The following is a 57,671-nucleotide window of genomic DNA, read 5'->3' as shown; positions in this document are numbered from 1 at the left end:
CACTGAAGTCTATCAGCTGGTTCTTTCCGAAGTGGAAGCGCCGTTGCTGGAACAGGTGATGAAGTACACCCGAAACAACCAGACCAAGGCTTCAACCATGCTTGGGCTGAACCGCGGGACCCTGCGCAAGAAGCTGAAGCAGTACGGTCTGCTATAATCCAGACACCCTGACTCAGATGAGGGCCTCCCGGACACCATTCGCGAGGCCCTTATTCGTTCATCTCCAGCGAAAAAAGTGACCCATGGCAAATCAGGCTAACACCCCCGTCCGTCGCGCACTGATCAGCGTGAGTGATAAAACCGGCATCGTCGATTTCGGACGTGCCCTGACCGAACGCGGCGTCGAGCTGCTCTCCACCGGTGGAACCTACCGCCTTCTCAAGGAAAACAAGGTGCCGGTAACGGAAGTCTCCGATTACACCGGCTTCCCGGAGATGATGGATGGCCGGGTGAAAACCCTGCACCCGAAGATCCATGGCGGCATTCTTGGCCGACGGGGCACCGACGATGTCGTTATGTCCGAGCATGGCATCAGCCCCATCGACATGGTCGTGGTCAATCTTTACCCCTTCGAGGAAACCGTGGCCAATCCGGATTGTGATCTGGCAACAGCCATCGAGAATATTGATATCGGGGGCCCGACCATGGTTCGCGCTGCCGCCAAAAACCACAACGACGTGGCCATTGTGGTGAACGCATCCGATTACGGCCGGATTCTGAAAGAGCTGGATGCCAACGACGGCCAGCTCGGCTACAGCACCCGTTTTGATCTGGCGGTAAAGGCGTTCGAGCACACGGCTGGTTACGACGGCGCCATCGCCAACTACCTCGGCGGCCGTACCCCGGACAACGACAATGCCGACTTCCCGCGAACCTTCAATGCCCAGTTCGTGAAGGTTCAGGATATGCGTTACGGCGAGAATCCGCACCAGCGCGCCGCATTCTACACCGAGCGGAATCCGAAGGAAGCCTGCGTGGCCACGGCCAGGCAGTTGCAGGGCAAGGAACTGAGCTACAACAACGTGGCCGACACCGACGCGGCTCTCGAATGCGTGAAGCCCTTTGCGGACCCCGCCTGCGTGATCGTCAAGCACGCCAATCCCTGTGGTGTCGCGATCGGTGCCGACATCCACCAGGCTTACGATCTGGCCTTTGCCACCGACCCAACTTCCGCCTTCGGAGGCATCATTGCCTTCAACCGTGAGCTGGACGCTGAGACCGCCAAAGCCATCATCGACCGCCAGTTCGTGGAAGTCATCATTGCACCCACCATCGCCCCCGAAGCCGTGGAACTGGTCTCTGCCAAGAAAAACGTGCGCCTGCTGGCCTGTGGCGAGTTTGATGGCGAGCGTGCCCGCTCTTTGGATTACAAGCGCGTGACCGGTGGCCTGCTGGTGCAGGACCGGGATCTGGGCATGGTGGCCATGGAAGACGTCAAAGTAGTGACCGACCGGCAGCCCTCCGAACAGGAACTCAACGACCTGCTCTTTGCCTGGGAAGTGGCGAAATACGTGAAATCCAACGCCATCGTCTATGCCAAGGCCGGACGCACCATCGGTGTCGGCGCGGGCCAGATGAGCCGCGTCTACAGTGCCAAAATTGCCGGCATCAAGGCGGCCGATGAAGGCCTGGAAGTGAAAGGGTCGGTCATGGCCTCCGATGCCTTCTTCCCGTTCCGGGATGGCATTGACGCCGCTGCAGCCGCAGGTATCACTGCCGTTATCCAGCCCGGTGGCTCCATGCGCGATCAGGAAGTGATAGATGCGGCCAACGAGCACGGCATTGCCATGGTCTTCACCGGCATGCGCCATTTCCGGCACTAATGCGTGAACATGGGGTCAGAAGAAAGCATTCTTCTGACCCCGGCTTAACATGAAGTTCGAATACAGTAGGTCGGATTAGCCAAAGGCGTAATCCGACAAAACAGGAATACGCTCATGAATATTCTCGTTATTGGCTCCGGCGGCCGCGAGCACGCCTTGGCGTGGAAGGCCGCACAATCCCCCAAGGCTGACCGTGTGTTCGTGGCACCCGGCAACGCCGGCACGGCACGGGAAACCGGTCTGGAAAATGTTGAACTCGACGTGATGGATCTGGACGGCCTGGCCAACTTCGCCGCCACCAACAATGTCGGGCTTACCATCGTCGGCCCTGAGGCGCCGCTGGTGGCTGGCATTGTGGATAAGTTCGAGCAACGTGGCTTGCGGGTCTTCGGCCCGAGCGCGGGTGCTGCCCAATTGGAGGGCTCCAAAGCCTTCACCAAGGATTTTCTGGCCCGCCACAAGATTCCGACAGCCGGCTACGGCAACTTCACCGACGTGGACGAGGCCCTGGCCTACGTTCGCCAGCAGGGCGCTCCGATTGTGGTCAAAGCCGACGGCCTGGCCGCGGGCAAAGGTGTGATCGTTGCCATGACCCTGGCAGAAGCCGAAGACGCGATTCGCGACATGCTGGCAGGCAATGCCTTTGGCGATGCCGGCAGCCGGGTGGTGATTGAGGAATTCCTGGAAGGCGAAGAAGCCAGTTTCATCGTGATGGTAGACGGTGAGCACGTGCTGGCCATGGCCACCTCCCAGGATCACAAGCGGGTTGGCGATGGCGACACCGGCCCCAATACCGGAGGCATGGGCGCTTACTCTCCGGCACCGGTGGTGACTGCAGATGTTCACCAGCGCATTATGGATGAAGTGATTTATCCGACCGTCCGCGGCATGGCGGCCGAGGGGCACCCCTACAAGGGCTTCCTCTACGCCGGCCTGATGATAGACAACAACGGTGCTCCCAAGGTCATCGAATTCAACTGCCGTTTCGGGGACCCGGAAACCCAGCCCATCATGCTTCGGATGAAGTCTGATCTGGTTGAACTGTGCGGTGCCGCCATTGATGGCAAGCTCGACCAGTGCCCTTCAGAATGGGACGATCGTGCCTCAGTCGGTATCGTTCTGGCGGCCGGCGGCTACCCTGGCAACTACAATAAGGGCGATGTCATTTCCGGCCTGCCCGAGAGCGACATCGACGGTGAGAAAGTATTCCATGCCGGAACCCGCCTCAAAGGCGATCAGGTGGTCACCAACGGCGGGCGGGTACTCTGTGCCACCGCCCTTGGCGAGACCGTCACTGAAGCCCAGAAGCGCGCCTATATACTGGCTTCCCGCATCCAGTGGGATGGCGTATTTTATCGCAAGGACATTGCCTACCGAGCCATTGCCCGCGAGCAGTCCTGAACCGGTAGATAAAAGCCCTGAACCGGTAAAGGCGAACCCTGAACTGGCACACGGAATTGCAGCCCGGTCATTGACCGGGCTTTTTTATGGAGTAATGTAAACGCCCGACAGAGGATGCCGATAACGCCGCCAGACAGGAGCCCTCTCAGATGCACCGCCCGCTACCCATGAACGTGCTGTTCGTTCTGATTTTTTCCGTGCTGATGACCGCCTGCTCGCGCCAGGCCATCTACGAGACCGCTATTGGCTTTGAACGATCATCAGCGGGTCTGGAGTTGGCCACCGTGAAGGTCGACAATCTCGATATCGCCTACCTCAGGAACCGGCAGGCGGTAAATGGCGATACCATCGTCATGATTCATGGTTTCGGCGCCAACAAGGACAACTGGACCCGTCTGGCCGAGCACCTGACCGACGATTTCAATGTCTTTGCCATTGACCTGCCTGGCCATGGCGACAGCAGCAAACCCCTGGATATTGGCTACCACCTTGAAGACCAGGCCGGTTACGTGGCCCGGATTCTGGAGGTGCTTTCCATCGATGATGCCCATATCATGGGCAACTCCATGGGCGGGGCGATTACCGCGCTCTACGCCGCCAATCACCCTGACAAGGTAAAATCAGCGGTGCTGTTCGACCCCGCCGGCATCCTGGATTACGAGAGCCAGCTGGTGGAACTGGTAAAGGAAGGAGGCAACCCACTGATTCCGAAACAGCCCGGGGACTTTGAGCGGCTGCTGGACTTCGCCCTCGAAGAAAAACCGTTTGTGCCCTGGCCCATACTGGACGTCATGGAGGAGCGGGCCATTGCTAACCGGGAAGTCAACGAGGTGATCTTTGCCGCCATTCGGGATGCCGGTTTCGAGGCGGATTTCCGGAATGCCATCACCCGGATCAAGGCGCCGGTTCTGGTGATCTGGGGCAAGGAAGACCGGGTCATCAATTACCGTAACGGTGAGGTCTTTGTAGCGGCAATACCCGATGCCTGGCTTGAAGTAATGGAGGGCATCGGCCATGCACCTATGGTTGAAGCGCCCAAGGCATCCGCAAAGCTGTTCCTGGAATTTATTGGCCACAACCGCTGAAAACCGAATTCCACCTTCAGCGACTACAAGGGCGTAGCGAAAAAGGGTAGCCTACCAACCATTATGCCCTTCACCTCTGAACCGATGACTCATGCCTGAAGCGATATGGATTTCCTTTGCCTTTGGTCTTGGCCTGCTGGTCAAGGCTGTCGGGCTGCCTCCTCTGGTTGGCTATCTGGCCGCCGGCTTCGTGCTCAGCGGACTTTCTGCCGCCACTGACATCACCATTGAGGCCACCGACGCGCTCGACCATATCGCCCATCTCGGCGTGTTGCTGCTGCTTTTTACCGTCGGCCTGAAGCTCAAGCTGCGCTCTATCGTCAGCCCCGAAGTGATTGGCGGTAGCCTTCTTCACTTCGCAATCACCTGCGCCATCTTTACTCCGGGCATTTACCTGCTCCTGGAGCTGCCCTGGAAAACGGCCCTGATGCTAGCCATCGCGCTCTCGTTTTCCTCCACGGTCCTGGCCGCCAAGGTGCTGGAATCAAAAAGGGAGCTCCGGGCCTTCCATGGCCGCGTCGCCATCGGCATTCTCATCATGCAGGATCTGATTGCCCTGGTGGTCATGAGCCTGGCGGCCGGCCAGACACCATCGCAGTGGGCCCTGATCGTCTTTGGCCTGCCCCTTATGCGGCCCCTACTGTTCCGCTTGCTGGATGCCAGCGGACATGATGAGCTTCTGGTGCTTCTTGGTCTGCTGCTGGCGCTGGTGCTTGGCGGCCTGGGGTTCGAGTCCGTTGGTCTCAGCTCCGAGCTCGGCGCACTGGTTTTCGGTGCCATGCTGGCCAATCATCCCCGCTCACAGGAGCTTTCCAAGTCGCTGTGGAGCGTGAAGGAAGTCTTTCTGGTGGGCTTCTTCCTGCAAATTGGTATTGGCGGTTTGCCGGAAAGCGATGCACTGCTGTTTGCGCTTATTGCCGGTCTGATTCTGCCATTGAAAGGCATCCTGTTTTTCTTCCTGCTGCTGGCATTCCGATTACGGGCCCGAAGTGGTTTTCTGAGTTCGCTGGCTCTGACCAACTACAGTGAATTCGGGTTGATTGTCGCCAGCATTGCCTTGCCCGAATGGCTGGTTCCGTTGGCAATTTCGGTATCACTGTCTTTCCTGTTCTCGGCGCCCCTCAACCGGATCTCACACACGCTTTACGAGCGTTTCGCCCATGGCCTGAGCCGCTTTGAGGGCAGCAAACACCATCCGGATGAACAACCACTGTCTCTGGGGGATACCCGTGTCATGATTATGGGCATGGGGCGAACGGGCACTGCTGCCTATGACTGGCTGAGCGAGGAGCAGCCGAAACTGATGGGCCTGGATTCTGACCCGGCGAAAGTTATCCAGCACCAGAAGGAAGGACGTAACGTGGTCTTTGCAGACGCCGAGGATGCCTCCTTCTGGAATGGTCTGCACATGCCTGCCGTAGAGTCAGTCATCCTGGCCATGGGCGACATAGAGGGCAAGCTGATTGCAGCCCGGATGCTCAGGAAAATGGGGTTCAAGGGCTTCATTGTGGCCCATACCATGTATGAAGACGAGGCCCGGCAGATCCGGGAAGCCGGTGCTGACGAGGCCTATCTGACCATGAGTGAAACCGGTGTGGCCCTGGCCAGCCATCTCATGGACGAGACGCCCGCCAAACCCTCCCTTGTGGTGGGCAAATCAGAATAAACCTGAGCCACCCCCGTTACCTTTCCTCTCTCGCGCAGGTGCGAAACCCGGTATATACGTCGCTGCGCACCGGCAGATATGCCTGCCGATAGGTGCCGCGAATCAGGCACGAGGAGGTTGCGCAGCTGCCACCGCGGGTCACCTTGTGGTCACCGAACTGCAGGGTGGACATGAACGGGTACATGTCCACCTTGAAGCCGTCATAGGGGAAGAATTGGCTGCAGGTCCACTCCCACACGGTACCCGTCATCTGGCGGCAACCAAAAGGGCTGTCACCGTCCGGGAAATCAAACACCGGGTTCTGGGCCATGGCACGCCCGTTCAGATCGGCACGCCGTTCATCCGGTGCCTCATTGCCCCAGGGAAAGCGGCGGAAGGTCTCCCCCGGACGGTTGCCAAGGGCAGCCACTTCCCATTCAAACTCTGTCGGTAAACGACGCCCTGCCCACCGGCAGTATGCTTCGGCCTCCCAAAAAGTAACATGGGTCACCGGCGCATCCGGTGCCAGACACTGCCAGCGATCAAAAAGTCGCTCCTGCCACTGACCGTCGTGCCAACGCCAGTACTGCGGGTGCCGGGGCAATCGCAACAGCGGCTCGTTGCTACCATAAACCAGAGCAACATCGCTTTCGGTCTGCAGCCATTTCTGCCCCCCGAAAGACCACAGCTCTGGGCGCCGGTAGCCGCCATCCTCAATAAATTCCATAAACTGCCGATTGCTGACCAGGCATTTTGAAATGGCGAACTGGTCCAGTTTCACAGTAAAGCGGGGTTTCTCATTGTCGAAAGCAAAATCTTCCCGGGCGTAACGCTCCGATTCACCGGGCATACCGATCAGCCACTCTCCTGCGGGAATCACTGTGTCGCCATCATGCTGATCCCCCGGCGCCGGCCGGTCAAGATCCGTTCCGGGAGGCGCCGGGTAACCCACGGTCTGCCGGCACCAGATCAGAGACTCGACATGCATGTTCTGGTGATAGATCGCGTAACGGTAAAGGTACAACGCCTGGTCCGTCAGCGGCTCCGTTCTTATCCGCTCGGCCACCCGGTCGTATATGATATTAAAGTACTCAAGGGTTCTCTCGCGCCCCGGAAACAGATCCCGGTTCCAGCGATCCCGGTGCTCCACATGGAAGGAATCCCAGAGATCGTCCATGGACGGATCATAGCTGGGCGTGCCATCGAGCAGGTTGAACACAAACACCTCGTAGAAAAACGCGGCGTGGCCCATTTCCCAGAGTGGTGGATTCACCCCCGGATGCCAGGGCACATCCAGCAGCGCTCCGGGCAGCGAACACACCAGGCTCTCCGTGCGCTTTCGCGTCCACTCAAGCTGTTCCAGAAGATCCGCCCTGGCCTTATCGGTGCTTTCAATTGTTGTCATGTTGCCCATCACTCACCTCTACCTCATCAACCATCAGCATACCAGAGAGAAAAAACCGGAGGGAAAGCGGGCGCCCCTTTATCTCCTGAAACGCGAAACTGACGCCGAACGCTACAGCCGTTATGCCGAATCGGATCTCGTCGGAAGCGTTAACACCTGTTTCAGGCCTGTCATAGCTGTGTCGGCAAACTTTACAAAATATCCGCCGCGTAAAAATGCCTGGACTGCAACCTCCTGAAACGACAACAAGTCTAAAAACTGGCATACAACCTGAATGTCCGCTTACAGGAGTTTCGCCTGTTTCCCCGAGCCGTTTGCGGTCACAGGGCAGTGATCGGATCCAGCAGTTCCGGTATTACCAGCATTTACTGAACGTTTCGCAGTTCGTTTTCCGGGCAGTATCTCAGGAGAGTCGCCATGCAGGAAAAACGACCGCTCGTTTGGTTGTCGGCGGTGTACCCGGTTTTTATCGCTAGCGAGCCCTTATTCAGGGACTGGCAGCTGATTCATGTTCCCCTGTCAGGCCGGTCATTTGCGACCGCGAAACCTGGCACTGACGCCAGGGTCGGCGTGTTTGATCTTGGCTCACTGAAAGGGGACCAACTGGCTCAACTGCCCGAATGGCTGGATGCCATTCCGGTCCAGCACTGGGTTGCCATTCTGGAGTCTCATCAGGTTCACAACCCCGAGATCTGTGCGCTGATAAACCGCTATTGCAAGGACTACCATACGCTGCCGGTTCAGGCAGACCGGCTCCATGCCGTCCTCGGCCACCTGTGGGGCATGTCTGAATTGCAGGCCAGGGCCTTCCGGACGAAACAGAGCAGCTATCATGACTTTGCCCTTGAGGGTGAGTCACTGGCCATCCAACAGGTCAGGACGCTATTGAAGAAATTCGCCCGCACCGAAGAGCCGGTCCTCATCTATGGTGAGAACGGAACCGGCAAGGAAGCCGCTGCCAGATTTATTCACGACAACTCATCACGCAAGAACAAATCGCTAGTCGTCGTCAACTGCGCAGCCTTACCCCGTTCCCTCACCCAGAACGAGCTCTTCGGCCATGAAAAAGGGGCGTTCACCCATGCCATTAGCGCTCAGAAAGGCAGAATTGAAGCGGCCAATGGCGGCACTCTTCTGTTGATCGGTGTAGACGAGCTTTGCCCGGAACAGCAGTCGGCCATTCTGCGTTTCCTTCAGGAAGGGCTGATCGAACGCTTGGGCTCCAATCACTCCATTAGCATCGACACCCGACTCATCGCCACCAGTACGAGGCCGCTCGAACAACTGGTAAACAGCGGTGTTTTCCGCAGCGACGTGTTTTACCGGCTTGGAAGCCTGCATGTGCTTTTGCCGCCGCTGCGGGAACGGAAGGAGGACATTCCCATACTGGCCAACCGGATACTCTCGGCCACACCCTCGGCCGAGGGTCCTCGGCGCCTCAGTGACGCCGCCATTATCAGCCTTGCCGAACACCCCTGGCCGGGCAACCTCAGGGAACTGCAAAACAGGTTGCGTCAGGCCCTGTTGCTGGGTGAAAGCCCGCAGATTGAGGCGGAAGATATGGGCTTCGCAGTAAGTCCCGAAGATAGCCACCACCGCAGCCGAGAACTGTCCCTGGATGCTTTCCGCTCCAGAGCAGATCGCCAGGCGATCTCTGTAAGCCTCGCACTTGCACACAACAATGTGTCAGCCGCCGCAAGGTTACTGAACATTTCAAGGGTTTCATTATACAGGCTGATGGACAAACACCAGTTCCCCCACGGTGCCCATACCCGGCCGCCGAAGAATAACTGAAGGAGATTCCCCATGAATAAAAAAACACGCTGGATCATCCCGATACTTACCCTGGCCACGCCAATGCTTGCCACGGCCGCACAGGCCGACAGGGATAGCACGCAGGCATCCGCTACGGCGGGCCAGGCAGACCCGAACGATAACCCGGCTACCGACATTGCTTCGATCACTGCTGACCGGGGCATCGTCACCCGCCCGGGCCGCTTCACGATTGAGCCCTCTTTCTCCCATGCCCACAGCAACTCAACGGCGGTCGCGGTGGAAGGATACACGGTGATACCTGCCCTGCTCATCGGACTGATTAATATTTCGGAAATCCAACGTGACATTTTCGTCGGCGCCATGTCACTCAAGTACGGCTTCACCAGCAAGTTTGAAGCAGCGGTCCGTGTACCCTACCTCAGCATCAGTGAAGACCTGCGAGAGCGGGAAGTCTTCCAGGGCACACCGGTGGATACGTTGCGGGAGTCCTCGGGAGAAGGCCTTGGTGACGTTGAACTCTCCGCTCGTTACCAGCTAACCGATGGGTTGGGTGGCTGGCCCTATGTTATAGGTGCAATGCGGGTGAGAGCGCCAACCGGAGAAGGCCCCTACGACGTTGAGCAGAGAGTCATCCTGGATGACCAGGGCAACCCGATTGGCATTGAGCTGGAGAATCGGCCGACAGGCTCCGGTTTCTGGGCGTTCGAGCCAGGTTTCACATTCATCTACCCGTCAGACCCAGCCGTGCTATTTGGAAATCTGAGTTATGTCTGGACCCTGAAAGAGGAGCAGGGCTTCGAGAATGGAGGCACGGTCGACCCCGGTGACATAGTGCGTTTCGGCTTCGGAATGGGGTTTGCCTTCAACGACCGCACGTCCTTTAGCCTAGGCTATGACCATTCGATCATCCGGAAAACAACACTCGAAAGGAATAACGACATTTTTGCATCCAACTTCGACAGTATTCAGATCGGGTCACTGTCGTTCGGCTTGTCCCAGCGTCTGACGCAGGCCACAAGTCTGAGCCTTACGGTGAGTATAGGTGTTACGGAAAATGCGCCCAACAGTGAAATTACCCTGAAGCTCCCGATCAGTCTCTAGTGCACCATCTGGTTGGTTAGCGGCCAAGCAACTGGATCAGCTGATCACTGAACCGTGCCGGGAACTGATTCCCGGCACCCAGATTGTTCAGCTCAATGTTCAGTTGATGCATATTCTGTATCACAGTGCTATCAAGGTTGTTCTGAACCACCGTCATCCAGCCGTTGGGCCCTGCCATATTACTGGATACGCGCGCGCTTCCACTCTGGTTCGCGCTGATAACCTCAAGCACTGTTTCCGTATGATGGTCCACCAAACGGTCGTTGACGGCCTGGTTTAGGTTGGGAATGGTCAAACGATTGATCACCATGGTGTCACCGTTAATACCGACAATCTGCTCAAGACCAATGCTGATCTCCAGATTATCCATCAGGAAGCCGCCCCGGTACTCAGACAGCTCAAGATCACTCAGGGGCTCAACACCAAGCCTTAGTTCTGCCTGGACAAACGGCGATAAGGTTGCAAATGATATCGCCAAAAACGCTATAGCTGGCATCCGGACCATCATGATCGTCACCATTCCCTTGAGGAGGGCCAGTAGGGCAATGTGTGCCCGAGGGAAGGACCTACTAGGCCTTCCTGTGTCGGCGCCCTGGCCACTTGGGGCCATTGTCCGTCGCCGAGAAAGCCGTCTCGCCCTTGCTTGAGATGGCTTCGAATAACAAAGGCGGTGCCGTTCCAGTACTCGCTGAATTGTGCATAGGAATAAACCTTAAGCCCCCGGGCCGGGTCCCCCACCAGGACCTCGTTATCACTGATCCCCTTGATCAGCACGAAATGCCGGAAGCCATCAATGTTCAATAACACAATCGTGGGCAAGCGCACCTGCTCCTTGAGGCCGGTCAACGGCATTCGGAAACCATCGGCCTGGTACCCTCTGGACTCAAGGTAGTGCTTCATATCGAGCATCGAGAAACCTTCCTGGCGCACCTTCTTTTCATCTGCCAAGGCAAGCATTTCGATAAAGACATCGTGCTCTGTGACCTGGTCTTCGTAGTGAAAGGACAACAACGAAGCAACGGCTGCAGAGCCGCAACTGAAGTCGTATTGCTGGCGCATCACACTGTCAAACCGCCGGTTCTCGAAACTTTTTACCTTTAGCCGGAAATCACCGCCAATACCTGGCACCATGACCGAGCCGGCGAAGGCAGTGGACCATAGCAGCCCGGCACTCGCGCAGATCGCAACAAGAACCTTTCTGGCCATGGCCCACCTCCGTCATTGATTGATCAGTATGTTGATTTGGGTACTGTCCTGAATGACTACCTGGTTACCGGTATTCTGGATAACCGTGGCAACCCCGCTCATGTTGCCGAACGCATTGTCGGAAATACTGTTATCACCCGTGACAACATTACCCGACAACAGGTTACCGGACACATTCGCATTTTGCTGGTTATCGTTAATCTGCAACTGCAGCGGGATTCCCTGGCGACCGCTTGAATCCGCCAACTGATCGGCCGACAACGGAGCGGCATCCATCCACTCCTCGGCGGACACCAACCCCGTTGCCCCGAGCATTAACGCCAGCAAGGCAGCCTTCAGTTTCCATCTGATGACGCAACCCATGGCAGTTCTCCCGGAATAACCGGGCCGCACCCGTTAAGGCACGGCCTGGATTCCTTACTCGGTGCCACCCGCACCGCTGCCGGTGGACAGGTTGGACATTACACTGACATTAGCCTGTGTAACGCTGCCATTGCCCGCATTCTGGGCAAATGCCCCAACGCCGGTGTAGTTCGCTGAACCACCGGAGATTTCGTTGCTATTGCGAACCTCGGTGTAGGAACCGTCACCGCTGACAGCGCCGTAGGTGGTGGCAGTCCCAGATACGTTGCCGTTCAGGTCGGCGTTGTTCAGGAACACATCCAGGTCCAGTGCCAGGGAGTTATCGGAACTGTCGTTGCCACTGTCGGACACAGTGGTGTTGCCACTGTCCGCAACGTTGGTGGAGTTGTCGGAACTGTCATTTCCACTATCCGCCACGTTGATGGAATTATCCGAATTGTCGGAGTTATCCGAATTGTCGGAGTTATCTGAGTTGTCTGAATTATCCGAGTTGTCAGAGTTATCAGACATGTCGTTCCCACTGTCAGCGATCTTGAACGAGTCGGCAACATCGGTGCTGTTGTCCGAGTTGTCTGAGTTGTCCGAATTGTCGCTGTTGTCGGAATTGTCCGAGTTGTCAGACATATCGTTACCGCTGTCAGCGATCTTGAACGAATCGGCAACATCGGTGCTGTTGTCTGAGTTGTCGGAGTTATCGGAGTTATCGGAGTTGTCCGAGTTGTCGTTTGCAGAGTCCGCAATCTTGAACGAGTCCGCGACATCGGTGCTATTGTCCGAATTGTCCGAGTTATCGGAGTTGTCCGAATTGTCGGAACTGTCGTTGGCGCTGTCTGCAATCTTGAATGAATCGGCAACATCGGTGCTGTTGTCCGAATTATTCGAGTTGTCGTTACCGGAGTCGGTGTTTCCGGATTGGTCATTGTTGGCCGTGGAGGTATTGTCCGCGTTGGTATTCGGATCTCCGTCCCCTCCCTGTTGTGCGAAGGCATAACCGGAAACACCCAGACTCATTGCAATGGCAGCTGCTAGCAAACTTTTTTTGGTATTCATAATATCGCTTCCTTTTCGATTATTGGCTTTTAAGGGATCCGACCCAACCCGATAGCCTCCAGGTAAGCCAAGGTTCAGACCCGCCAGACAAAAGGAGCGATTCTCGTGCCAGAATTAAAAACTAATACCTAACCAATTATTTTAAAAGGCTTTTTATTTTTTCCAGTCAAACGAGCCAGCGTTCGCCAGGAGGGAAACTGTTTCAGGGATGAAACAGGCTGAGAGAGGGGAAAACATCAAAACGGAAGTTTATGCCTCAGTTTCAGACACATACATCGAAACGACAGTGTCAAAAAAACAAAACCCCGCACAGGGCGGGGTTTTGGGTTTCGAAGCGAGCATCCAAACCCGCTTCAACAACATCGGAACGTTCGATTAACCGAACTGGTTCATGGTGTTGTCTTTACCACCAGCCTTCAGGGCCGCTTCACCGGCAAAGAATTCCTTGTGGTCGTCACCGATGTTGGAACCAGCCATATCCTGGTGCTTGACGGTGGCGATACCCTGACGGATTTCCTTGCGCTGAACACCGGCAACATAGGCCAGCATGCCTTCGTCACCGAAGTAGCCCTTGGCCAGGTTGTCGGTAGACAGGGCCGCGGTATGGTAGGTCGGCAGAGTGATCAGGTGGTGGAAGATACCTGCTTCGCGTGAACTGTCACGCTGGAAGTTAGCGGTCCACTCATCGGCCAGCTTGCCGAGGTCGGTGTCGTCGTACTTGGCGTTCATCAGGTCAGCGCGCTCGTAGGCAGATACGTCCTTGCCTTCTTCCTTCCATGCGTCGAATACCTGCTGACGGAAGTTCAGGGTCCAGTTGAAGGAAGGGCTGTTGTTGTAAACCAGCTTGGCGTCGGGCACCACTTCCTTGATGCGGTTAACCATGGCTGCGATCTGGCCAACGTGGGGCTTCTCGGTTTCGATCCACAGCAGGTCAGCACCGTTCTGCAGGCTGGTGATACAGTCAAGAACCACACGGTCTTCGCCAGATCCTGCCTTGAACTGGAACAGACCGGAAGCCAGACGCTTGGGCTTGACTAGCTGGCCGTTCTGCTTGATCACAACGTCACCGTTGTTGATATCCTCAGCCTTGTCGATAACGTCGCCGTCGATAAAGCTGTTGTACTGATCACCCAGATCGCCCGGCTCGTTAGTCACGGCGATTTTCTGGGTCAGGCCTGCGCCCAGAGAGTCAGTACGGGCAACGATTACACCGTCATCAACACCCAGTTCCAGGAACGCCAGACGAACAGCGTTGATCTTGGACAGGAAGTCAGCGTGCGGAACGGTAACCTTGCCGTCCTGGTGACCACACTGCTTCTCGTCAGATACCTGGTTTTCAATCTGGATGCAGCAGGCACCGGCTTCGATCATCTTCTTGGCAAGCAGGTAGGTCGCTTCGGCGTTACCGAAACCGGCGTCGATGTCGGCAATGATCGGCACGATGTGGGTTTCGTGGTTGTCGATCTGCTTGATCAGCTCGTCGGCCTTGGCGTTGTCGCCAGCATTCTCGGCTTCTTCCAGGGCACGGAACAGGTGGTTCAGTTCCCAGGCATCCGCCTGACGGAGGAAGGTGTAAAGCTCTTCGATCAGACCGGAAACCGCGGTCTTCTCGTGCATGGACTGGTCAGGCAGCGGGCCGAACTCGGAACGCAGTGCGGCAACCATCCAGCCAGACAGGTACAGGTAACGACGCTTGGTGGTGCCGAAGTGCTTCTTGATGGACAGCATCTTCTGCTGACCAATGAAGCCGTGCCAGCAACCCAGGGACTGGGTGTACTGGGAAGTGTCCTTGTCGTAGTTCGCCATGTCTTCGCGCATGATCTTGGCGGTATACTTGGCGATGTCCAGACCGGTCTTGAACTTGTTCTGGGCGCGCATGCGAGCGGCGTGCTTCGGGTTGATGGCGTTCCAGGTCGGGTTCTGCTTCAACAGGGAAGCAATCTGGTCAACGTCTTGTGCGTAGGGCATGGTTTCAATCCTTTCTACGTTGGTTTTCTAAGTAGTGTGGAGAAGCGTACTGCAACTTCCGAAGCCAACAACCTGCTCACTTTTTGAGCTAAGCGCTGACATTGGTGGTTACTTTAGTGGTTTCAAATTTATAATTGAAATTTATATGATCTATTTTCGGCATTTTCTTGGTGAATACCAAGCGGTCGACTCTGAACGCCGCTAACCTGCTCACAATCCGTCACTCGGGAAGTCGCCTCAGGTCAGGCAAAGCACTACAAGCCGATCGTCGGGCTGTAGCTCGAGATACTGTTTACGGGGCGGGTTCAGCTGCAAATGTCGGCCGCGGTCGTCAGGACGATTCCTGAACACACCCAGTGCCAACTCGCCTTCCGCCGCAATTGTCTTTTCCAGGAGCTGGAAGGTGACACTGGCAGGCAATGGATAATCCGCAGGATCCCGGAACTGAATCTCGGCTCCGCCGACAGTGAACAGTTCGTCCAGAACCACACGAAGCTCACGTCTTAAAGCGACTTGCGCCAGCACATGGCTCAGGATCATCGGGCTGATGAGCATTTCACTCCGGTGGCCATACAGCAGGTGCCGGTTATCCGGGTCACTCAACTCCATGATCAGCTGGGGCCGTTTCGGTGATTCGGCCAGAATGTCCTCAAGCTGGAGATACCCGACCATGGCCCGGGCATCGGCTTCCTCGCCCGATGCCAGTCGATCGCTGCTCAGCAGAATGATGGTGTCGTAGCTGGCCGGCTGAATCCGACGGAGCTCTCCCTCCACCATGTAGTCTGCCTCGATATGGCCGCAGGCAACCTGGCTCCGGTCTTCAACATACCGGGCAATGGCCTGTTCCCGCTCGTCTTTCGACACCACGGAAACAAGGTCCAGCTCGAAGCTGCGATGGCCGTAACTTTCAAACTCAGCCACCAGGCTCGGAACCCGCCGATTCCAGCCAAGTACCAGAACACGGTAATTCTTTTTAGCCGCCGGACGCGCCGCCAGGGGCGCCTGGCCTCTGTGCATTGGCGGTAACGCCGGTTTTTTTGGATCCGGTTCGGTCTCGGCATAATCCCGGGCCATCATCACCACCCGGTCCGCCATGTCGATCCGAGTGTCGGACGGCGCCAGCAGGCAAACCTCCCAGCCAGCTACACCATGCTTCAGCAAGCCCAGCACAATAACCTCAGGCCGTGCCGCAGCCAGCTCTTCGAGCGTCAGCCCTGCCACCGACTCGCCACCCCGGATATAGATTTCATTCCCGTCACCGGCGGTAAGCAGCTCGTTGTAGATTTCCGACAGTCCCGGATGAAGGATGTTCTGAACCATCAACCGGCTGATGGTGGCATCGCCGGCAACCACCTCCACAGCCCCGGGATAGGCCCGCTCGATTACCGGCAGCTTTCGGACATCCTGGATCTCTGCCACCACGAACGGCAAGGGAGCCTGAAGATGCCTCGCCTGAGCGGCAATGGAGAGCAGGGCCTTGACCGTTTCCACATCGGATGTCACCAGGCTGCCTGCTTCGTGGGCCGCGCTGGGAACGATGACCGCCGCGGCATCGAGACAGGCAACACGCTGAAGGGCATCGGGCTGGATGGCAGAGCCCGATCTCAGGATGATCTGCCGGGCCCGGCGTCCGATGCCTGGCTCGGCTCGCAACTCATGAACCTGTGCCGCGGAGGCATTCTGCGACAACACCACCAGGTTCAGCCTCTGGGTATCATGCTTCTGGAGGAATCGGCGCATACGTCCGCTCGAACCCAGCAATTCCGAGAGCAGCGGCAATGTCTGAGTGGTCCAGCCCAGCACTACGACATGATTCTTCAGGGTTACCGGGGTCAGCCCGCGCTCCAGATCTGCCATCTTGGCAATGAGCCATCGGGTCAGAATGGCCACCAGCGTACCCATGAACACCACATAACCACTAATGGTAAGCAGCGTTGAGACGAACCTTCGCCAGGCACCCACATCATCGCCCAGATAACCGGGGTCGGTTAACCGGAGAAACGCCCACCATATCGCCGCACCCGGCTCCTCGAACTCACCTCCCTGGGGAACCACCAGCAAACCCCCAATCAGTGAAATAAGAGCGATGAAAACGCCCACGACAAGGAGCTGAAAGCCCGCCCCTTTGACAAGCTGGCGTTCTACAATGAACTTTACGCGGTCAACAACCCGAAAAGGCAGCATAGGGTTCCTTTGGCTAGATCCGATCTGTTAGCCACAGGATAACCCATAGATTATGAAAGGGATTGCGGAATGAGGATATTGACGGTACCCGCTAAAGCCTCTGTAAAAGGACCCAGTCTGATTCTGTTACTTTGTCTGACTCCGGTACTGCGCGCCGCTGACTTCCACGTGCCGCAGCCCTGGCGACAGGAGGCCGTCGTTGAAGGGCGGGACGAACCCTACAATTCCGAACGTTTCCTGAATGAGCTGAGTTTTCGCCACCAGCATCCTCCCGGCCCCACACAGGAAGGAATCCGGGGGACAGCTGGCAGTACGAGAAGCAATCGGCTTTTTATGGATTTCCGGTTCTACAGGGACTTTGCCTTTGACAATGAGCAACAGGGTTTTCTGCTGGATATACAGCGCAGCGAAGATCTGGACGGCGCCTTTGATCGGCAACTGGTCGGGTTCCGTCACACCCTGAACAACGGGACCGATTTGCGCTTGCAGGGCGATGTATTCCAGGAAAAGGCCCTGTCCGATGTCTATCTGGCCGCCCGCCATCACCTGACAAACGATGACTGGCTGGAAGCCGCGTGGATAATGCCGGATGCCTACTTCAACAGCAAAACCGAAACCGGGGATGAGCTTGTAACCAAACCCCAGAGCCTTTTCCTGCAATGGCACAGGGCGCCCCGGGGAGCGTTATTCGATCAGGGTTCAACGCTATCAGTGACCGTTTCACCGGATTCAGAGCTGGTCAGCCAGAGTGCGGGTCTTACGGTAAAAAGCCAGTCGGTCAAGGCTGCCGTGACGCAGTCATTCCTCTACCAGCAGGCGCTGCTGAACGTAAACGGTCGCGGCGAGTATACCCGTCGTAATTTCGAGCTTCAGGAGGGCGGCACTCCGGAGTTTGAGCGAGACTACCTTGAATTTCAGGCAGAGCTGGCGCCCTCAGGCCTGAGGCTTTCACCCAAACTGGGCCTTTCGGGTGTTTACCTGGACGAAACGGGTTACTTTGGGAGATCGATCGACAATACCGGGAGTGTTCGCAGACGCGAAGCGACTGTTTTCGGTTCGGTCTCGTTTCAGTTAACACAGCGAACAGCCCTTGCCCCGGAACTGTACCTCGGTGCCGGCGACATCCGCCAGAGGCTGCAAGGTGATCCCGGGGAAAATCACTCCGGGTTCATCGGTAAAGCGGCATTTCCCCTGAACATCGTCCTGTCAGAACGGGATAACGCCACTCTGACACTCAACCCGACGTTCTATCTGCACAAGAGTAATTTTGGCGGAGGTAATCTCCAGCTCCATTGGCCTATGTAGAACCTTGACCCTCTCCGTGCTGGTCAGTTACCAGCGTAAGTGCCTCTACCAGAGAGGGGCAGAACCTGCTGACACCCGCTACGGGTTTCACACCGGCCCTGGCCAGGGTTCTCAATGGCTGATACTGCAAATCCGCAATCACGATCTGCGTTCCGTCCCGCTCGCATGTGGCAATCAGCTTGTTCAGGGCCGACAAGCCCCCGGCATCGAGAATGGTGACACCGTCCATGTACAGGATGAACCCGCGGGCATTCCTCGACAGTTCCGCCAGCTCCCCGAATATCCTGTCGGCTGCTGCAAAGAACAGGGGGCCGTTGATCTTGAACACCTGCCAGCCTTCAGGCAGACGCGCATCAGCTATACGCCGGTTCAGGGTGATATCCGTTACCTTGGTCATCTGGGCCATTTCACGCATGAACAACACCGCTGCCAGCAAGATTCCGGTGGTAATCGCGATCACCATGTCGAGCGCAACCGTGAGCGAGAAGCAGGTGAGGAAAACAAGAATGTCGCTACGCGGAGCGGTTTTCAGTAAATGCACAGACTTGGGCGCCTCACTCATATTCCAGGCCACCATCATCAACAGCGCAGCCATGGCAGGCATGGGCAGATAGGCCAGCAGGCCAGCGAGGGATATCAGCGCCAGCAACACCACCACAGAATGAACCATCGCGGAAACCGGGGATTCGGCCCCGGCCCGGTAATTGGCGGCGGAGCGCGCAATGGCAGCGGTGGCGGTGATGCCACCAAAAAAAGGCGTGATGATGTTACCAATGCCTTGCCCCATCAACTCACTATTGGCGCTGTGGCGTTTGCCAGTCATGCCATCAAGTACCACCGCGCACAGCAGGGATTCGATGGCACCGAGCATGGCGATGGCGAATGCCGCAGGCAGTAATTCCCGGACCAGGGTCCAGGACAGCCCGATCGGTTCGCCGGAGGCCCCCATTTGCTGCCACGGCCAGGCGAACTCGGGCAAAAAGGGCGGAATGCCGGCCCCCGTACTTCCATCAGGCATCAGATAGCTGAACCTTGAGCCGATGGTTTCGATAGATGCGCCGTTGGCATTGAACCAAAGGGCAAGCAGGCTACCGACAATAACAGCCGGGAGGTGCGGCGGCACCGGAGTTTTCAGTCGGGACCAGAGCAACATCACCGCAAGGGTTACGCCGGCCACCAGGGTGCTCATCCCATCCAGGTCCGGCAGCGCGCTGGCCAGCACCGCCAGCTTGTCCCAGTAGTATTCGGGCATATCGCCAACCGGCAGGCCAAAAAAATCCCCAACCTGAAGCGTGGCGATCACCACCGCAATGCCACCGGTAAACCCCAGGGTGACGGATTCGGGAATGTACTCAATAAACCGACCCAGTCGCATCAGGGCCATAATAATCAGTAACACGCCCGACATCAGGGTTGCCAGCAGCAGGCCACCGAGCCCGTAGGTCTGGGCGATCGGGTATAAAATAACCACAAAGGCTGCGGTGGGGCCCGAGATGCTGAAGCGACTGCCGCCGGTCAGGGCAATCACAAAGCCGCCGATAATGGCTGTATACAGTCCGTATTGCGGCGCGACACCACTGGCAATGGCCAGAGCCATGGCCAGTGGAATGGCAATGACCCCCACCGTGACACCGGCCATTACATCCCGGAGCAAGCGGCGTCCGCTGTAGCGCTCGTCGATGCAGGCTTCGCGAAGGGCGTGGGCCAGGCGTAATGAAAACAGGTGCGCGCGGTGAGGCATGAAGGTCTCGTTTATTGCAACAGGTCAGGTAACATTATATGCTCATTGGATCCACATTCAATGTTAACATGATTAACATGCAAGAGACGTTTCAACGAGTCCTTTGAGAGAGAAATGAGCTTCCCATGGAAAACCGCACTGCCCGCCTGACCCTGCTGATCGACCCGGAAAAAAAGGCCGTCTTTGAAGAACTCTGCAAGCAGGAGGACGTAACGCCGTCCCAGAAAGTCCGCCAGTTTATCCGGGAATACGTCGAGGAAAGGCTGGGACAAGACTGGCGCGAAAATCGCAAAAACAGAACCTGATGAAAGCCGGAACGTATTGACTGCAATGAAACCTCTCGCGCCTGCCCTGTTACTCACTATCCTGTTTGTCCTGAACGGATGCACCGCCATGCCCTCGACCAGCAGTCCGAAAAATCTCACCATGCCGCAAACCCTTTACGATGCCCGGATCGTTGAACCGGAAAGCGGCGCCGCTCTCACTCCGGAACAGCTGGCTCGGCGCCTCGCTGAAACGGATGTAGTTATCGTAGGCGAATATCACGGGCACCAGGGTTCGCATTTGCTGCAATCCCGGCTTCAGACGGCGCTCCATCGGCAGCAGCCCAGGCAGATCCTGTCCATGGAACAGTTCAATCTGGACCATCAGCCTGAACTGGACCGGTACCTGAAGGGCGAGACCGGGGAAACAGAAATGATTGAAGACGCCGCGGCCTGGGACAATTACCGGGCGTCCTACCGACCCCTGGTGGAATTTGCCCGCCAGAAGAACCTGCCAGTCATTGCTGCCAATGCCCCGGCGGATGTTGTCCGCTGTGTCGGGCGCAAGGGCCCCTCGTATCTCGACAAGGTTCCCGAGAGCATCCGGCAGGCAATGCCCTCAGAGCCATTCATGGACACTCCCGCATACCGCGAGAAGTTTGCAGATGCCATTGGCGCAAGCCACCGGGACGAAAGCACCATGAACGACCGTATGGAGAACACCTACAAGGCCCAGTTGCTGCGGGACAACACCATGGCGGCACGCGTTCTCGAGTCCATAGGCAGGTATCCGGGACATCAGGTGCTGCATCTGACAGGCACCTTCCATAGTGAAGACGGGCTGGGAACCGTGGCATTACTTAAACAGCGGGCGCCAAAGCTTTCAGTTGCCGTCATCAGCCCGGCGTTCTGGCCGGCAACCGATACCCGCCCTCCCCTGGACCAGAATCAGTCAAAAGGGGATTTCCTCTATTTTATCCAGCCACTGCCCGACGAATTCAAGGATTCGGGGCGTGAACGCGAAGCCATGAAGGCCCGCTTTCAGCGCTCCACCAGCAAAACCTGTGACTGACGAGCGATCACTGCTATTGACCTGATAGCCCTGACTCTAGCGCTTCCTGAAACACCGACAGATCCTGATCACTGAACAGGACAAATCGTATCAGGCGCACGGAGCCGAGGGATGGGAGGGTATCGGCCAACGCTTTCATCGCTACTGTGGCCGCATCGGCCAACGGATACCCGAACACACCGGTGGAAATGGCGGGAAAAGCAACCGACGCGAGGCCGTTATGATCAGCAAGTAACAGTGCGTTCCGATAACATTCCGCAAGCAACCGGTCCGAGGGCTCATCCACGCCATACACCGGCCCCAGGCAATGAATCACATGACGGTTCGGCAAATTATGGGCGGAGCTGATAACGGCTTCGCCAGGACTGATCGGTGCCAGCGCCCGGCATTCCTCAGCCAGTCCTGGTCCGGCAGCACTGTGGATAGCCCCGGCGACACCACTGCCAGGTAGAAGCTGCGCATTGGCGGCATTGACCACCGCATCCATATCGGGCTGCGCGGCTATATTGCCCTTTACACACTCAACTCTCACACCTGTCATCATTTTCTCCTTTTCGCCGCTGATGCGAAACGCTAGTCTTGTCCCTGACCTTCAGGATAGCAGCCGCTCAGCGGGCTCTCCGGTGATGCGACACAGGGAAATTCTCATGAAACTTCTTGCTTCTCTGATTCTTGGCATCAGCGCCATCATCTCGGCATCACTGATCAGCAATGGCCTCACTGACCTGCGAACCGGTGACCGCTACGTTACCGTCAAGGGCGTTGCCGAGAGGGAAGTGAATGCCGATCTCGCGTTATGGCCGATCCGGTTTCTCGCCACTGGCAATTCCCTGAGTGAAGCCCAGAACAAGGCCAGGAGCAGTCGCGATGCGATCATGGCATTTCTGAGATTGCAGGCCATTGAAGAGAGTGCGGTTGAGCTTCAGCGCCTGGACGTGACCGACACCCGGGCCAACCCCTACCAGGGCAACAACGGCGAACAGAAATTCATTATCAGCCAGACCCTGATGGTGCGCAGCACCAATATCGACAAGATCCGCCAGGCCGCTCAAGGTGTCAGTGAACTGGTAGACTCCGGCGTCGTCCTGTCCTCGGACTATGGCCCCTCCGGTCCCACCTATCTGTTTAACGGGCTAAACAACATCAAGCCAGACATGATCGCCGAGGCCACCGCATCCGCCCGGGAAGCCGCAGCCCAGTTTGCCGAAGACGCCAAAGCAGAACTCGGTGGCCTGCGCCGGGCCAATCAGGGCGTATTCCAGATCCTTGCCCGGGATCAGGCGCCGGGCGTCATGGAAGGGCAGCAGCCGGTCAAAACTGTTCGGGTGGTCTCGACGGTGGAGTATTACCTCCGGTAGCCGTCAGGATTACTGGGTCGCCACCATCTCATCGGTCACCTGGTATTCCCTGGCCAACCAACGCAGAATTTCATGAGCTGCGGGATGATCAAAAGCATCGTAGGTATGCTGCAGGCTCTGGAGCTTTTCCTCGGTGATCCGGGTCAGGCCGGCATCCTGGAACACCAGCAAATCGGCGTGAACCTGCGCCGCCAACTCCCTTCCGAGCACTTCCCGGGCCGCGTGGCGGAATGCCTGGCCATACTGGTAAAAGGGCCCCTGGCGGTAGGACTCCGCGAGCGTGATCGCCGGGATGGCGGTGAGGGTCGGTTGCAGGGCCGGATTGATGCCATGGCCGGCCAGGTGGGCTGCGTTGGCCGCCGGTCTTCCGGTGAAGGCGCGCAGGTGCAGATGTTGCGACATCCGGTCGCCGTCATTGACCGGGTAATTGTCCCAGAGCACCGGCTTGCGCCGGAGCAGATCGCCGATCCGTTTCAGGTGGCCGGGGGAAATTTCCCGGGAACAGACCTCCTCCCCGGTCCAGAATATATTGATTGAATGGTCCAGCGTGCGACCCAGGGTTTCCAGGTAATCCGCCGGGCGTTCGCCGAACACCCGATCCAGTACCGGATCGTCAGAATAGTAACTGGGGCAGACACTCAGATGCTTGATGGTTGTGCGCTCGCGAATCCAGTGCACGATCTCCACCTGGGTGCCGGCCAAATCTGGCGTATCCGCCCGCATGTCATCAAACAGGATAGCCAGCGCATCAATGCCCATTCGCTCCAACAAGGACAGCTTTTCGGCCAGGGCCGTGCGGGCATCGTCATCAAACCGGTTGAAGATTTCGAAGGGGCTCAGGCCCACCCCGAAACGAAGACCTTCCTGCCGGCAAAACCGGGCGAACTCCGCCAGCTCCGAGGCCATGGCGGGTGGATGCGGCTGCTGCCATTTACGGCGCAGAAAAGCATCGGCTTTCGGGGCATACAGATAGAACCCGTAACCGTGGGGCGCCAGGGTGTGAACCAGTTGCCGGCGCTCCTGCCAGGTCCACATGGGCCCGTAGAATCCTTCAATAATTCCCAGTGTCGTTGTCATGGCTATTATCCACTTCCTCTGTTGCCCGGACTTCAAGCATCCATTCCATGTACCCAATAATCAACAATTTTGACTAGACTGTAAGTTACCGCCAACTATTCATCCCACCTTCCTGTCCGGAGTAATGCAATGGAGATAAAAACCTTCGAAGATCTGATTGACTGGACGCGCCAGCTTCATGCGCACCTGGCCCGGAGCCTCCACGAGTCAGCCGGCCTGAACAACGACGAACGGGCCAGCGCTCTGCTGGATTATCTGTCCAGGCATGAAACCCTGCTTGAAAAAGCCGTCAGTGAATTCGAAAAGCAGGCCGATCCGAAGGCCATGAAAACCCGGCTTTACGACTACCTGAACCACAAACCGATCAAGGCCAGCCTGGCATCTGACACCCACTACGCCAACCTGGAATTCAAGGATATCGCCCGGGAAGTCTTCCAGTTTCACGATCAGGTCATGGATCTCTATGACTCTTTGATCGGGAAGGCCGAAATCCCCGAGGCCAAGTCGCTTCTGGAGGATTTGCTGGCCTTTGAGGAACACGAAGCCATGCGACTCGCCAGCCAGATCGGTCGAATGGATGACCTCTGAACCGCTGTACGACCTAGGTCGTACATAGGGCGGTTTTTGATTTCGTTTGTTAACGATAATTGCTAACGTAAGCTAGAATCCAGAGTTGTTTAGCCCCACAAGGGGAAACGCTCGACCCACAAAAACGATAAGAGGATTGAAGAGCAATGAAGATCCGTTCTGTTCTTTCCGCGGCTGTGTTGGCTGTGGCTACAACCTTTGCCTCAACACAGACGCTCGCCCAGGAAACCTTTACCCTCCGCCTCGCAGAAACCTGGGGGCCAAACTTCCCGATTTTCGGTGACACCACCAAACGCATGGCTGAACTGGCCGAAGAAATGTCTGATGGCCGCCTGCGCATTCGCATCGATTCCGCCAACAAGCACAAGGCGCCTCTGGGTGTGTTTGACATGGTCAAAGCCGGACAGTACGACATGGGACACTCTGCGTCCTACTACTGGAAAGGCAAAGTGCCGGAAACCCTGTTTTTCACCAGCATGCCCTTCGGCATGACTGCTATCGAACAGTATGCCTGGTTTTACCATGGCGACGGCATGGATCTGATGCAGGAAGTCTACGAACCCCACAACATGCTGTCGTTCCCGGGCGGTAACACCGGCGTTCAGATGGGTGGCTGGTTCCGTAAGGAAATCAAATCCCTGGAAGACCTGCAGGGCCTCAAGATGCGTATCCCCGGCTTTGCGGGTGAAGTCTTCGCTGAAGTGGGCGTCAGCCCGACCAACATCCCGCCGGGCGAGCTGTACACAGCCCTTGAACGCAACACCATTGATGCCGTTGAGTGGGTCGGTCCCGCTCTCGATCTGCGTCTGGGTTTCCAGCAGATTGCCGACTACTACTACACTGGCTGGCACGAGCCTGCGACCGAGCTGCAGTTCCTGGTCAACAAGAACACCTGGGACAAACTGCCGGCCGACCTCCAGGCAATCCTGAAGACCGCCATGCGCGTATCGGCCTATGACATGCTGGTACACTCGCAGCACGCCAATGCGGACGCCTGGGCAAACATCAAGGAAGAGCATCCGAATGTCCAGATCAAGCAGTTCCCCAAGGACGTGTTCCAGGCCATGTACAAGGCCAACGAAAAGCTGCTGAAAGAGGCGGCCGAGGGTAACGAGCAGGCAGCGCGCATCATCGAGTCCCAGGAGGAGTACCTCAACAAGACTCGCGCCTATTCGGACATCTCGACCCGCGCCTATCTCAACACCATGGCCGAAGTCGAGTAAGATAACGACTGAAAAGGAGCCGGGATCGCTCACAGAGTGATCCCGGTTTTGTCGTTTATAGCAATTGAAAATCGCCAATCCGGTTGGCGGAGGACCTGTAATGCGCTGGATTATCAAACTGGACGAGGGCCTGGCCCGCCTGTCCAATCTCTGCGGCTGGGTGGCCTGTGTGGCCATGATACTGATGGCCGCCAACGTATTTTTCGACGTCGTGGCCCGCTACGCGTTTAACGAAGTGTCTATTGGTATGCAGGAGATGGAGTGGCACCTGTACTCGGTGGTCTTCATGCTGGGCATTCCCTACGCTCTGCGCACCGACGGCCACGTCCGGGTGGATGTTCTTTACACCAAATGGAGCAACAAGGCCAAAGCCTGGGTGAACCTGGTCGGCGCACTCATTTTTGTTATTCCGTTTGCCTACCTGATTGGCATCTACGGATACGATTATGCCCTCGACTCCTACAACATGGGGGAAGGCAGCGGTGACCCCGGCGGCCTGCCCCAGCGCTGGATCATCAAGTCGGTGATCCCGCTAACGGCGTTTTTCATCGCCGCCGCGGGTCTGAACATGGCGACGTTCGCCCTGCGCGTCATGTCCGGTGAAAAATCCTACGAAGTAGAGCACAGTGCGGGAGGCTTGGCATGATCGGCATGATTATGTTCGTCGTTGCCCTCTTCATGCTGATGGTGGGCTTCCCGGTGGCCTTTACCTTTGGCGGTGTAGCGCTGTTCTTCGGGGTCTTCGCGGAAGGTATGGACCTGTTCGCCTTCATGCCGTTCCGGATCATGAGCGTGATGCAGAACAAGGTGCTCATGGCCGTGCCTCTGTTTATTTTCATGGGCGTAGTGCTGCAGCGTACGCGGCTGGCGGAACAGCTTTTGACCTCCATGGGGCGTCTGTTTGGCGGCCTGCCGGGCGGTCTGGCCATTTCCACCATCCTCGTCGGTGCTTTGCTGGCAGCCTCTACCGGTGTCGTCGGTGCCAGTGTGGTGGCCATGGGCCTGATCTCCTTGCCGGTCATGCTGGCGCATAAATATGACAAGCGCCTGAGTACTGGAACCATCTGCGCCTCCGGTACCCTGGGGCAGATAGTGCCGCCGTCCATTATCCTGATCATACTCGGCGATGTGCTCGGCCTGCCGGTGGGCGATCTGTTCAGGGCAGCCGTCATTCCCGGCGTCGTACTGGTGGGACTCTATATTGCCTATATCCTCATCCTAACTCGCCTGAAGCCGGAGATGGCTCCCGCCATGCCCGAGATCGCCGGGGTCAGCCGCAAGAAAGAAGTCCTGAATGCGCTGCTGGCCATCATCCCGCCCCTGGCGCTGATTGTGGTCGTCCTCGGTTCCATTTTCACCGGCATCGCAACACCGACCGAATCCTCAGCCCTTGGCGGTGTGGGCGCGGTAGTCCTGGCGATTATTTACCGGCAGTTTTCATTCCAGATGGTCTGGGACGCGTCCAAGGATACCGTGAAGGTGACCGCCATGGTTTTCGCCATCCTGATTGGCGCAACCGCATTTTCCATGGTCTTCAGTTACACCGGGGGTGATTACCTGCTGGAAGACTGGCTGCACATGCTGCCCGGTGGGCATTGGGGCTTTATCATCCTCGCCATGCTGGTGATTCTGATCCTCGGCTTCTTTATCGATTTTGTGGAGATTTCGTTCATCATCGTGCCAATCCTGGCACCGGTGGCCGAAGCCATGGGCATCAACATGCTCTGGTTTGCCATTCTGATCGCCATGAACCTGCAGACGAGCTTCCTGACCCCACCGTTCGGGTTCGCGCTGTTCTACCTGAAGGGCGTGGCGCCACCGGAAGTCAGGACCATTGATATCTATCGGGGTATCATCCCCTTTATCCTGATCCAGATACTGGTATTGGCCCTGATCGTAGTTTTCCCCGAGTGGTTCGGGATGAGTGCCACCTATTGACTCACCCAACAAGGCCGGGCCCTGTGGACCCGGCCTTGTTAACCAGGTGCCCCCCGCTTTTATCTTCCCTATAGCTTTGTTCTATATCTCTCCCACATGACAAAACCTGACAGTTTTCTATACTGAACAGACAACCGGCGATTCTCAGACTGGTATTCGGGAACCCTGGCGCAAAAAACGTCGGCAAAAACATTGATGTTGAGGTTATCAAGGGAGAGCGGAGTCCATGAATCAGAGTACGGCCCGGAAAGCCCGTGACACGGGAACCGAACAGAAGAGCCACGTGCTTACACTGCCACTGGAAAACACCCGTGTTGACCGGTCGCCCCATACCTATGAACGGTGGCTGATTGCCAAGCTTCTGCGCATGGCCGGCAACCCACCGGTCCGATTCCGGCTCTGGAACGGCGATGTCATCGAGCCTGATGAGCAGCGCGCGGAATTTACCCTGCACCTGACCGATCCCAAGGCCCTGTATGCTCTGGTCACCAATCCCAACCTGGCTTTTGGTGATCTGTACGCTGCTGGCCGGCTGGAAGTGGAAGGCGATTTGCCGGACCTGATGGAGGCTCTTTACCGGGCGGTTCATGAGGCCCGTCAGAAATGGCCGAAATGGCTGGACGCGCTGTGGCGCAATCACGCCCCCCGATCCACCGGCATCTCCGAAGCCAAGGAAAACATCCATCACCATTACGATCTCGGTAACGAGTTCTACCGGCTATGGCTGGACAACGCCGAAATGCAGTACACCTGTGCCTATTACGAAACTCCGGACCTGAGCCTGGAACAGGCCCAGTTGGCCAAGCTGGAACACGTCTGCCGCAAACTCCGGCTCAAACCAGGCATGACCGTTGTCGAGGCTGGCTGCGGCTGGGGCGGGCTGGCCCGCTACATGGCCCGCAACTACGGGGTGAAAGTCCACTCCTACAACATTTCCCGGGAGCAGCTGGACTACGCTCGAAAGGAGGCCCATAAACAGGGGCTCGATCATCTTGTCGAGTACGTTGAGGACGACTACCGCAACATTAGTGGCCAGTACGACGCCTTTGTGTCCATCGGCATGCTTGAGCATGTGGGCAAGGAAAATTACGAGGCCATGTCCGAGTTGATTAAACGGAGTCTCAAACCCGACGGCATTGCCCTGCTACACAGCATCGGTCGTAATCGCCCGATGCTCATGAATGCCTGGATTGAAAAGCGCATTTTCCCCGGGGCCTATCCTCCAAGCATCGGCGAATTCATGCAGATTTGCGAACACAGCGATTTCTCGGTACTGGATGTCGAAAATCTGCGCCTGCACTACGCTCAAACCCTCAGCCACTGGATGGAGCGCTTTACCGAGAACGAGGATAAGGTAACCGCCATGTACGACGAACACTTTACCCGGGCATGGCGCATGTACCTGGCTGGCTCCATGTCGGCATTCCGGGCAGGCAACCTGCAACTGTTCCAGGTAGTCTTCGCCCACAGTGACAATAACCAGTTGCCTCAAAGCCGGCAGGATCTCTACAATTTTCCCGCCGCACCTGAGGAGGGCTGATGGACTATTACGACCTGATCATCGTCGGTGCCGGCCCGGCCGGCTCCACTCTGGCCAGCGCTCTAGAAAACAGCGGCAAGCGAATACTGATCATTGATAAACAGGACTTCCCCAGAGACAAAACCTGCGCAGGCTGGGTAACGCCTGCAGTGATGGAAACCCTGAATGTCGACCTGCAAGACTATGGTACCGTCCGAACCCTGCAGCCAATTCGGCGTTTCCGCATTGGCATGATGGGGCAAGCTGCTGTGGAAAACGATCACGGCGATGTGGTCAGTTATGGCATCCGCCGGTGCGAGTTCGACGATTTTCTGCTCAGCCGGGTCACCTCCCCGAAACAGCTTTCCACACCCGTCAAATCGATTGCACGAAGAGAGGGCAACTGGGTCATTAACGACACCTGGGAGGCACCTCTGGTAGTTGGCGCTGGAGGACACTTCTGCCCGGTGGCGCGGCTGCTTGGCGATGGCCCGGGGGGCCATGAGACGGTAGTTGCGGCCAAGGAAGTTGAATTCGAGATGACACCGGAGCAGGCCTCTGCCTGCCAGGCCCGGGGCGACACACCGGAGCTCTGGTTCTGCCGGGACCTCAAGGGCTACGCATGGGTCTTCCGTAAAGGCAATTACCTCAATATCGGCCTGGGCCGGGAAGACAACCACAAACTGACCGGCCACCTGCAGGCATTTGTGGAAGAGATGAAATCAACCGGACGGATCCCGGCAGACCTGCCCGGACGGTTCAAGGGCCACGCCTACCTTCTGTACGCTCATGCGGAGCGCCCATTGGTGGATGATGGCATTCTACTGATCGGTGACTCGGCAGGTCTCGCCTATACCCAGAGTGGCGAGGGCATCCGACCCGCCATCGAATCCGCCCTGATGGCGGCAGATGTGATTCGACGTGCGCCGGATTATTCGGCGTCGTCATTGCAGGTCTACGGCGATGCCATTGCCGAACGCTTCGGTAACCGGGCTACTGACTCAGAACAGGGGTGGCAGGTGCCTGACTGGGTCAAGATGCCGCTGGCAAGCACCCTAATGCGCTCGCACTGGTTTACCAGAAAGGTTGTGACGGAGAAGTGGTTTCTGCACCAGGAAGTGCCTCCGCTTCAAATCGCTGTCTGAATCTGCGAAAAATAAAACCGGGAGGGCCGTTACCGACGCCTCCCGGTTTTCTGTGGCACCCTGGAATCAGTCCGCAGTCAGTTCAATAACATCAATACCATAGAAGGTGGTGGTGCCGCTCACTTCGTTGCCAACCGCCAGCATGGGCTTGCCATTGGGGCTGTTTTCTGCGGCGATGAACGCCAGGCCTTCGGGGCCAAGATCACCGGCCATTCCAGCTTCCAGATCATCCTGGGACACTGAGAAATCCCGGTTGTTCAGGTACTGCACGAATTGTGCGTTCTGAGGATTGGTAACGTTGTAAACCATGATGCCGCCAACGCGTTCCAGGCCGATAAAGGCGAAGGTCTGGCCGTTGATTTCGCCAACGGTCACGCCTTCCGGCTCTGGGCCTTTGTCGTCTGAGCGGTTATCGAAGGAGTTTTCGTCGTTGTTGCCGTTGAAGTTGTCGGGGATCAGGTTGGCGGTGATGCGTTCAAACTCGCTGCCGCTGTCGAACACGCGCTGGCCGTCGACACTCCAGATGCTGAAGGAGCGCGCGCCGTAACTGTACAGGGTGTCGTACTCGCAGTTGTTTTCCACATAGAACCCAACGTCGTCCACGTCCACGTTGCCGTCGCCGTTGAGATCACCCAGGTCGGCAGGCAACTGTGAAGGATTACAGCCGTTGCTGATGCCCATGGTAGAAGTGGTTTTAAGGCGGCCCAAGTTGGCTTCGTCCAGCAGGTTGGCGATGCCCGCCAGGTCGCTGGCTGGGTCCAGGGTCAGGTCGCCCATGCGGAACTCTTCGGTCCAGCCGTCGTAGTCGCGCGCATCGCCTTCGTTAGCGGTCAGGTAGTAGGTTTTGCCGTTGTAGCCGTAGCTGGTGATGGCATCAGGCATGTACATGCCTTTCACCGGCCAGTTGCGGATGTTGATGCCGCTGTCACGGTTGCTGGCGTCCAGTTCGTTGCCGATGATGCTGTGGTCCTTGAAACCAAGCGGCACGATGGCAGTAATTTCACTGGCGGCGATATCCAGCTCGGCCACGGCGTTGTTTTCCTGCAGGGCTACCCAGGCTTTGGTGTTGTCGATGGATACGGCAATGTATTCCGGCTCCAGGTCTTCGGCCAGTGTTGCGCCGGGGCCGAATACCCGCAGGCCAGCCGCTTCCAGGTCTGCCTGGTCAGCATTGAAGCCGGTGAATCCGGCGGTGGTCACGGTGGCAGACGCTACGCCGTTGGACAGTTCAATAATGCTGACAGAGCCTTCAGGGTCCACGCTATAGTCGTCGTTAGGCTCGCCTTCGTTGGCCACCAGGACTTTCTGGCCATCGCGGGTGAATGTAACCATGTCTGGCAGGGCGCCAACCTCAACCTCACCTGCCTTGTTGAGGTCCGTACTGTTATAGAAAACCACTTTGCCATTTGCCTGCTTGTTTTCCGCTTCGATGGCCACCGCCACCAAATCACCATAGACCGCCACGCTATTGGCGGCAGCGCCCTCAGCGGTAGCGTCAATGGTACCCAGTTTTACCGGCAAGGATGGATCGTTGATGTCTAGAACGTCGATTGTGCTGGCAAGGGCGTTGACAACGAAAAGGCGCTGATTGGCCGGATCGTGAGCAACAATCTCGGCAGCACTCTTGTCAAAAACCTCTCCTTCCGCCTGGTAGGAGCCCAATACATTCAGTTCAACAAGTGTCTGGCTGGTGCCCGGTGCACCGTCATTTCCATCATCGCCATCACAGCCGGCAAGACCGAGAACAGACGCCAGGATGGCGGTACCAAGGAGGGATTTGCGCAGTTCCATATTCGCCTCATCTTCTAAAGTGTGTTGGTTCACGACACACCCTATTGAAGCAAGGTGACATAAATGCGTTAGACAGAAGACAATTTGAAGGCGGGAGCGTTACAGCGGCAAAAAAATGGCGACCCTAAGGCCGCCACCGGATTTGTACGTAGAACCCGTGCTCAGTGGTCCAGGTAACTGCGGTACATCCAGACCGTCTTTTCCTGCTGAGAGATGTAGTCGCTCATCAGCGCCACGGTACCTTCGTCCTCTGCCTCACCGGCGAGGCTCAGCAGCTCGCGTTGCTTGCCAATCAGTTTGGCGAAACTCTCAACGATGTTTTCCATTGCTTCCTTTCCATCGGAAACATCCTTGCGCTCAGGCACTTCGGAACGCTCGATGTAGGTGCTGTAGGCGTGCGCAGGGCGATGGCCGAGGGTGAGCACCCGCTCTGCAATCTCGTCGATTTTTAGCAACAGGTCATCGTAGAGCTCTTCAAACTTCACGTGCAGCTCGAAGAAATTGTCACCCTTGATGTTCCAATGATACCCGCGCACGTTCATGTAAAAGATCTGGTAGTTGGACAGCAGATCATTCAACGAATCGGAAAGTTTGGCAGTCTTTTCAGTATCCAGACCAATAAAGTTTTTACTCATAGTGTGTCTCCTTGACAGCAAATGAAGCAGCTATGACCTGACAGTACGCCAGATAACTGAAATTTGTGAAGTTTAGTTCGCCAATACCTCCGATAGCGCGGTTTAATCCGTGCTTTGGCAGACGCCAAAAAACATAGTCTTGCCCTATCACTTATCAAAAAACAATTCATTTAACAATAATTCTCGTCTGGCGTTTAATTAACCTAGAGACATTCTAAACCGGGGTGAACCATGAGTGCGCTGAAACTGTTTGTACACAACCATGGTGCAAAGGGCGACCAGTCAATAATCAAGACGTTAACGTTTGCCCTGACGCATTTCTCGGTTGCCTTCACCGTGGCTTACCTGCTGACCGGCGACCTTCTGGTCGGCAGCCTGATTGCCATGGTGGAGCCGGCGATTAATACGGTTGCCTACTTCTTCCATGAAAAGATCTGGGCTCGTCGACTGCAGAATACAAGGGTGGCTGCAGAAACTTTGCCCCATAGCCAGCCCCACACCTGTTGATTTCGGTCAGGGGCCGGATCAGACTCCCGGCCCACAATCGGTACAACCCTCTTCCGGCACCGGCCCGATGTTGAGGTTGCGATTCAGGTCTTTAAGCGCCGTCCGCAAGCCTTCCTCAATAACCGGATGGTAGAACGGCATTTCCAGCATTTCGCTCACCGTCAGTCGCCGCTGGGCCGACCAGGCCAGGAGATGAGCAAGGTGCTCTGCCGCCGGCCCGAACATTTCCGCACCCATAAACAGACCACTACCGTGCTCGCCGTAAACCCTCAGCAGACCGCGGTTCTTGCCGATAACGCGGCTCCGACCCTGGTCTTCAAAGGACACCTCACCGACTGCAAAGCAGCCATGACAGCGGTCGTCCACCTGATTGATGGTAAGTCCAATGGTGGCAATCTGCGGATCGGTGAACACCACCGCCAGCGGCGTCCGCCGCAGACCGGCACGCACGTCCGGATAGGAGGCTGCATTGTCGCCCGCAATCCGGCCCTCATCAGCCGCTTCATGTAACAAGGGCAGGCTGTTATTGGCATCACCGGCAATAAATATGTGACTCTGGCCACAGCGCAGGGTATGCGGGTCAAACAGCGGCGCTCCCTTCTTGTCCAGCTCGATGTCGGCATTCTGGATATCCAGCCCGTCGACATTGGGTCGGCGTCCGGTTGCCGCCAGCAGGTAATCGAAAATCTCTGTTTTCTCGCCGCCATTGCCATCGGCAAAGGTAATGGCAACACCGTCATCAACCCGCTCGACTTTTTTGACGTCCGCGTCCGGATCCAGTGGAAATTCCTCATTGAAGGTCTTCAGGGCATAGTCACGAATCGAGTCGTCCTGGATCGGACCGACAGCACCACCCACCCCGAACATCCGCACGCGGACTCCAAGCCGGCTCAGGGCCTGCCCGAGCTCCAGACCGATCACGCCCGGGCCGAATACGACTACCGAGTCGGGAAGATCCTGCCACTCGAAAATATCGTCATTCACCACCAGCCGATCTTTGGCTTCTTTCAGGAATCCGGGGATGTTGGGCCGGGAGCCGGTCGCGACGATAATTCGCAGGGCGTTAACCTCCACGTCGTTGTCTACAACCAGTCGGTTCGGGCCGATGAACCGGGCATGGCCCATAAGGCGATGTTCTTCGGGGAATTTCTCCACGGAACGAATCACGGAACCCACAAACCGGTCCCGCTCAGCCCGCACGCGCTCCATCACCCGCCTGCCATCAACCGTAACGCCTCCGGCAGAGACCCCGAAAAGCTCGCCAAGCCGCATCTGATGAGCATTATCGGCGGCCGCGATCAGCAACTTGCTGGGCATGCACCCGACTCTGGCACAGGTGGTTCCATACTGCTCGGCTTCGATCAGGACCACCTTGTCAGTGACTTTGCGTACACGCTGGTAGGCCACCATGCCGGCGGTCCCAGCACCGATAATGGCAACGTCGACTTCTCGTTTGTTCATAGGACGGTCTCCTGACAGGCATTCCCGAAGCTCGGGAAAAGCGGAAGATTTGGTCGAGTGTGACCTCAGTATAGAAGCTGTGACAAATTTAAACTGCCCCATGAAAAAAACACCGTTTCAGCCTATGCTGTCAGACTTTTCAAACGACGACGAACACATCGGAGACAGGACTATGCAGAATTACTGGCCGGAATTTCTGACAGTAGCGCTGGTTCACCTTCTGGCTGTCGCAAGCCCCGGGCCGGATTTTGCAGTGATGCTCAGACAGGCCCTGTGTCAGAGCCGAAAGAATGCCCTCCTGACCGCCATCGGAATCGGCGCAGGCATTCTGGTGCATGTCTGCTACTCGCTACTGGGCATCGGCCTGCTGATTCAGCAATCCGTGCTTTTGTTCAGTATTCTCAAGGTTATGGGTGCGTTGTATCTCACCTGGATTGCGATCCAGTGCTTGCGGGCCCGGGCCGGCGGCATTCATGTCGAAACGTCGCCACAGATCAGCCAATCCGGCCTCAGCGCCCTTCGCCTGGGATTCCTGACCAATGCCCTCAACCCCAAGGCAACTCTGTTCTTTGTTTCGCTGTTCTCCGTTGTGATCAGCCCCGGCACGCCCATCGCCCTGCAAGCCGGCTATGGTCTGTACATGGCCCTGGCCACCGGGCTCTGGTTCGCCATGGTCGGCATTTTCTTCACCCTGCCGCAGGTGCGCAGGGGCTTTAACCGCTTCGGCCACTGGCTGGACCGGTTAATGGGCGGCGTTTTGCTGGTGCTGGCTGGCCAACTGCTGATGTCTACAGTGAGCGGATCAGAGCCTCCGTCTGGACCCACCCCAGGCACGGATCGGTAATCGAGCAGCCGTAACGCAGGTCCCCGCCATCATCCTGACGACCCGGCTCCAGGAAACTCTCGAGCATTAACCCGCGTATATGGCTGTTGCCAGCGCGACGCTGAGCCATCACCTCCCGTGCGATATCCAGTTGGCGCTCTGCCTGCTTGCGAGCATTGTCATGGCTGCAGTCCACCATTACTGCGGTGGACAGACCCGCTTCCGCCAGCGCACTGACCGCACGGTCAATACTGTCGGCATCATAATTGGTGATGCCACGGCCACCGCGCAGGACCAGATGGGTGTCGGGGTTGCCCCGGGTGGTGATCATCGCCGGCACGCCAGTGGCGGAGACGCCCAGGTGGTGATGAGGATGGCTGGCTGACTTCATGGCATTGGTGGCAACGGCAATACCGCCATCGGTGCCATTCTTGAACCCGGTTGGCATCGGCAGGCCGCTGACCAGTTCCCGGTGAACCTGTGACTCGGTGGTACGGGCACCAATGGCGGTCCAGCTCACCAGATCGCCCAGATAGTCCATGGCGAACGGGCTCAACGCTTCCGTGGCCAGGGGCAGCCCCATGGCAGCGAGGTTGAGAAGCAGGCGACGGGAACGACGCAGCCCCCCATTCAGGTCTCCGGCTCCGGTACGCTCGGGATCATACAGCAGACCCTTCCAGCCAACCGTTGTCCGGGGTTTCTCCAGGTAGGCCCGCATGACGATCAGGAACCGGTCACTGACAGCATCAGCCAGCGCCTTCAGCTTCCGCCCGTATTCCAGGGCAGCCACCTCATCATGAATGGAACAGGGGCCCATCACGATCAGGGTCCTGTCGTCACTGCCCTGTAGAATCCGACGGATCGCCTGCCTCTGCTCACTCACCTGCCTGATGACAAAGTCACTCGCCGGCATCTCCTGTTTCAGCTCCGCCGGCGTCGGCAGAATGACTTCCTGGCGATGCAGAGCCAAAGACGCCGCTGTCTGGTCTGTCAGTTCGGTTTTCAAGGGCATGTTCATGTCAATGTTCCAGTTTCCCTGCGTCAGAATCAAAAAGCCCCGGCTGGGCTACCAGTCGGGGCTTTTTGAGTCCGGTGGCAGCCTGGGTTTTCTGCCGGGCTGCCTTCTTCGTTATTCGTTCGATGAAGATCCTATGGGCGGCCCCGGCTCTGGCTAAAATAAAAGCCATAACCAAACCACCAGAAAAACACAACAGCGACTGCCGCCGCCGGCTTGGCGCCGAAAGCTTTCAGAACATTCAATTGACAGATCGCGTGTGTCGTCTTCATGCTTTTTAATATATACCCCCGGTTTTCAACTTGGCAACCCGTGCGCCGGAGTTTTTTCATTTCCGGTATTTTTTCAGTTCCTACAAACGTTGGGAGCAATCAATGACCGTAACGTCTCGACGATACCCACTTTTACTTGTTCTCGCCGCACTCATCGGCCTGCTCTCAAGCCAGGCTGTTGCACAGTCGGAGACCCGAGCCTACCAGCTCAACAACCGGCCCGGCGAGGATGTAGCCGCACAGATTCGCCAGCTCTACCAGAGCTCACCCGTTACTGTCACCGCTCGGGGAACACAACTGGTGGTTCGCGGTGAGCCAGAGTTACTGGATGAAATAGGAATGCTCGTTGAGACTCTTGACGTTGCGCCCGTTCAGCTCCGGATTACCGTTCGTTCCAGAACCGACATAGGGGGCAAGCGATCAGGAGGGGGCATTTCTGCATCCGGGGGCCAGGTGGAACTTTCAGCACAGCGGCGCGTGACCAGTACCGGCAGCACCCAGGAGAGAACGCTGGTTATACAGGATGGCCAGTCCGCCCATATCACCTCGGGCCAGATCAGGACTATTCCGGTCGCCGTTCGAGGTGGCCGAAATCCGGCCGCATTCCTCGAGCAGGTTGAAACTCGCAGCGGGTTTCTGGTCAGCCCCCAGGTCATTTCTGATCAGGCGGTTGAGCTGAGCATCGTGTCTTTCGAGGAGGATCCCGCGAGCCTGAATGGTTATGAAACTGAAGCTGTAGTCACAATTCGGCGGGTCGAGCCGGGTCAGTGGGTGTCGCTGGGCAGCACAGCAACCAGCTCAACCCGGGAGCGCAGCGGAATCACCTATCAGGTTAACAGCAGCCGCTCGGATAACCGGAGTTTTGAAGTCAGGGTCGACCTTCTGCCCTGACCTCAGGCTTTGCGTTTGCCCAGCAGAACGTGTTTTGCTTCGTTGAGCTTGGCCGCCAGGTAATCGTTGCCGCCGCGATCCGGGTGAAGCTTTTGCATCAGCCGGCGATGGGCCATCACAATCTCCTCTTCAGAACAGCCGGCTTTCACTCCGAGGACGTCGCAGGCTTCGCGCATCGACATCTGGCCGTCCAGGTCGTTGCCCGGATCGGACTGCCGGTTTGTCTGCCCATTGCCCCCTTCCTGCTGTTTGTCTGCAAACATCCTGTTCATGGCAGGGGCGTATTTCAGCAACCCCGGCAGCTTTCGCAACAGCGGAATAACAGCAGCCACTGCGGCTGTCAGCACATGGATGCGCCCCGTCAGAACCATAAAAACCAGAAGGGCGCCACCAACCACCAGGACAACCTTCCAGGTCGCTGCCTTTTTCTTCTCGGCGGACAGCGCGCCCCACTGTTTCAGAATTACGAACACGGCGGCTGCCAACGCGATTCCCAGAATCCACTGCATGGTTGATCCTTACCTTGAGTAACGTCGTAATTCTGTCACTGTCTCCTGCTACATTACCAGTGTCTGCGCACTGAAAGCCGGCAGCCGCGAAAACCGCTATGACTTCCGTCAAAACCGGCCTGTCCGGAATCTAGCGAGAAATACCTACAAACCGGTGACAATAGCTATCTGAATTTTGTAGGATGCTATGCTTCGTCAAACATGAATGATTCCCGTATTCAATCAGTCTGTCGGCGCGCAATGGATCGGCAAGGGAACGCAGATGGCCCGCCTCCCTTTCTTTACCGATAATTGCACCACCCAGACCGGACACAGATTTCCAGGACCTGAACTATGCGCACTGCTTCCCGCTTTCTGATCGTCATCATTTTTCTCGGCGTGGTGCTTGGAGGCATCTTCGGCTACAAGTTCTACCAGTTTGGCCAGATGCAAGAGCAGATGTCCCAGCCCCAGCCGCCTGCACAGATTTCTGCAACCGAGGCTCAGACTGAAAGTTGGACGCCGGCCATCAAGGCCGTGGGCAGTATCGAAGCCGTAAATGGCATTGAGGTTGCAAACGAAGTGCCCGGCGTCATTGAGGAGATCAACTTCGAGTCTGGGGACACCGTTGAACAAGGCAACGTGCTCGTTCGCCTGAACGCGGAAATCGATGAAGCAGCCGTGCGCACTCGTCGGGCCGAAGCCCAACTGGCGGAACAGGAATTCCAGCGGATAGCCGACCTGCTTCCGAAGCGCGCGGTATCCCAGTCCCAGTATGACGAAGCCAAGGCCAACTTTGATGCCGCCCGAGCACGAGTGAACGAGGCCGAAGCGCAGCTGAGCAAAAAGGTAATCCGCGCGCCGTTCGACGGCACCCTCGGTATCCGGATGGTGGATCAGGGTGAGTACATTGCCACCGGCACTCCGATTGTTGAAATCAACATGCTTGATCCGATCTACGTTGATTACACCCTGTCTGAGAAAAACCTGCCGAACGTGAAACCGGGTTACCCGGTGGTCGCGACGGTAGCCGCCGTGCCCGAGCAGGATTTTGAGGGTACCGTCAGCGCCATCAACACCTCGGTCAACCCGGAAACCCGCACCGTGCGCATTCGCGCGACTCTTGGCAATCCCGAGAACCTGCTGCGGCCGGGCATGTTCGCAACGATTCTGACGCGACAGCCGGAAGACAATGAAGTCGTGACCGTTCCGCGAACCGCTATTTCCTACAACACCTACGGCGATTTTGTGTTTGTCGTGGAGGAAAACGATGGCGGTGACCTGGTAGTCAGCCGCCGCACGGTCACCACCGGTGAGACCCGCAATACCCGCGTTGCCGTGCTGTCTGGACTGGAAGCAGGCGAGACCGTGGTTTCCAAGGGCTTGCTGCGCTTGCGTGCCGGACAAAAGGTCGCCATTCAGGGCGACGAGCAGAAGCAGGAGGCGTCTGAGTAATGCGCTTCACTGATATCTTTATCCATCGCCCTGTACTGGCGACGGTGGTCAGCCTGCTCATTCTGCTCCTTGGCGCACGTGCTGCCATGGAAATGGAGATCCGGCAGTATCCGGAGCTCGAGAGCACCACAGTGACGGTAACCACCGCCTATCCAGGTGCCAGCTCAGACCTGATCAAGGGCTTTATCACCACCCCCCTGCAACAGGCGATTGCTGAAGCCAGTGGTATTGACTACCTGACCTCCACGAGCTCCCAGGGATCCTCCACCATTGAAGCCAAGATGGTGCTGAACTATGACGCCAACGCGGCCCTGGCGGAAATTCAGGCCAAGGTGGCCAGCCAGCGCAACGTGCTGCCGGCCGAAGCCCAGGACCCGGTTATCAGCTCAACCACTGGCGATTCAACGGCGCTGATGTACATTGCCTTCTACAGCACCGAGCTGGCCGTGCCCCAGATCACAGATTACCTGACCCGGGTTGTCCAGCCCCGACTGCAGGCACTCTCAGGGGTTGGCAAGGCACAGCTTTTGGGCCGGAAGTTTGCTCTGCGGGTCTGGCTGGACCCGGACCGTCTGGCCGCAGTCGACATGACGCCGCAGGAAGTGGTGGCAAAACTGCGCGCCAACAACTATCAGGCGGCCGTTGGCAACACCAAGGGAACCTACACCGAAATCAGTATGACCAGCGACACCGATGTTGCCGACCCGGATCAATTCCGGAACCTGGTCGTAAAGCAGGCGAATGGCACCCAGATCCGCCTGCAGGACATCGCCCGTGTCGAGCTTGGCTCCGAAACCTACAATCAGCTGGCCCTGTACAAGGGGCAGCCCGCAACCTATGTCGCCATTGAACTGGCCCCGGGGGCCAACCCGTTGACGGTAGCGGGCCTGGTGAAAGACGAGCTGCCGGATATCAAAAGCCAGCTACCTTCCGGCCTGGATGTACGCCTGGCTTATGACGCGTCGGATTTTATTGAGGATTCAATCAACGAGGTTATTCAGACACTGCTGGAAGCGATGGTTATTGTTCTGGTGGTGGTATTCCTCTGCCTGGGCTCAGTGCGCGCTTCCATCGTACCGTCCATTGCGGTGCCGCTGTCCCTGATCGGCGGCGCCTTCATCATGCTGATGTTCGGGTTTTCCCTGAACCTGCTGACCCTACTGTCCATGGTGCTGGCCATCGGTCTGGTGGTGGATGACGCCATCATCATGGTTGAGAACGTGCACCGGCACATTGAAGATGGTGAGTCGCGCTTTGAGGCGGCGATCAATGGCGCCCGTGAAATGGCGGTGCCAATCATCGCCATGACCACAACCCTGGTAGCGGTTTACGCACCCATCGGATTCATGGGCGGACTGGTCGGCTCGCTCTTTACCGAGTTTGCCTTCACTCTGGCCGGTACTGTTGTAATCTCCGGCATTGTCGCTTTGACACTCTCGCCCATGCTGTCAGGCAAGGTGCTGAAACCCCATGGCAACCCCGGGAAATTCGAGAGCCTCGTAGAGCGCACCTTTAACGGTCTCGCCGGAGCTTATAAGTCGGCCCTGAGCTCACTGATGCAAACCAAGTCGGTGGTGGTGTTCTTCGCCATTGTAGTCCTGGGCTCTATTTACTTCATGGTGACGATGAGCCAGAACGAACTGGCACCCACCGAGGATCAGGGCATTCTGTTCTATCAGGGCCTTGGCCCCCAGACCTCGACCCTCGATTATCTGATGGAGCACGGTGACGAGGTCCAGGAGCGGATGTCTACCGTCCCGGGGTATAACGAAGACTTCATGATCATCGGCATCACCAGCCCCAATGCAGTATTTGGTGGCTTCAAGATGGCGCCCTGGAGCGAACGGGAAATCAGCCAGTTCGAAGCTCAGCCACTGCTGGATGCGGAGCTCAAGAATATAACCGGCCTCCAGACTGCCGTGTTTCCAAGACCGTCTCTGCCCGGCTCCGGGGGCGGCTTGCCTTTCCAGTTTGTGATTACTACCGGCAGCAGCTACGAGCAGCTGGACCAGGTGGCTGATGAACTGCTGGGCAAGGCCATGGGCAGCGGCAACTTCATGTTCCTGCAAAAATCCATCAACTTCGACCGCCCGATTACCCGCATCGAGGTGGACAGGGATCGGGTCGCGGATTTGGGCCTGTCGATGCAGGACGTGGGTCAAAGCCTTTCGAGTATGCTGGGCGGTGGTTATATCAACCGATTCAGTATGGAAGGACGCTCCTATCAGGTAATTCCGCAGGTTGACCAGCAGTTCCGTCTCGACGCCCAGGCACTCAACGAGTACCACATCCGGGCTGACAACGGAGAGCTGGTGCCATTGGGGAGCGTGGTGAGCTTCAGCCAGGACGTGGAGCCGTCAAACCGGACCCAGTTCAACCAGCAAAACTCCCTCACGCTCCAGGGTGTAGTGATGCCCGGCGTTGCCGCAGGCACCGCCATGGACTTCATGGAACAGACGGCGGACGAGGTTTTCCCGCAAGGCTTCAGCTACGACTACACGGGGCAAAGCCGTCAACTGGCCACCCAGGGTAGCGCCCTGATGGTGACCTTCTTCCTGTCGCTGCTGGTCATTTATCTGGTGTTGGCGGCGCAGTTCGAGAGCTGGCGGGATCCGTTCATTATTCTGGTCTCGGTACCCATGTCGGTCGCGGGCGCCATGGCGTTCATCGTGCTCGGCTTCGCGACCATGAACATCTACACCCAGGTAGGGCTGATCACGCTGATCGGGGTGGTTTCCAAAAACGGCATCCTGATTGTCGAGTTCGCCAACCAGCTCCAGAAGGAACGCGGACTGAACAAGGTTGATGCCGTGATTGAAGCCGCTGCCATCCGGCTGCGGCCAATCATCATGACGTCCCTGGCACTGATCTTTGCCATGGTGCCACTGCTGATCGCTGTTGGTCCCGGTGCGGAAAGCCGATTCGCCATAGGCCTGACCATCAGTGCCGGCCTTGGCATTGGCACGCTGTTCACTATCTTCGTACTGCCGGCGTTTTATATCCTGCTGGGCCGTGATCATCATGGCTCGGCCGGCGACGAGTACTCGGACGAATCCGCTGGAGACAAGCCGGCAACGGCTCACTGAGTTTGGTAACCGAAAAAAGCCCGGCCACTGCTCAGTGAGCCGGGCTTTTTATTGCTGTTCCGGATTCAGCTAAGGACCAAATCCGCCGCATTATCAGGCTCGCGGCGCTGCAGGTTGCGACGCCATTGCACCGTTTCACTGGGCAGCTCCCCGAAGTGGTCCCGGTACAGGGCGGCAAACCGGCCAAGGTGGGAAAATCCCGCATCGGCGGCATACCAGGAAATGTGGGGCACCTCGCACTGGCAGTCCACCAGCTGGTGGCGAACCCTCATCAACCGGTGGCGCTGGTAAAGCCGATAGGGGGTCATGCCGGTTTCCCGCTTCATCAGGTAGTACAGATTGCGCTCACTGACACCGGAATGGCTTGCCAGCTCCTGCAGATCGAAGTCCCAGTCTGGCTCCCGCCGGATCTTCTCAATCGCCCGCAGCAGTCGTCGGTCAAGCTCTCGACACTGGCACGGTATCCGCGCCTCATTTCCGACGACCTTCGCCAGCTGGCAGAAAAGCTGAGTGGTCATATCTCTGGCGTGAGCATCGTCCCGGAAAAAGGACGAGCGATGCAGATAACAGGTGATCAGGTTCTCACAGGCAGCGAGCACCCCTGCGCCGTCATTTCTGGCGAGCCTGCCCAGCATTCCGGAAGCCGGCCTGAGAATCATAACCTGGCTGCTCGCTGGCAATCGCAGACGGAAACGATCGGAAGGGCGGGCAAGCCGCAGGCGGGCCAGGGGCTTCCACGGACCGTTTTGGAGGGAGATCTCCGGGTTTCCAGCTCTTGCTAGCAGAAGAACTGGGTCGGCTGACCTGCAGCCCATGATATCCATGCCCTGTGTGGCATAAACACAAACCACATTTCCGCCGTCTGATCCAAGGGCGGACAAGGCCCCTACCGGACCGCCGTCCCGGTATAACCGGCATTCCATATCGTCACAACCGGACATCTCACGGATAGCGGCGAGCCATTCACCAAGGGACGCCCGGTTGACCCGCAGGTAGGCGTCGAGTTCGAGATCTGGCACTGTGTTTCGCATAAGGTCTCGGGGACGATGATTGTGGTCCCTCTTTTAGGGCAAGTCCGCCGCTTCCCATAGTCAAATATTGCAAAATGCCCCGAAACCAGTGCTTGTTTGGCCTATTCTTGATGTTGATCAATTAGTGAACCACTTAACGCCTGCCAGGGTGCGGGCCTGGCCATCAAGTACCCCTGGCCCCGATGACACCTCAGCTCACACAGCTTTCTGTACTGATCCTCGTTTTCGATGCCCTCTGCCACCACCTCCAGGTCGAGCGCCTCGGCAATTCCCAGAATCGCCGAAACAATCCGCGAATCCCGGGACTCCTCCCCCAGGCGACGGATGAACTGGCGGTCAATCTTGAGTACCTGTACCGGTAAGGTGTGCAGATAGGCTAGCGACGAATAGCCGGTCCCGAAGTCATCAATCGCGACAATCACCCCCTGGTTACCAAACTCCCGCAGCCGATCGAGGCACTGCCTGGTCAGATTCATCAGGTGGGTTTCAGTGATCTCGATTTCAGGCAGCCAGCCAATCCAGCGAACACGTTCAAAAAACGGGCCCAGCAGAGCTTCGAGACGGGAGTCGGTAATCTGGCGCGCGGAGATATTGATGGCCAGGCAAAGCCCTGGCAGTACATTCCCGGGGAAGTCAGGAAGGTCCGCGAGAAGACAGCGCACCAGATGTTCCGTCAGCTCGTGGATATGGCCTCGATGTTCTGCAATGGGAACGAAATCTGCGGGTGACACCGAGCCGAACTCAGGATGGTTCCAACGCAGAAGCGCCTCCACCCCCGCTACTTTGCCGGTGGCAAGATGGTACTGGGGCTGATAGACCACACTGAACTCTTCCGGCGCGGTCTTCAGTGACGCAATCAGGGCTTCCGACAGGCGTTGCTGGTGACGCCCCTGCTCGGTGTCCACGGCGCTGTATATACGATAGCAGGCTCGCCCTGCCAGTTTTGCTGTGTACATGGCCCGGTCAGCATTCTGCAGCAGTTCCCCGCCGGTTTTGCCTTGGTCCGGATACACAGCGGCGCCTACCGAAGCCGATAGAAAATACTCACGATGATCAACCATCACGGGGGCCTGAAAGATCTGTGTCATGCGCTGGCAGACACCGTCCAGATCATCATCGCATTGCAATTCGATGATGGCCGCAAATTCATCCCCCGAGAGCCTTGCCACCACATCTCCCCGTCTCAACACGCTCTGGATACACAGGGCCGCCTGCTGCAGCACCCGGTCGCCACAGTCATGGCCATGCAGGTCATTGACCGACTTGAAGAAATCAAGATCCACGTAGAGCACTGCGAAACGGCGCCCTTCCCGCTCCCGCTGGGATACGCGGGCCTTTAGGAACTCCTGGAACAGCGAACGGTTGGGCAGCTCGGTGAGCGGATCATAATAGGCCAGTGAAGCGAGTTGCTCGTCGCTGGCGGCAACATCGCCAACGTCCATGAAAACTCCGGCGTACAACCGTCGGTTATCATGCTCCACGGGGTAGATCGATAACCATTGCGGATAGGTCTCACCGTTTTTGCGCCGGTTCCATATCAGCCCCTCCCAGCGTCCGTGACGCTCGAGACTCTCCCACATGGCCTGATAAAACTCCGGAGAATGCAAACCCGAACTGAGTACCGAAGGCGCCTGCCCGAGGACTTCATCCGCCTGGTATCCAGTCACTGAACGAAACATCCGGTTAACGTAGGCAATTCTCGGTTCTGTCGTCGCCAGCATAATCGCCCTGGGATGATTATCCACCAGGGCTCTGAAATCTTGTTGTTGTAATGCCTGCATGCACAGCTCACTCCTTTTCAGCAGTCCCTGAACCTTGTCCGACCACCCCCATCAACCAGCATAGGGAGTATCTGTCGCAAACCTAGCCGCATAATGCAAAAACCACCGTGTTACGACGAAAGCACAAGAAATGGTGAGGAAATGTTCAACTATTGCAATAACCGGATATCGGATGCGCGGGCCGGCGAATCCGGCCGGGGGTTTGCGGTGGTCGCAGATGAAGTCCGGGGCCTCGCGCGGCGAACCCACGAATCAACCCGCAAGATCGACGAGATGATCGGTGCTCTTCAGACCGAAACCCGGGAGGTTGTCGATGTGATCAACAGCGGTGCCCGGAGCTGTGAGCAGACCGCCGGAATAGCCAATGAAGCCAGCGCGAGGCTGGAAGCTACCTTGCGCGATGTCGATGTCATCACCGCCTGCACTCACGAGGTGGCCGGGGCAACTGAGCAACAGGCCGCCCTCAGTGTTCAGGTGGAACGCCGGGCGGAACGTCTGCTGGAGCTGGGCAACCGGTCGGTTCAGAGCAGCGAAAACGCCCGGGAAGAGTCGGAGCACCTCGGCAACAACGTCGACCACGCCCAACTGCTGACCAGCCACTTCCTGCAGATGCTGTGCCAGCGACTGTTGCCTGCTAATGCACCAAAGGACAGGCAACGATTCCCCGAGCCGGTGCAATAAGGTAGGCTGACGGTCCAACCTCTGAATGACTGTGGGAAGATCGCCGAAATCGTGACTCTTGGAACCCTGTTCTGGCTGTTTGTGGCCGGCTTCGCTGCCTGGTACTGGTGGCGAGCCAAAGCCATCAAGGATTCTGTGCTTCAGGCCGCCCATCGCTATTGCAAGACCATGGATGTCATGCTGCTGGACGACGCCGTGTTCCTTCGCGGGCTCTGGTTCAAGCGTGACGAACAGGGTCGGATCCGGGTATGGCGCAGGTTCCTGTTTGATTTCACCTCCACGGGGGAAGAACGCTATACCGGCCGGATCATCATGCTGGGTCAGCGCATCCAGCACATGGAACTGGAACCCCACCGGTTTTCCTGAGCACCCTGCCCCGACTCGAAAAGTCTGCAAAAGTTTCCCCTGAACTTCGGCAATCACCTATCCGTTACCCCATCACAGATATGTTTGGGTTTCCTATACTGACGGGGTTAATCCCGACAAACAGCCACTTCCAACCAACAGACAGGGACAATGGACATCCAAAACGACCACCGTTTCGCGATCAATCTGAACGTACGGGGCATCCAGCCCTCGGCCACCCTTCGCATCAATGAGCTGAGCAACCAGCTCAAGTCCGAAGGCAAGGACATTATCAAGCTGGGCCTGGGCCAATCCCCGTTTCCGGTGCCGGAACGCGTGGTGGAGGCCCTCAGGGAGCATGCCCACGAAAAGGACTACCTGCCGGTCAAGGGCTTGAAGGGACTGCGGGAAGCCATTGCCGGTTATATCAACCGCAATGAGCGCATGCGCTGCACCTGGGAAGACGTGCTGATCGGCCCGGGTTCGAAAGAGCTACTGTTCATCTTGCAGCTGGCCTATTACGGTGATTTGCTGATCCCCCGCCCGAGCTGGGTCTCCTATGCTCCGCAGGCGCGGATTATCGGCCGTTCGGTACACTGGCTGCCAACACACGCCGAGAACAACTGGCAGCTCACTGCAGAGGAGCTGGACATCGTCTGCCGCGACGACCCGTCACGGCCGCGTATTCTCATCCTGAACTATCCATCCAACCCGACCGGCTGTACCTACACAGACGACCAGCTGCTCGCTATTGCCAACGTGGCCCGGAAATACCGGCTGATTCTGCTGTCGGACGAGATCTACGGCGAAGTGAACTACGAAGGCAAGCACAAGTCCATCGCCCGCTATTATCCGGAAGGCACCATCATCAGTACCGGCCTGAGCAAGTGGGCCGGTGCCGGTGGCTGGCGGCTGGGCACCTTTATTTTCCCACGTGAGCTGCGACCGCTGCAGGACGCTATGGCGATCATCGCCAGCGAAACCTACACCGCCACCAGCGCACCGATTCAGCATGCGGCCATTGCGGCCTTCAACGGCGGTGAAGACATTGAGGAATACCTCAAACAGTCACGTCGGGTACTGAAAGTGGTGGGCGAATATATGCATCGGCGCCTGACCGAGATGGGGGCGGTTGTCCAGAAGCCTGAAGGGGCGTTCTATCTGTTCCCCGATTTCTCAGGCTTCCGGGACCAATTGTCGAAGAAGGACATCAAGACCAGCCAGGCATTCTGCCAGGCTCTGTTGGAAAATACCGGCGTGGCCATCCTGCCGGCCAGCGACTTCGGTTTCGTACCGGACCACCTGGCCGCCCGTCTGGCGTTTGTGGATTTCGACGGCGCCGAATCCCTGCAACTGGCCGGTGGTGACTACGCGAATCAGGAACTGGGTGATGACTTCGTCATACAGGCCTGCCCGCGCCTGGTCAAAGCCATGGACAAGATGGACCAGTGGCTGAACAGCCTCTGATTATGCCGTGTTAGACTGGCGCCCTTATACTCTTACGGGATATCAACGAGGGCGCCATGTCTGATTCTGCTTCTCTGCTCGAGATTACCGAATTTGCCGAAAACCTGGCTCGCGAGGCCGGCGAACTGATTCGCCGCGAGCGCGACGGCAATGCCCTGCGTACCGACTACAAACACCAGACCGAACTGGTGACCCACGCTGATGTCATGGCCGACGAGTTCATCACCGGCGCCATCCGCAAACGCTTCCCGGGCCACCGAATCCTCTCCGAAGAAACCATGCCGGACCTCAGCCAGGCCGAGGAACTGGATACGCCGCTGTGGATCGTCGACCCCATCGACGGCACGGTGAACTATGCCTACGGCCATCCGCAGGTTGCGGTTTCCATTGCCTTTGCTGAAAAAGGACGGGTTCAGGCAGGGGTGGTGCACGCGCCATTTCCCGGCGAGACTTTCCGGGCAACCCGTTCACAAGGCGCCAGCCTCAATGGCCGCCCAATCCGCCACAGCGGCGCCACGGTTCCAAGGGACTCACTTTTCGCGACCGGTTTCCCGTACACCAAGGACAATCTCGAGCCGTTGGTGAAACGCCTGGATGCGATGATTCACCAGTGCCGCGACCTGCGCCGGATCGGCTCCGCGGCCCTGGATATCTGCTGGGTGGCCTGCGGCCGGCTGGACATTTACTACGAGAACGTCAGCCCCTGGGACTTCGCCGCCGCCCGCCTGATCGCCCTGGAAGCCGGCGCCACGGCGGGCCATTTCAGCGAGGTTCCGGAAGGATACCCGGCCGACCTCTGGGGCCGGGATATTCTGATCTCGGCGCCGGCAATCTGGGAGCCGGTTCGCGAGATCCTTCGTTCGGCTTCCGGTTATGAGTGATCGTTAAACTGGCCGGTTATTCTGGTTTCGGGAGCCTGCTCGCTTTGGGGGGCAGGCAGGGGAGGGAAGCCTTCTTCCCGGAACCGCTACAAGCACATCCCTGTGCGCTTGACTCCGGCCATCCATGGCCTCCGACATTCCGGGAAGAAGGCTTCCCTCCCCTGCCGACGTTACTTAAGTGATATCGGAAACCTGAACAAGGCAACATCGAAGGTCCGATTAGGCAAAGCCGTAATCCGACAATTGCGGGGTTTCCCAATGGGCTTTGTTGGATTACGGCTTTGCCTAATCCAACCTCCGGCCGATATATCTGATGATTCAGAAAGGATTGGTGGGAGTGCCCTGCGCAGAATGTTGGAGGCCAAGGATGGCCGGAAACAAGCGCACAGGGACGTGCTCGTAGCGGTTCTGCGCAGGGCACTCCCACCAATCCTCTACACCATTAGCCTCAGGCTACGAAAAAGAGGGCCAACTCCAAAGCTAGCCCCAAACACCCTCAGCAACCAGCCCCCAACACTCATCAAAGTCAGTGGAAGGCAAGCGCGAAAACGACGACCGGATGAATCGCTGGATCCGGCCCTCAACGAACACCAGGACATAATCCGCGCCCCGGGCAGCGCTCGTTCTGGGGCGCAAACCCTGGCGGATTTCGCCTTCTTTCAAGGTTTGGCGTACCTGGGTTTCCAGGCGCTCGAAAAACTGCGAGGCGCGTTTTCGCAGGGCGTCGTTTTCGCCCATCAGGGCATCGCCGGTCAGCACGCAGCACAGGCCCGGATTGCGTTCGGCGAACACCAGCACCAGGTGCACCAGTTGCTGCAGTCGAACCCGCACATCTTCCTGCTCCTGCAGGATGACCTGGCAGCGGGAGAACACGGCATCTTCAGCAAATTCGATGAGGGCCTCGAACATTTTCCGCTTGCTGGGAAAGTGGCGATACAAGGCCGCCTCGGTTACGCCCACGGATTTGGCGAGGCCAGCGGTGGTGATGCGGGCTCCCGGGTCGGTCTCCAGGAGTTCCACAAGGGCATGGAGAATCGCCTCGCGGCGACTGGGTTTCTGGTCAGTCATGGCAGGACAGCAGCGCTCTGATTTATCGTCGTCGGGGCCGGTCGTTCGATGCCGGCCCTCGGTTATTGTAAACACGGGGCCAGATGAAAGCCTTCATCTGACTCCATTTTCAGCCTTTTCAGAAGAAGGTGCCATCAATGGGCGACGATGCGCTGGCGTAGAGTTTCTTGGGCATACGGCCCGCCAGGTAGGCTTCACGACCAGCCTCGATGGCAAGGCGCATGGCGTTGGCCATCTTGATGGGGTCTTTCGCCTGGGCGATAGCCGTGTTCATCAGAACGCCATCGCAACCCAGTTCCATCGCAATGGTGGCGTCTGACGCTGTGCCTACGCCGGCATCGACAAGCACCGGCACATTGGCGTTCTCAACAATCAGACGGATGTTGTACCGGTTCTGGATACCAAGCCCGGAACCAATGGGCGCACCCAGGGGCATTATGGCCACGCAGCCCATGTCTTCCAGGCGCTTGGCCAGCAACGGGTCATCGGAGCAGTAGACCATCACCTTGAAGCCGTCTTTGATCAGCTCTTCGGCGGCCACCAGCGTTTCGGTCATGTTCGGGTAGAGGGTCTTTTCCTCGCCCAGCACTTCCAGTTTGACCAGATCGTGGCCATCAAGCAGTTCCCGGGCCAATTTGCAGGTGCGCACTGCATCTTTGGCGCTATAGCAGCCGGCGGTGTTCGGCAAGATGGTGTAGCGTTTCGGAGAAATCACATCCAGCAGGTTCGGCTCATCCGGGTTCTGGCCCAGATTGGTCCGGCGTACGGCAACCGTGACGATTTCCGCGCCACTGGTCTCGATGGCATGGCCGGCCTCCATCATGTCGCGATACTTGCCGGTACCAACCAGCAACCGGGACTGGTAAACACGGCCGGCGATTTCGAGCGGCCTGTCTTTGGGAAGCTGGAGTTCGGGTGTGTCTGTCGGTTTGTCTGTCATAGTGTTCCTGGGTATCTTGAATTCGGGAGGATGGAAATCGTCGGTACCGATGGGACAATCAGCAGCGGGGGCCGCTCCGTCAGCCGCCGCCAATGGCGTGGACGACTTCAACACGGTCGCCATCACTCAGGGTAAATTCCAGGTGTTGGCTCCGGGGGACGATGTCTTCATTCACCTCAACAGCCAGCCGCTTGCCCGCGAGGGCCAACTGTTCGATCAGTGTCGCAATGGTCGCGCCAGCCGGCAGCTCCATCGCGTTACCATTCACTTCAACCTGCATGAGCGTCTTGAACCTCACTATTCGTCACTTGTTCCGGTTTATGCCGGCCGCTATCAACAGTGCCCAACCGACCATAAAACACACCCCGCCGAGCGGTGTAACCGGACCAATCCAGCGGATTTCGGTCAGTACCAGCAGATAAAGACTGCCACTGAAGAGCAGGATACCGGCCAGATAAAACCCGGCCGCCCAACCCAACAGCTTCCTGGACAGTCCCAGCGCGGCCAGAATTGCCACCAGAACCAGCGCAATGGAGTGATACATCTGATAGGTGACGGCAGTCTGGAAAACTTCAAGGCCCCGTTCACTGACCAGGCCGCGTAAACCATGGGCACCAAACGCGCCCGCCATCACCGCCAGAAGGGCCAGAACACCACCGGCGATGAGGGGAACCCCCAAAACTCGCCCGCGGCCCTGTTGTACGGATTCAGCAGTCACAGTGGATCTTTTCTCCGGAATCCAGATTCATCATGGTCAGTACACCCCCCCAGACACAGCCGGTATCCAGGCCAATGAAACGGTCAACTCCAGTGTTGCCTTCCAGGGCAGCCCAGTGCCCGAACACGACACGGGTATCATCGTTACGGGGATAGCGAAACCAGGGGGAAAAACCTTCCGGGGCATCGCCCGCGGATTCCTTGGTTGCCAATTCCAGGGTGCCATCTTCAGCGATAAAACGCATGCGGGTGAGGTAGTTAGTAATAATCCGCCAGCGGTCCATGCCCGCCAGATGATCATCCCAGCGCTCCGGCTGATTGCCGTACATATGGGTGAAATACTCCGTTGCAACATCGCCGCGGATCACCTCTTCCACCTCACGGGCAAAATTCATGGCCTGGTCCACAGACCAGATGTGAGGCAGGCCAGCGTGAACCATGACCAGGTCGCGGGCCGGATCGTGAATACAGAGCGACTGTTGGCGGAGCCAGTTCACTAGCCGGTCGTGGTCGGGCGCTTCCAGAATATCCGCCAGGGTGTCTTTACGGCGGGTTTCATGACCGCCAAGGGCAACCGCCAGCAGATGCAGGTCGTGATTTCCAAGCACCACCACCGCAGAGGTACCCAGGCTCTCGATGTACCTAAGGGTTTCCAGCGAGGAAGGGCCCCGGTTGATCAGGTCCCCCGCGACCCACAGACGGTCCCGTGAGGGCGAGAAATCCACTTTGGCCAGGACATCCCTAAGACGGTCGTAACAGCCCTGAATATCGCCAATGGCGTAGTCAGTCATCACTTACCTCATTTGCCGGATTAGCCACACTCTTTGCATCCACCAACAGGTCTGCAATGGCCACATAATCAGCCAGGCTCAGGTTTTCAGGTCGCAACCCGTCATTGATTCCCAAACTCTGCAGCTGTGCCACTGAAACCAGCCCGCCAAGGGCCTTGCGCAGGGTTTTACGGCGGGCGTTGAAGGCGGTCCGCACCACGGACTGCAGGGTGGCCAGATCCCTGGCCGGGTATGGCAGGGTTTGATGAGGAACCAGGCGGACAATGGCCGAGTCCACTTTCGGGGCCGGCCGGAAAGCGCCGGGGCCGACTTCAAATAACGGCTGAACCTTGCAGAAATACTGGGTCATGATACCCAGGCGCCCGTAATTATTGTCACCCGGTACCGCGGCCATCCGCTGCACCACCTCTTTCTGGAGCATGAAGTGCATGTCCTGCACGACGCCCGCCTGCCCGAGCAGGTGAAAGATCAAGGGCGTGGATATATTGTACGGCAGGTTACCGATAATCCGTAGGGGCCGGTCAACCATCAGCTGGCTGAAATCGAATTTGAGCGCATCAGCTTGGTGGATCCGGAATTCCGGATAGTTGAAGAACTTGGTGCGCAGTACCGGAATCAGATCCCGGTCAAGCTCCACCACCTGGAGCCTCGGATTGACCGCCAGAATTTCCTCGGTCAGCGCACCAAGGCCGGGGCCTATTTCCACAATGGCATCGTCCGGCTTGGGGTTAATCGCGCGAATGATCCGCTCAATCACCCCCGGGTCGTGCAGGAAATTCTGACCAAACCGTTTTCTGGCCTGGTGGCCGGCTTTGTTACTCACGAACGTGTCTCTTGATTGCTGGATTTAAGACAGCGGGCCATGTGCTCACCCATCTTGATAGCCGCCTGCAAACTGCCGGAGTCGGCCCGGCCGGTGCCGGCCAGATCGAGGGCTGTCCCATGGTCGACAGAAGTACGGACAATCGGCAGGCCCAGCGTGATGTTCACCGCGCGTCCAAAGCCCTGGAATTTCAGCACCGGCAGCCCCTGATCATGGTACATGGCCAGAACGGCATCGGCCTGATCGAGCCAGTGCGGTGTGAACAGGGTATCGGCCGGAAGTGGCCCGGTCAGTGAAATCCCTTCGGCCCGGAGCTTTTCCAGCGTTGGCTCAATGGTTTCAATTTCCTCGCGGCCAAGATGACCACCCTCGCCGGCATGGGGATTGAGTCCGGCTACCAGAATTCGCGGCCGTTCTATCCCGAAGAAACGCCTCAGGTCGGCATCGAGAATCCGGGTAACCTGGGACAAACGCTCTGGCGTAATGGCGGCCGAAACGTCCTTGAGCGGTAAGTGGGTAGTCACTAGCGCCACGCGCAGCTGTTCGGTGGCGAGCATCATCACCACCCGCTCGACCTCGCACAGCTCCTGCAGAAATTCAGTGTGGCCACTGAACGGGATACCGGCTTCGTTGATCACCCCTTTGTGAACCGGCGCCGTAACCATGCCATCAAAGTTCCCCTTCAGGCAGCCGCTACCAGCGATTTCAAGGGTTCTCAGCACATAGGCGCTGTTGACCGGATCAAGCCTTCCGGTCTGGTGGCTGGCACAGCCCTCCACGTGCAGCACGGACAAATGACCCGCCTCCATCCGGGGCGTCTCGCCCGGGTGCCAGGAATGCAGCGCAACCGTCAAACCCAGTTGTTGCGCCCGGGCTTCCAGTAACGGCTGGTTTGCAACCACCACAATGCCGGCCGTCCGGGGCTCCAGCGCAAGCTGAAGACACAGCTCGGGACCAATGCCCGCAGGTTCGCCTGCTGTCAGTGCCAGAGCCAGCGGTTTACCCATCAGGAAACCGGCTCTTCTTCTGCGGGTGAATCGTTGCCGTACTCACCCTTGAACTCGACAAAGGCCTCGTCGCGAACTTCCCGGAGCCAGTTCTGCAATTCGGTCTCGAACTTGCGGCGGTAGATTGCCTGGCGCGCCTCAGTCTCCCGCAATTCACCACTGATGTCCTTCTGGCGGCGCTCCTGAACCTGCAAAATGTGCCAGCCAAACTGGGACCGGAATGGCCCTCTCAGTTCGTCGACATCAGCCTCAATCATGGCCTGCTCAAATGCCGGCACCATCTGGCCCGGGCTTACCCAGCCCAGATTGCCCCCGTCGGAGCCAGATACCGGATCGTCCGAATAGTCCTGAGCCAAAGCGCTGAAACTGGCTCCGTTCTGAAGCTGTTGGTAAAGGTCGCGAATTCTGGCTTCCGCCTCACTATCGGTTACCGCTTCGGACGGCCGAACCAGAATATGACGAACAAGATGCTGCTGAATGACCTGCTGCTGTTCACCGCCGCGCTTGTCCATCAGCATCACCAGGTGGAAGCCACTGTTGTTTTCCAACACAGGGGATGGCTCTCCAACAGCCAGATCCGGCACCACTGGAGCGACCAGAGAGGGCAGCTGGCCCTCTGCCCGCCAGCCCATGTCGCCACCTTCCAGGGCATTACTGGCATCGGATTCCGCAACAGCAACTTCGCGGAAATCCCGCCCTTGGACAATTTCGCTGCGCAGACGTTCAGCCTTTTCCCGGGCGGCTTCCATTTCAGCTTCATCGGAGGGATCGTCAACACTGATAAAAATATAGGCCAGCCGGTATTCCGCACTGTTGTTTCCGCGGGCTTGCTGGCTCTCCAGATAGTTTTCAACCTCCCGGTCGGTCACCCGGACCCGGTTACCCACCTGCCGCTGCTGCACCCGGCTGGTCAGCATTTCCTTGCGGATCTGCTCCCGGGCCTGGTTATAAGTAACGCCTTCCGCTTCCAGTTGCGCTTCAAACTCAGCGAGGGTCATGCCGTTGCGCTCAGCGATATTGGCCATGGTCTCGTTCAGTTCGTTATCGCTGATGCGCATGCCGGCCCGGTCCGCCATCTGCATCTGGATCGATTCGGTGATCAGCTGGTCAAGAACCCGCTCTTCCAGCACCGGTCTCGGTGGCAGTCCTGTGCCCTGGGCCTTGAGCCGACTGGCGATGGTGTTAATCCTGGCCTCCAGCTCGGTCTGAAGAATGACATCCTCATCCACGATGGCCACTACCTGATCCAGCAGTTTTCGCTCTGCCTGAACGGTCAGCGGTGCCAGAACGGCAAGAAAAACCAGTAACGCTTGAACACCATGGCGAAGTGTCGCCTTCATAATCACCTCTGCAAATGGAATGTGAGCCTGCACGCCGGTAAGGGGCTTAGTCCAGCTCCCGGTCAGGGAGTTCCATACCGGCGGCTCTCCCTTTCATCAAACCCGTAAATCGCCTCGGAAATCCGCGACGAGGCACCGCCACTGCCACCCAGACCCTTGAGCTGAACCTGGAAAAGGATTCGGCTCTCAAGCTCCCTGTCGTCGGTCAGGTAATTCTGGTGAACCACCTGAACACTCCAGCAGCAGTTGTTATATTCCAGACCCGCCAGGGAGCCTACCGTGCGATCAAGATCCGAGTCGTAGACCCAGCGGCCGATGAGACTAACACGATCCGACACCGGGAAAACGGCCGCAATGTCCGATTGTTCCAGTTCGTCCCGGCTGTAGGTGTGGCCCAGGCTGGCCAGGTAACGATAGTCGCTGGAATGGAAAGTCAGCTGACTTCGACCCTCTTCGGTCTTACCGGTATCAGGATCCCACAGACCGGAAGACCGGATTTCCAGGGTTTCCAGCGGATTGAGCACCACTTCCCCCGCCAGCGGCGAGCGGCTCCGGGTACCTCCACCCTCACCGAACAGGGTGACCTCACGATCCTCGAAATAGTGCACCTGGCCGAGACTGAACCGGGCACGCTCGGCTCCTGTGAGCAGGTCATTGAAACGGCTGGTCAGGGCGACGGTCAACTGGTTGGTATCGCCAACCCGGTCGCCACCTGTAAAACGGTCCGGCCGGAATAGCTGGTCAAAGCGGAATGTCTGAAGTGCCGTATCAAAGTCCGGAATATCATTCTGGTCGGCTTCGGCATCGGCCCAGGCGTAATACAGCCTCGGCTCGAGGGTCTGGTTGTAGGGCACATCGAACACGCGCCCCTGTCGGTCGAAATACAAACCATTGTCCCATTCGGCAACCGGCACGGTTCGATCAAAGGAACCGTCGCCAAGATCGTAATCTTCAAGCTCATAACGGGTATAATCAACGCTAAACGAAGGCCGGCTGAAGCCCCATAGGGCTCTCATGGGCAAAGCCAGCTCCGGCCTCGCCCGAAAACGCTGGCCATTGGCCCGGTCCAGGCCTGTCAGGCCTTCATTTTCCCGATAGAAAACCGTGTACTGACTGTCCAGATTGGTCTCGAACACGCCCGCTTCCGCCTGACCCGCGTAGATCACATTTGGCAGCTGGGCGTAGGGTTTGTTCTGGTTGGTGATACGCTCGCTGATGGTCTGGTAATCGTTCAGATAGGCGTCGAAATATTGCTGGGCACTGCGATAGGTAAAGCCACCTTTGCGCTGAAGGTGCGTTGCCTGGTTGATTGCCAGGCTGCGATTCAGGTCGCTGAGATAATCGTCGTCACTCACCGCGGAGAAATCTCCGTAACCGGACCAGCCACTGCCGAAGTTTGCCCTTGTTGTGGCATCCAGGGCCCAGCGCTCGCCCGACTCACCGGGGTTCTCTTCCTCGTATGCCGAGTCGTTGCCGATGTAACCCAACTGCAGAACCGTCTGGCCAAGGGAGCTCAGGTACCGGCCTTCCGCCTCGTTGAACAGGCCCCGGCCGTGAATGTACTGGGGCGTGAGTGTGGCGTCATAGTGCGGCGCCAGATTCAGGTAATAAGGCACTGCGAGAAAGCCGCCGCTTCCAGCACTGGAGGAACCGAACTGGGGGTACAGGAAACCGGATTTCCGGCGGTCATCAATGGGAAAGCTGGCCCAGGGCCAATAGAAAACCGGCATATCCAGAACCTCGAGGCGAACGTGCCTGGCAGTGCCAAACCCCTCCGCCCGATCCAGTTTGATCTCCGAGGCAACGATCGCCCAGTCATTCTGCCCCGGGCCGCAGGTGGTCAGTAGCCCGTCCTCAATCACGACCTGTTGCTCGCTGAGCCGTGCCAGACTGCCGGCCCGGCCGCGCATTTCCGGACCATGGAGTAAAAAAGTGGCGGTGTTGACGTCGAGGCGTCCGGTCTCAACGCTGTAATTCGCGCTGTCACCAGTCAGCAGGAAGCCAGTGCCTCGGCTCACCAGAGGCCCCTGAACCGACACCGTCCCCTCGGCCTGACTGTATCTTGCTTCCGAACCCGTTACCTGGAACTGACCCTGTCGAATGCGGACATCGCCCTGAAGGAAGAGCTCCTGATCTATC

Annotated in this window: 53 protein-coding genes (2 of these 53 cut by a window edge); 27 read left to right on the top strand and 26 right to left on the bottom strand. The window is 57.6% G+C overall.

All coding sequences use genetic code 11. The features are described from left to right. From fis to CLH62_RS13750, 5 genes are all read left to right on the top strand, one after another. On the top strand, positions 1-157 hold the end of the coding sequence (gene fis, locus CLH62_RS13770) for a DNA-binding transcriptional regulator Fis (protein WP_099618699.1). Its footprint begins 161 nt before the window's first position; only the last 157 of its 318 coding nucleotides appear in the window; its start codon lies off the left edge, out of view; it ends in the stop codon at positions 155-157. Between the two features lie 85 nt (positions 158-242). Beyond that, a complete protein-coding gene (gene purH, locus CLH62_RS13765) occupies positions 243-1,823 on the top strand; it encodes a bifunctional phosphoribosylaminoimidazolecarboxamide formyltransferase/IMP cyclohydrolase (RefSeq protein ID WP_099618698.1) in 1,581 nt (526 codons plus the stop codon). A 114-nt stretch (positions 1,824-1,937) separates the two neighbouring features. After that, a complete protein-coding gene (purD, locus tag CLH62_RS13760; RefSeq protein WP_099618697.1) occupies positions 1,938-3,224 on the top strand; it encodes a phosphoribosylamine--glycine ligase in 1,287 nt (428 codons plus the stop codon). Between the two features lie 149 nt (positions 3,225-3,373). Further along, entirely contained in the window at positions 3,374-4,309 is a 936-nt protein-coding gene (locus CLH62_RS13755) for an alpha/beta fold hydrolase (RefSeq protein WP_099618696.1), read from the top strand. A 91-nt stretch (positions 4,310-4,400) separates the two neighbouring features. Continuing rightward, positions 4,401-5,975 (top strand): cation:proton antiporter family protein, encoded by a 1,575-nt coding sequence (locus tag CLH62_RS13750; RefSeq protein WP_099618695.1) that lies wholly within the window; start codon positions 4,401-4,403, stop codon positions 5,973-5,975. A gap of 16 nt (positions 5,976-5,991) precedes the next feature. Here CLH62_RS13750 and senA read toward each other — a convergent pair whose 3' ends face one another. Next, positions 5,992-7,359 carry a selenoneine synthase SenA gene (gene senA, locus CLH62_RS13745; RefSeq protein WP_099618884.1) on the bottom strand — a complete coding sequence of 456 codons (1,368 nt, stop codon included), beginning with the start codon at positions 7,357-7,359 and terminating at the stop codon, positions 5,992-5,994. Between the two features lie 417 nt (positions 7,360-7,776). Between senA and CLH62_RS13740 the strand changes: the two genes are divergently transcribed. Beyond that, entirely contained in the window at positions 7,777-9,153 is a 1,377-nt protein-coding gene (locus CLH62_RS13740) for a sigma-54 dependent transcriptional regulator (protein WP_099618694.1), read from the top strand. A gap of 12 nt (positions 9,154-9,165) precedes the next feature. Beyond that, on the top strand, positions 9,166-10,236 hold the full coding sequence (locus tag CLH62_RS13735; protein WP_211285738.1) for a transporter: 1,071 nt from the start codon (positions 9,166-9,168) through the stop codon (positions 10,234-10,236). Positions 10,237-10,252: 16 nt separating this feature from the next. Here CLH62_RS13735 and CLH62_RS13730 read toward each other — a convergent pair whose 3' ends face one another. The 6 genes from CLH62_RS13730 to CLH62_RS13705 form a co-directional block, all read right to left on the bottom strand. Next, positions 10,253-10,744, bottom strand: coding sequence for a hypothetical protein (locus tag CLH62_RS13730; protein ID WP_228152846.1), 492 nt, complete (start codon positions 10,742-10,744; stop codon positions 10,253-10,255). Positions 10,745-10,749: 5 nt separating this feature from the next. Continuing rightward, positions 10,750-11,442, bottom strand: a complete 693-nt coding sequence (locus CLH62_RS13725; RefSeq protein WP_099618693.1) for a C39 family peptidase — start codon at positions 11,440-11,442, stop codon at positions 10,750-10,752. Between the two features lie 12 nt (positions 11,443-11,454). Next, positions 11,455-11,805, bottom strand: coding sequence for a hypothetical protein (locus CLH62_RS13720; protein ID WP_099618692.1), 351 nt, complete (start codon positions 11,803-11,805; stop codon positions 11,455-11,457). A gap of 54 nt (positions 11,806-11,859) precedes the next feature. Further along, a complete protein-coding gene (locus tag CLH62_RS13715) occupies positions 11,860-12,855 on the bottom strand; it encodes a hypothetical protein (protein ID WP_099618691.1) in 996 nt (331 codons plus the stop codon). Positions 12,856-13,230: 375 nt separating this feature from the next. Then, entirely contained in the window at positions 13,231-14,823 is a 1,593-nt protein-coding gene (locus tag CLH62_RS13710; protein WP_099618690.1) for an isocitrate lyase, read from the bottom strand. A gap of 237 nt (positions 14,824-15,060) precedes the next feature. Beyond that, positions 15,061-17,007, bottom strand: a complete 1,947-nt coding sequence (locus CLH62_RS13705) for a CASTOR/POLLUX-related putative ion channel (RefSeq protein WP_099618689.1) — start codon at positions 17,005-17,007, stop codon at positions 15,061-15,063. 69 nt (positions 17,008-17,076) lie between these two features. On the opposite strand from CLH62_RS13705, the gene CLH62_RS13700 reads away from it, so the two are divergent. After that, on the top strand, positions 17,077-18,312 hold the full coding sequence (locus CLH62_RS13700; protein ID WP_099618688.1) for a hypothetical protein: 1,236 nt from the start codon (positions 17,077-17,079) through the stop codon (positions 18,310-18,312). On the opposite strand, the gene dauA is transcribed toward CLH62_RS13700, so the two are convergent. After that, positions 18,305-20,053: a C4-dicarboxylic acid transporter DauA gene (gene dauA, locus CLH62_RS13695; RefSeq protein WP_099618687.1), complete on the bottom strand. Its 1,749-nt coding sequence runs from the start codon at positions 20,051-20,053 to the stop codon at positions 18,305-18,307. The genes CLH62_RS13700 and dauA overlap by 8 nt on opposite strands. 125 nt (positions 20,054-20,178) lie before the next feature. Here dauA and CLH62_RS13690 point away from each other — a divergent pair, with 125 nt between their 5' ends. Further along, positions 20,179-20,358: a CopG family transcriptional regulator gene (locus tag CLH62_RS13690; protein ID WP_099618686.1), complete on the top strand. Its 180-nt coding sequence runs from the start codon at positions 20,179-20,181 to the stop codon at positions 20,356-20,358. A gap of 25 nt (positions 20,359-20,383) precedes the next feature. Continuing rightward, positions 20,384-21,388: a ChaN family lipoprotein gene (locus CLH62_RS13685; protein ID WP_228152845.1), complete on the top strand. Its 1,005-nt coding sequence runs from the start codon at positions 20,384-20,386 to the stop codon at positions 21,386-21,388. A 13-nt stretch (positions 21,389-21,401) separates the two neighbouring features. Here CLH62_RS13685 and CLH62_RS13680 read toward each other — a convergent pair whose 3' ends face one another. Further along, on the bottom strand, positions 21,402-21,929 hold the full coding sequence (locus CLH62_RS13680; protein WP_099618685.1) for a macro domain-containing protein: 528 nt from the start codon (positions 21,927-21,929) through the stop codon (positions 21,402-21,404). 106 nt (positions 21,930-22,035) lie between these two features. Here CLH62_RS13680 and CLH62_RS13675 point away from each other — a divergent pair, with 106 nt between their 5' ends. Continuing rightward, positions 22,036-22,746, top strand: a complete 711-nt coding sequence (locus CLH62_RS13675) for an SIMPL domain-containing protein (RefSeq protein WP_099618684.1) — start codon at positions 22,036-22,038, stop codon at positions 22,744-22,746. Between the two features lie 9 nt (positions 22,747-22,755). On the opposite strand, the gene CLH62_RS13670 is transcribed toward CLH62_RS13675, so the two are convergent. After that, on the bottom strand, positions 22,756-23,823 hold the full coding sequence (locus CLH62_RS13670) for a beta-N-acetylglucosaminidase domain-containing protein (RefSeq protein ID WP_099618683.1): 1,068 nt from the start codon (positions 23,821-23,823) through the stop codon (positions 22,756-22,758). Between the two features lie 129 nt (positions 23,824-23,952). Between CLH62_RS13670 and CLH62_RS13665 the strand changes: the two genes are divergently transcribed. The 6 genes from CLH62_RS13665 to CLH62_RS13640 all read left to right on the top strand — a co-directional run bounded on the left by CLH62_RS13665 (position 23,953) and on the right by CLH62_RS13640 (position 30,236). Next, positions 23,953-24,411, top strand: coding sequence for an ATPase (locus CLH62_RS13665; protein ID WP_099618682.1), 459 nt, complete (start codon positions 23,953-23,955; stop codon positions 24,409-24,411). A 146-nt stretch (positions 24,412-24,557) separates the two neighbouring features. Beyond that, positions 24,558-25,634 carry a TRAP transporter substrate-binding protein gene (locus CLH62_RS13660; protein WP_099618681.1) on the top strand — a complete coding sequence of 359 codons (1,077 nt, stop codon included), beginning with the start codon at positions 24,558-24,560 and terminating at the stop codon, positions 25,632-25,634. Between the two features lie 100 nt (positions 25,635-25,734). Further along, positions 25,735-26,280: a TRAP transporter small permease subunit gene (locus tag CLH62_RS13655; protein ID WP_099618680.1), complete on the top strand. Its 546-nt coding sequence runs from the start codon at positions 25,735-25,737 to the stop codon at positions 26,278-26,280. Then, positions 26,277-27,572 (top strand): TRAP transporter large permease, encoded by a 1,296-nt coding sequence (locus tag CLH62_RS13650; RefSeq protein ID WP_099618679.1) that lies wholly within the window; start codon positions 26,277-26,279, stop codon positions 27,570-27,572. The genes CLH62_RS13655 and CLH62_RS13650 overlap by 4 nt, the downstream gene beginning before the upstream one ends. A gap of 226 nt (positions 27,573-27,798) precedes the next feature. After that, on the top strand, positions 27,799-29,112 hold the full coding sequence (locus CLH62_RS13645) for an SAM-dependent methyltransferase (protein ID WP_099618678.1): 1,314 nt from the start codon (positions 27,799-27,801) through the stop codon (positions 29,110-29,112). Beyond that, complete coding sequence (locus CLH62_RS13640) at positions 29,112-30,236, top strand: NAD(P)/FAD-dependent oxidoreductase (RefSeq protein WP_099618677.1); 1,125 nt, start codon at positions 29,112-29,114, stop codon at positions 30,234-30,236. The genes CLH62_RS13645 and CLH62_RS13640 overlap by 1 nt, the downstream gene beginning before the upstream one ends. A gap of 66 nt (positions 30,237-30,302) precedes the next feature. Here CLH62_RS13640 and CLH62_RS13635 read toward each other — a convergent pair whose 3' ends face one another. Next, positions 30,303-32,027, bottom strand: a complete 1,725-nt coding sequence (locus tag CLH62_RS13635) for a choice-of-anchor I family protein (RefSeq protein ID WP_099618676.1) — start codon at positions 32,025-32,027, stop codon at positions 30,303-30,305. Between the two features lie 161 nt (positions 32,028-32,188). Next, positions 32,189-32,662 (bottom strand): Dps family protein, encoded by a 474-nt coding sequence (locus CLH62_RS13630; protein WP_099618675.1) that lies wholly within the window; start codon positions 32,660-32,662, stop codon positions 32,189-32,191. Positions 32,663-32,893: 231 nt separating this feature from the next. Between CLH62_RS13630 and CLH62_RS13625 the strand changes: the two genes are divergently transcribed. Next, a complete protein-coding gene (locus CLH62_RS13625; protein ID WP_099618674.1) occupies positions 32,894-33,169 on the top strand; it encodes a DUF2061 domain-containing protein in 276 nt (91 codons plus the stop codon). A gap of 18 nt (positions 33,170-33,187) precedes the next feature. Here the strand turns inward: CLH62_RS13625 and CLH62_RS13620 are convergent, their stop codons facing one another. Beyond that, the gene (locus tag CLH62_RS13620; RefSeq protein WP_099618673.1) at positions 33,188-34,630 is read right to left on the bottom strand and encodes a dihydrolipoyl dehydrogenase; all 1,443 of its coding nucleotides are present in this window, start codon (positions 34,628-34,630) and stop codon (positions 33,188-33,190) included. Positions 34,631-34,802: 172 nt separating this feature from the next. Between CLH62_RS13620 and CLH62_RS13615 the strand changes: the two genes are divergently transcribed. Next, positions 34,803-35,474, top strand: a complete 672-nt coding sequence (locus CLH62_RS13615) for a LysE family translocator (protein ID WP_099618672.1) — start codon at positions 34,803-34,805, stop codon at positions 35,472-35,474. Here the strand turns inward: CLH62_RS13615 and CLH62_RS13610 are convergent. Then, positions 35,419-36,471 carry a 3-deoxy-7-phosphoheptulonate synthase gene (locus CLH62_RS13610; RefSeq protein ID WP_099618671.1) on the bottom strand — a complete coding sequence of 351 codons (1,053 nt, stop codon included), beginning with the start codon at positions 36,469-36,471 and terminating at the stop codon, positions 35,419-35,421. The genes CLH62_RS13615 and CLH62_RS13610 overlap by 56 nt on opposite strands. On the opposite strand from CLH62_RS13610, the gene CLH62_RS21125 reads away from it, so the two are divergent. Continuing rightward, positions 36,470-36,628, top strand: coding sequence for a hypothetical protein (locus CLH62_RS21125; protein WP_170005803.1), 159 nt, complete (start codon positions 36,470-36,472; stop codon positions 36,626-36,628). The two genes, CLH62_RS13610 and CLH62_RS21125, sit on opposite strands and share 2 nt — an antisense overlap. Positions 36,629-36,842: 214 nt before the next feature. Further along, the gene (locus CLH62_RS13605; protein ID WP_099618880.1) at positions 36,843-37,631 is read left to right on the top strand and encodes a secretin N-terminal domain-containing protein; all 789 of its coding nucleotides are present in this window, start codon (positions 36,843-36,845) and stop codon (positions 37,629-37,631) included. Between the two features lie 2 nt (positions 37,632-37,633). Here CLH62_RS13605 and CLH62_RS13600 read toward each other — a convergent pair whose 3' ends face one another. Next, entirely contained in the window at positions 37,634-38,140 is a 507-nt protein-coding gene (locus CLH62_RS13600; RefSeq protein WP_099618670.1) for a DnaJ domain-containing protein, read from the bottom strand. Positions 38,141-38,473: 333 nt separating this feature from the next. Here CLH62_RS13600 and CLH62_RS13595 point away from each other — a divergent pair, with 333 nt between their 5' ends. Both CLH62_RS13595 and CLH62_RS13590 read left to right on the top strand, forming a co-directional pair. Beyond that, a complete protein-coding gene (locus CLH62_RS13595) occupies positions 38,474-39,574 on the top strand; it encodes an efflux RND transporter periplasmic adaptor subunit (protein WP_099618669.1) in 1,101 nt (366 codons plus the stop codon). Further along, on the top strand, positions 39,574-42,660 hold the full coding sequence (locus CLH62_RS13590) for an efflux RND transporter permease subunit (protein ID WP_099618668.1): 3,087 nt from the start codon (positions 39,574-39,576) through the stop codon (positions 42,658-42,660). The genes CLH62_RS13595 and CLH62_RS13590 overlap by 1 nt, the downstream gene beginning before the upstream one ends. 65 nt (positions 42,661-42,725) lie before the next feature. On the opposite strand, the gene CLH62_RS13585 is transcribed toward CLH62_RS13590, so the two are convergent. Further along, a complete protein-coding gene (locus tag CLH62_RS13585) occupies positions 42,726-43,691 on the bottom strand; it encodes a helix-turn-helix domain-containing protein (RefSeq protein WP_099618667.1) in 966 nt (321 codons plus the stop codon). 101 nt (positions 43,692-43,792) lie between these two features. Beyond that, a complete protein-coding gene (locus tag CLH62_RS13580; protein WP_099618666.1) occupies positions 43,793-45,472 on the bottom strand; it encodes a putative bifunctional diguanylate cyclase/phosphodiesterase in 1,680 nt (559 codons plus the stop codon). Between the two features lie 141 nt (positions 45,473-45,613). On the opposite strand from CLH62_RS13580, the gene CLH62_RS13575 reads away from it, so the two are divergent. From CLH62_RS13575 to CLH62_RS13560, 4 genes are all read left to right on the top strand, one after another. Then, positions 45,614-46,153 carry a methyl-accepting chemotaxis protein gene (locus CLH62_RS13575; protein ID WP_322868559.1) on the top strand — a complete coding sequence of 180 codons (540 nt, stop codon included), beginning with the start codon at positions 45,614-45,616 and terminating at the stop codon, positions 46,151-46,153. A 51-nt stretch (positions 46,154-46,204) separates the two neighbouring features. After that, positions 46,205-46,519, top strand: a complete 315-nt coding sequence (locus CLH62_RS13570) for a DUF3301 domain-containing protein (protein WP_099618665.1) — start codon at positions 46,205-46,207, stop codon at positions 46,517-46,519. Between the two features lie 150 nt (positions 46,520-46,669). Continuing rightward, positions 46,670-47,965, top strand: coding sequence for a pyridoxal phosphate-dependent aminotransferase (locus CLH62_RS13565; RefSeq protein ID WP_099618664.1), 1,296 nt, complete (start codon positions 46,670-46,672; stop codon positions 47,963-47,965). A 56-nt stretch (positions 47,966-48,021) separates the two neighbouring features. After that, positions 48,022-48,846, top strand: a complete 825-nt coding sequence (locus CLH62_RS13560; RefSeq protein ID WP_099618663.1) for an inositol monophosphatase family protein — start codon at positions 48,022-48,024, stop codon at positions 48,844-48,846. Positions 48,847-49,326: 480 nt separating this feature from the next. Here the strand turns inward: CLH62_RS13560 and slmA are convergent, their stop codons facing one another. The 9 genes from slmA to CLH62_RS13515 all read right to left on the bottom strand — a co-directional run. After that, positions 49,327-49,914 carry a nucleoid occlusion factor SlmA gene (gene slmA, locus CLH62_RS13555; protein ID WP_099618662.1) on the bottom strand — a complete coding sequence of 196 codons (588 nt, stop codon included), beginning with the start codon at positions 49,912-49,914 and terminating at the stop codon, positions 49,327-49,329. Positions 49,915-50,032: 118 nt separating this feature from the next. After that, complete coding sequence (locus CLH62_RS13550; RefSeq protein ID WP_099618661.1) at positions 50,033-50,854, bottom strand: thiazole synthase; 822 nt, start codon at positions 50,852-50,854, stop codon at positions 50,033-50,035. A 79-nt stretch (positions 50,855-50,933) separates the two neighbouring features. After that, a complete protein-coding gene (gene thiS, locus CLH62_RS13545; protein WP_099618660.1) occupies positions 50,934-51,134 on the bottom strand; it encodes a sulfur carrier protein ThiS in 201 nt (66 codons plus the stop codon). A 24-nt stretch (positions 51,135-51,158) separates the two neighbouring features. Beyond that, positions 51,159-51,518: a DUF423 domain-containing protein gene (locus CLH62_RS13540; protein ID WP_099618879.1), complete on the bottom strand. Its 360-nt coding sequence runs from the start codon at positions 51,516-51,518 to the stop codon at positions 51,159-51,161. A gap of 43 nt (positions 51,519-51,561) precedes the next feature. Next, entirely contained in the window at positions 51,562-52,362 is an 801-nt protein-coding gene (locus CLH62_RS13535) for a symmetrical bis(5'-nucleosyl)-tetraphosphatase (RefSeq protein WP_099618659.1), read from the bottom strand. Next, positions 52,355-53,185 (bottom strand): 16S rRNA (adenine(1518)-N(6)/adenine(1519)-N(6))-dimethyltransferase RsmA, encoded by an 831-nt coding sequence (gene rsmA / locus CLH62_RS13530; RefSeq protein WP_099618658.1) that lies wholly within the window; start codon positions 53,183-53,185, stop codon positions 52,355-52,357. The genes CLH62_RS13535 and rsmA overlap by 8 nt, the downstream gene beginning before the upstream one ends. Next, positions 53,182-54,192 carry a 4-hydroxythreonine-4-phosphate dehydrogenase PdxA gene (gene pdxA, locus CLH62_RS13525; protein ID WP_099618657.1) on the bottom strand — a complete coding sequence of 337 codons (1,011 nt, stop codon included), beginning with the start codon at positions 54,190-54,192 and terminating at the stop codon, positions 53,182-53,184. The genes rsmA and pdxA overlap by 4 nt, the downstream gene beginning before the upstream one ends. Further along, positions 54,192-55,532, bottom strand: a complete 1,341-nt coding sequence (locus CLH62_RS13520) for a peptidylprolyl isomerase (protein ID WP_099618878.1) — start codon at positions 55,530-55,532, stop codon at positions 54,192-54,194. The genes pdxA and CLH62_RS13520 overlap by 1 nt, the downstream gene beginning before the upstream one ends. Before the next feature lie 62 nt (positions 55,533-55,594). Then, positions 55,595-57,671, bottom strand: the 3' portion of a protein-coding gene (locus tag CLH62_RS13515) for an LPS-assembly protein LptD (protein WP_228152858.1). 245 nt of this gene lie beyond the right edge of the window; only the last 2,077 of its 2,322 coding nucleotides appear in the window; its start codon lies off the right edge, out of view; the stop codon is at positions 55,595-55,597.

It is taken from the genome of Marinobacter guineae (genome assembly GCF_002744735.1).
Taxonomy (GTDB): domain Bacteria; phylum Pseudomonadota; class Gammaproteobacteria; order Pseudomonadales; family Oleiphilaceae; genus Marinobacter; species Marinobacter guineae.
This window is presented reverse-complemented; position numbering and strand designations above follow the sequence as displayed.

Coding starts and splice junctions, on each gene's coding strand:
- CLH62_RS13580 (WP_099618666.1), bottom strand. CDS start 45,472: ATGCAGGCATTACAACAACAAGATTTCAGAGCCCTGGTGGATAATCAT.
- CLH62_RS13575 (WP_322868559.1), top strand. CDS start 45,614: ATGTTCAACTATTGCAATAACCGGATATCGGATGCGCGGGCCGGCGAA.
- CLH62_RS13680 (WP_099618685.1), bottom strand. CDS start 21,929: ATGACAGGTGTGAGAGTTGAGTGTGTAAAGGGCAATATAGCCGCGCAG.
- CLH62_RS13740 (WP_099618694.1), top strand. CDS start 7,777: ATGCAGGAAAAACGACCGCTCGTTTGGTTGTCGGCGGTGTACCCGGTT.
- CLH62_RS13600 (WP_099618670.1), bottom strand. CDS start 38,140: ATGCAGTGGATTCTGGGAATCGCGTTGGCAGCCGCCGTGTTCGTAATT.
- CLH62_RS13565 (WP_099618664.1), top strand. CDS start 46,670: ATGGACATCCAAAACGACCACCGTTTCGCGATCAATCTGAACGTACGG.
- CLH62_RS13590 (WP_099618668.1), top strand. CDS start 39,574: ATGCGCTTCACTGATATCTTTATCCATCGCCCTGTACTGGCGACGGTG.
- purD (WP_099618697.1), top strand. CDS start 1,938: ATGAATATTCTCGTTATTGGCTCCGGCGGCCGCGAGCACGCCTTGGCG.
- CLH62_RS13670 (WP_099618683.1), bottom strand. CDS start 23,823: ATGACAACGACACTGGGAATTATTGAAGGATTCTACGGGCCCATGTGG.
- thiS (WP_099618660.1), bottom strand. CDS start 51,134: ATGCAGGTTGAAGTGAATGGTAACGCGATGGAGCTGCCGGCTGGCGCG.
- CLH62_RS13630 (WP_099618675.1), bottom strand. CDS start 32,662: ATGAGTAAAAACTTTATTGGTCTGGATACTGAAAAGACTGCCAAACTT.
- CLH62_RS13700 (WP_099618688.1), top strand. CDS start 17,077: ATGAGGATATTGACGGTACCCGCTAAAGCCTCTGTAAAAGGACCCAGT.
- CLH62_RS13675 (WP_099618684.1), top strand. CDS start 22,036: ATGAAACTTCTTGCTTCTCTGATTCTTGGCATCAGCGCCATCATCTCG.
- CLH62_RS13720 (WP_099618692.1), bottom strand. CDS start 11,805: ATGGGTTGCGTCATCAGATGGAAACTGAAGGCTGCCTTGCTGGCGTTA.
- pdxA (WP_099618657.1), bottom strand. CDS start 54,192: ATGGGTAAACCGCTGGCTCTGGCACTGACAGCAGGCGAACCTGCGGGC.
- CLH62_RS13615 (WP_099618672.1), top strand. CDS start 34,803: ATGCAGAATTACTGGCCGGAATTTCTGACAGTAGCGCTGGTTCACCTT.
- CLH62_RS13710 (WP_099618690.1), bottom strand. CDS start 14,823: ATGCCCTACGCACAAGACGTTGACCAGATTGCTTCCCTGTTGAAGCAG.
- CLH62_RS13635 (WP_099618676.1), bottom strand. CDS start 32,027: ATGGAACTGCGCAAATCCCTCCTTGGTACCGCCATCCTGGCGTCTGTT.
- CLH62_RS13750 (WP_099618695.1), top strand. CDS start 4,401: ATGCCTGAAGCGATATGGATTTCCTTTGCCTTTGGTCTTGGCCTGCTG.
- CLH62_RS13665 (WP_099618682.1), top strand. CDS start 23,953: ATGGAGATAAAAACCTTCGAAGATCTGATTGACTGGACGCGCCAGCTT.
- CLH62_RS13655 (WP_099618680.1), top strand. CDS start 25,735: ATGCGCTGGATTATCAAACTGGACGAGGGCCTGGCCCGCCTGTCCAAT.
- CLH62_RS13535 (WP_099618659.1), bottom strand. CDS start 52,362: ATGACTGACTACGCCATTGGCGATATTCAGGGCTGTTACGACCGTCTT.
- CLH62_RS21125 (WP_170005803.1), top strand. CDS start 36,470: ATGTCAATGTTCCAGTTTCCCTGCGTCAGAATCAAAAAGCCCCGGCTG.
- CLH62_RS13585 (WP_099618667.1), bottom strand. CDS start 43,691: ATGCGAAACACAGTGCCAGATCTCGAACTCGACGCCTACCTGCGGGTC.
- CLH62_RS13625 (WP_099618674.1), top strand. CDS start 32,894: ATGAGTGCGCTGAAACTGTTTGTACACAACCATGGTGCAAAGGGCGAC.
- CLH62_RS13640 (WP_099618677.1), top strand. CDS start 29,112: ATGGACTATTACGACCTGATCATCGTCGGTGCCGGCCCGGCCGGCTCC.
- CLH62_RS13650 (WP_099618679.1), top strand. CDS start 26,277: ATGATCGGCATGATTATGTTCGTCGTTGCCCTCTTCATGCTGATGGTG.
- CLH62_RS13755 (WP_099618696.1), top strand. CDS start 3,374: ATGCACCGCCCGCTACCCATGAACGTGCTGTTCGTTCTGATTTTTTCC.
- CLH62_RS13605 (WP_099618880.1), top strand. CDS start 36,843: ATGACCGTAACGTCTCGACGATACCCACTTTTACTTGTTCTCGCCGCA.
- senA (WP_099618884.1), bottom strand. CDS start 7,359: ATGACAACAATTGAAAGCACCGATAAGGCCAGGGCGGATCTTCTGGAA.
- CLH62_RS13690 (WP_099618686.1), top strand. CDS start 20,179: ATGGAAAACCGCACTGCCCGCCTGACCCTGCTGATCGACCCGGAAAAA.
- CLH62_RS13685 (WP_228152845.1), top strand. CDS start 20,384: ATGAAACCTCTCGCGCCTGCCCTGTTACTCACTATCCTGTTTGTCCTG.
- CLH62_RS13595 (WP_099618669.1), top strand. CDS start 38,474: ATGCGCACTGCTTCCCGCTTTCTGATCGTCATCATTTTTCTCGGCGTG.
- CLH62_RS13610 (WP_099618671.1), bottom strand. CDS start 36,471: ATGAACATGCCCTTGAAAACCGAACTGACAGACCAGACAGCGGCGTCT.
- CLH62_RS13715 (WP_099618691.1), bottom strand. CDS start 12,855: ATGAATACCAAAAAAAGTTTGCTAGCAGCTGCCATTGCAATGAGTCTG.
- CLH62_RS13725 (WP_099618693.1), bottom strand. CDS start 11,442: ATGGCCAGAAAGGTTCTTGTTGCGATCTGCGCGAGTGCCGGGCTGCTA.
- CLH62_RS13560 (WP_099618663.1), top strand. CDS start 48,022: ATGTCTGATTCTGCTTCTCTGCTCGAGATTACCGAATTTGCCGAAAAC.
- CLH62_RS13520 (WP_099618878.1), bottom strand. CDS start 55,532: ATGAAGGCGACACTTCGCCATGGTGTTCAAGCGTTACTGGTTTTTCTT.
- dauA (WP_099618687.1), bottom strand. CDS start 20,053: ATGCCTCACCGCGCGCACCTGTTTTCATTACGCCTGGCCCACGCCCTT.
- slmA (WP_099618662.1), bottom strand. CDS start 49,914: ATGACTGACCAGAAACCCAGTCGCCGCGAGGCGATTCTCCATGCCCTT.
- CLH62_RS13735 (WP_211285738.1), top strand. CDS start 9,166: ATGAATAAAAAAACACGCTGGATCATCCCGATACTTACCCTGGCCACG.
- CLH62_RS13645 (WP_099618678.1), top strand. CDS start 27,799: ATGAATCAGAGTACGGCCCGGAAAGCCCGTGACACGGGAACCGAACAG.
- CLH62_RS13705 (WP_099618689.1), bottom strand. CDS start 17,007: ATGCTGCCTTTTCGGGTTGTTGACCGCGTAAAGTTCATTGTAGAACGC.
- CLH62_RS13620 (WP_099618673.1), bottom strand. CDS start 34,630: ATGAACAAACGAGAAGTCGACGTTGCCATTATCGGTGCTGGGACCGCC.
- purH (WP_099618698.1), top strand. CDS start 243: ATGGCAAATCAGGCTAACACCCCCGTCCGTCGCGCACTGATCAGCGTG.
- CLH62_RS13550 (WP_099618661.1), bottom strand. CDS start 50,854: ATGACAGACAAACCGACAGACACACCCGAACTCCAGCTTCCCAAAGAC.
- CLH62_RS13730 (WP_228152846.1), bottom strand. CDS start 10,744: ATGATGGTCCGGATGCCAGCTATAGCGTTTTTGGCGATATCATTTGCA.
- CLH62_RS13660 (WP_099618681.1), top strand. CDS start 24,558: ATGAAGATCCGTTCTGTTCTTTCCGCGGCTGTGTTGGCTGTGGCTACA.